The organism is Maricaulis sp., assembly GCF_048269565.1.
Classification (GTDB): domain Bacteria; phylum Pseudomonadota; class Alphaproteobacteria; order Caulobacterales; family Maricaulaceae; genus Maricaulis.
This window is the reverse complement of the sequence record NZ_JBLXIK010000001.1, coordinates 166,074-223,744: the sequence shown is the minus strand read 5'-3', so window position 1 is coordinate 223,744 and position 57,671 is coordinate 166,074. Positions and strand designations below refer to the sequence as shown.

Here is a 57,671-nt window from a genome sequence, read left to right as displayed (position 1 = left end):
GCTGGCATCAAGCAGATCGGCATCCACCCGGATTTCGCTGACCCCCATGCCCGCGCCGGCCGCCCGGGCCTGCAGATGGATGGCGCCGTCGAGATAGAGCCGTGCCGGTATGCCCAGCTGGTCGAAGGTTCGGGGTCCGACATCGGCGGTGAGCTCGAAAGCGGTCGCCAGATCGCCCGGTTCAGCCTGGAAGTTCTCGTGCCAGACAAAATGGATCGGCGTGTCGAGCACCACGCCATCGCTGCGGGCCGTCAGCCCCGCCGGATCGGCGTGCAGTTCAACCTGCCCCTCGGTGAATGCCCAGCCGGTTCCCGGCACGGTGGCGGAGGCATTCTCGATCGTGCCGTCGATCGTGAAGGGAATATCGTCCGGGTCGACATCATCAAGCATCGGACGCCGGAATTCGAACTCCACCGTCGCACGGCCGTCGACAATGTCGGAGGAGACTCCAAAACTCGAGGTCAGGAACAGCGGCGGCTCGTCGATCAGCGCCAGGATGTCACCGGCACTGCCCCGCGCCACACCGGCGAAGCGCGCCAGCGCCCCCTTCGGGTTGAGACGCGGAATGTCCACCACGCCCCGCGACAGCTCGATATCGCCAATCCGACCGCTGGTCATGGCGACCTCGAAGGCATTGCCGCGCAGCACCGCATGGCCGCTGCCATGATCGAGCACCGTCATCTCCGGCACATAGCGCACCACCGCATCCTCGAAGTCGAAACCGAGCGTCAGGCGGTCATCAGCCAGCGCCCCGGCCGCGACGGATTCGGCATCCAGGTCGAGATCCAGCCGCGCATTGAAATAACGCCCGCCCAGAATGCTCTCGCGGATCCAGACCCGCGCCGAATCGGCCAGCAAGACCGGCCAATAGGCGAGCACCGTTTCCGGCTGCACATCGCCCTCGATCGGTCCGCTCAGACGCAGATTGGGCAGCCAGCGCCCGTCAGCAACCTCGGAGAGCGAGGTTTCGCCCGCCAGCCGCGCCTGGATCGGGCCGAGATCGACATCGAGCTGCTCCAGTTCGATGCGCGCCTCGTTGAGATCAACGGCGCCAGTCAGTTCCAGCGCGTTCCAGACCGGCGGTCGCTCAAAAATGCCTCCGAGATCAATACGGCCCGCCCCGGCGTTCATCTGATAGCGCCAGCGCATCGGCAGGGCGCCCACATAGTCGGAAAGCTCAAACATGCGCCCGCTCAGCTCGGCGGTGAAGACCTCGCTGTCGACGCGCGCCTCCGACAGGGTGAGTTCGCCGGCATCAGGGTCGAAATTCAGGCGCATGGTGCCGGAATTGAAGGCGGTGGTCTCGCCGTTGCGCAAGACATGCCCGGCCCCGATATCCAGATTGATCGAGGCACCGCGTATCCCCGCCTCGCGCGTGGCGTTGAGCAGGAGATCCAGGCTGATCGGCGCGTCCAGCACGCGCAGGACCGAGAGCGGCCCGATCACCGGCGCCACCGCCGCCGGCGACAATTCGGCCACGCGCGCTTCCAGCAGCAGGGTGTTGAGCGCGGCACCGGCCTGGATTCGCACCTCCATCGGCGCAAAGCCGGACGGGGTCGCCAATTGGCCAGCCAGTTCGGCGAGGATGCGGGTGTCATCCCGGTCGAGCCTGACGCTGGCCTCGTCGACCAGCCAGGCGATTCCGGTCAGGTCATCGACAATGCGCACCGAGGCGTTCTCGATATCGACATGGCGCAACTTGCCAAGCATGCCGTCAGACCCGGTCGGGTGCTGCAGCAATTGAAACAATGACGCACTGTCATCGCCGCCCCGGGCCGGCAGGCGCGCTGTTGCCGACACACGGTCAACGCTGCCAAGCCCGACCCCGACCGCACCGTCGGCACGGCGCACAATCGAGATCGAACCGCCGGACAGGCTGACCGTGACCGGTTCGATTCGGCCGAGCAGAAGGCTCTCCACGGCAAAACCGGCCTCGAGCCGCGGAGCCCGTGCGATCACCTCGCCATGGCTCTCGGCGACTGTGACATCGCGCGCCTGGATCACCAGGGCATGGGTCTCCGGATCAAAGCGCGCCTCAAGCGCCCCAAGCGCCACCAGCTCGCCCTCAAAGGCCTGGGCCAGCATGCGCTGGGCATCGGCGCGCAGGAAATCCAGCTCGATCGGACCGTTTGACAGCCGCACCAGCAGCGCCCCGACCGCGAAAATCGCCAGCGCCAGCAGGACCGCCACGGCCTCCAGGGCATAGATCACGCTCAGGCGGAGGGAGGTTCTCAGCATCCGCCCATGCCCCGCGCAGCGCCGCGACTGGACGCCAGCGGCAAGAGGCGCACACTGGGCCGAAGCGGAATCGACCGTCCATCAGGCGGCAGGAGAGGATAAATGAGCGATCTCAAGACAGGCGACCTGGCTCCACATTTCCGGTTGGCCACCGATGGCGGCGGCACAGTCGATCTGGGCGAATTACTCGGCAAGACGATTGTTCTCTATTTTTACCCGAAGGACGACACCCCGGGCTGCACAACACAGGCGATCGAGTTCTCCAAGGCAAGCGCTGCCTTCGCCGAGGCCGGTGCGATTGTCATCGGCGTCTCCAAGGATAGCGTCAAAAAGCACGACAAGTTCAAGGCAAAGCATGATCTGACTGTGCAACTCGCCTCCGACGAGGATGGCGCTGTCATCGAGGCCTATGGCTCCTGGGTGCTGAAGAAACTCTACGGCCGCGAATATATGGGCATCGACCGCTCGACCTTCCTGATCGGCCCCGACGGCCGGCTGGTGCAGATCTGGCACAAGGTGAAGGTCAAGGGCCATGTGGATGCGGTGCTCGCCGCTGTCCGGGAATTGCCGAAGGCATGAGCACCGCGGCAGACCTGCGCGAAATGTCGCTGGCGGTGCTGCAGACGGCGGAACCGCGCGCCAAGGCGGCGGCGGCACGTGCCGTGCGGCGCGCACTCGACGAAGCGCGACTGGCCTGGCCGGCGCCCTGGCCGACAGACCTGCCCGGAGCCCCTGCCCGGCCCGAACGGCCGCTGCGCGTTGCGCCCGGCAAGACGCCGCGCCGGCGGCTGGGAACGCTGGAGGGCCGCATCGCCCTGCTGCACGCCATCGCCCATATCGAATTCAACGCCATCGACCTCGCCTTCGACATGGCGGTGCGCTTCGGCGGTGATCCCGCCCTCGGCGGCGCGGCGCGGGACCGGTTTCTCGCCGAGTGGATCGCAGTCGGGGATGACGAGGCGCGCCATTTCGGACTGGTCGCGGATCGGCTGGAAGCCCTCGGCGCGGCCTATGGTGACCTGGCGGCCCATGACGGGCTGTGGGACGCGGCGCGGGCAACCGGCCACGACCTCGCGGCCCGTCTGGCGATCGCGCCGCTGGTGCTCGAGGCGCGCGGCCTGGATGTGACACCGGGCATGATCGACCGGCTGAATTCTGCCGGTGACCCGGTCAGTGCCGGGATCCTGGAAATTATCTATGCCGACGAAGTCGGTCATGTCGCCACCGGAATGCGCTGGTTCAGACATGTGTGTCGCGCGGCCGGCCTGGAACCGGAAACCCGCTATCAAGGCCTTGTACAGCAGTATTATCGAGGTGGCCTCAAGCCACCATTCAACACCGATGCGCGCGACCGGGCGGAGTTTCCCGAAGAATATTACCTGCCATTGGCAGCGACCGGCGCGCCACTTGCATAAACAAGAGTTGAAAACTGACGATCTTTTGTGTCACATGCCCAACTTGGGCACCGGGGCAAGCGGAAGTCTGGGCAAAGTAACGCATGTTCTCAAGACTCAAACTCGCTGTGTGGGGCACAGCTCAACGTTGGTTTCCGGACCGGCAGATCTACCATCGCAGCGATGGTCAGGTCCGCTATTTCGCGATCTCGACCGCTGTGCAGATCAGCGCGCTCCTGAGCGCTGCGGTACTGGCCTGCTGGCTGTGCTACTCCACTGTCTCCGTCGCCTTTCACGGCCAGGCCCTCGCGGCGAAGGATGCCGAGATCGAGCGCGAACGCATCAATCTCAACCGCATGGTCGCCGAAGCGCAGGCCAGCGAAGCCACCGCCTACTCCTTCATGGAGTCGCGGATGGAAGAATTCGATCGCGCCGCCTATGAATTCCAGATGCGGCACGAGACCCTGAGCCAGCTGGTCGAATTTGCCGAACAATTGAGTGGCAATGAAATGGCGCCCTCACCGGCCCTCGCCGATGATCGTGTCCTGATGGCGGCAACGCCGGCCGATCCGACGCCGCGCATGGCCCGTGACCCGCTGGTCAATATCGCAGCCCTCTCGGAATCGCCGGAAGACCAGATTTCCTATCTGATGGGCGAACAGGACAATGTTCTCGCCCAGGCCGAGGATGCCACCGAGGCCCGGCTGGAAAACCTTCGCGCCGTCCTGCGGCTCACCGGCCTGGACATCGACCACGTTGTCTCCAGCGGTCATGATGGCGAAGAACAGGGCGGGCCCTATATCCCGATCAATGATACGCCGCTCTTCTCCGATGGCTGGGATCTGGAGGCCGAGTTCTCGTCCCGTATCACCCGCGTGGCCGCCCGCATGCTCGAGGTCGAGGAGCTGGAACGCTTCATCGAGACCGGCCCGCTGGGCATTCCCGTCGACGCTGCCTATCGCCGGACCAGCCCGTTTGGCGTGAGGCTCGACCCGTTCAACCGTCGTGCGACACAGCATCGCGGCATCGATTTTGCAGCCTATCGCCGTGCGCCCATTGTCGCGACCGGCCCCGGCCGGGTTATTTACGCAGGCTGGCGCAACGGTTATGGTCGTACCGTGGAAATCGACCATGGCTACGGGTTCGTGACGCGTTATGGTCACATGAATGAAATCGCAGTGAGGCGTGGCGATACAGTCGAACGTGGACAACAGGTCGGGGGCATGGGGTCCACAGGACGCAGTACGGCCACGCACTTGCATTATGAAATCTGGTATGAAGGATCTGCGATAGATCCCGACCGCCTATTGAGGGCCGGACAATATGTTCAAGGGTAACAAAGACGTCTCACCATCCGATTCGATGTCACAATCGAGCGCGCCGACCAAGAGGACTGCCATGAAATCCAGAGCCCCTTCCATCCTCTCGGGTGACCTCGTACTCACCGGATCGATCGTATCCGAAGGCGAAGTCCAGCTCGACGGCACCGTCGACGGCGATATCCGCGCCGGCTCGCTGATCATCGGCGAAGAAGCGGTCGTCACCGGCGAAGTCTATGCCGAGACCGTGGTCATTCGCGGCAAGGTATCGGGCAGCGTTCGCGCCCGCCAGGTACAGCTCGCCTCCACCGCGCGCATCGAGGGCGACATTGTCCACGCTGCGCTGTCGGTCGAAAGCGGTGCCTTCTTCGACGGCCACTGCCGCCACTCGACCGACCCGCTGGCTGAAAAGAGCGCGCCATCCGCAGCCGCCGCGCCGAACGCACCGAAAATGGACAATCGTCCGCCATCACCGCCCAGCAGCAAGCCCGCTTCGATCGAGCCGCCGCTGGCCGCGAGCAAGTCCGGCGCCTGACCGGTCGAAACAGACAGAATGAAACAAGCCGGCGAGCCCCTCGGGCCGCCGGCTTTTTTCTGTCCGCTGGAGTATTGCTGGACCGGATGGCAACCGGACGCCTGTCCGGTTTCAGGACTCGTCGTCCTCGCCCCCGACCCGCGCTGCCAGTGCCGCGGCCATGAAGTCATCCAGATCGCCATCCAGCACGCCGCCGGTGTCGGAGGTTTCGACACCGGTGCGCAGGTCCTTGACCATCTGGTAGGGCTGCAGGACATAGGAGCGGATCTGATGGCCCCAGCCAATCTCGCTCTTGCTGTCAGCCTCGGCCTGCGCCGCGGCTTCGCGCCGCTGCAGCTCGATTTCATACACACGCGCACGCAACATGTCCCAGGCGCGCGAACGGTTCTTGTGCTGGGAGCGGTCATTCTGGCACTGGACCACAACCGGTTTGTCCTCACCGGGCATGTCATAGGTCAGGCGCACCGCTGAATCAGTCTTGTTGATGTGCTGACCGCCGGCGCCGGACGCGCGATAGGTGTCGGTACGCACCTTGGATTCGTCGATATCGACCTCGATCGCGTCATCGATCTTCGGATAGACGCCGACCGAGGAGAAGCTGGTATGACGGCGGGCACTGGAATCAAACGGCGAAATCCGCACCAGACGATGCACGCCGGTCTCGGTCTTCAGCCAGCCATAGGCATTCTCGCCCTGCACCAGCATGGTGGTCGATTTCAGACCGGCCTCTTCACCGGCCTGCTCTTCCATGACCTCGACCTTGTAGCCATGAGCATTGGCCCAGCGCGCATACATGCGCGCCAGCATCGCCGCCCAGTCCTGGCTTTCGGTACCGCCGGCACCGGAATGGATTTCGACGAAGGCGTCATTGCCGTCGGCCTCGCCGGAGAGCAGCGTCTCCAGTTGCGCCCGGCGCATGCGTTCGGCGAGCTGATTGAGGCCGGCGACAGCCTCGTCGACCATCTCGGCATCATCCTCCATCTCGGCCAGTTCGATCATCTCGACGCTGTCGGAGAGTTCCCGCTCGGCTTCGATCACGGTGTTGATCGCGCTCTCGAGCCGATTGCGCTCACGCATCAGCTCCTGGGCCTTGACCGGATTGTTCCAGAAATCAGGGTGTTCGGAGCGGGCGTTGAGTTCGTCTAGTCGTTTCTGGGCTGTATCCCAGTCAAAGACGCCTCCTCAGCAGGCCTACGGCCTGCTGGATTTCATCGGACAGGGTCTGGATGTCTGCGCGCATGGGGCAAAGGCCTTCCTGAAATGATGTGGCAAGCCATGGAGATAACGGGCGTTCCCCGGCCCGGCAAGCCGATCTCTGCAGACCGCAGGGCGCCAGGCCTCAGTACAGCCCGCCGAGGTCGTCTTCCTCGTCATCCTCATCCGTGCCGTCATCAGTGTCCGCGCCGAGCTGTGACATCGGATCATCGCTGACGGAATCGCGGGCAAAGCTGAGACCGCTTTCGTCCTCGCGCGAATGGCGCGACGGCTCGGTACCCGGAAGGAAGGCCTCCAGGATCACACCTGACTGACCGAGAATGCCCGGCTCGCCCGTTGTGCGGTCGATCGGCACCAGACGCACGCCCGGCGGAACCCGGAAGGGCGCAACGGGGTATTGCTCAAGCGCCTCGGCGAGAAAGTCACGCACAATCGGCGCGGCAACCCGGCCACCCGCCTCGCCGGAACCCAGCTGATAGGGGGTGTCAAAGCCGATATAGGCGCCGACCACAATGTCAGGGCCGAAGCCGACAAACCAGGCATCGCGGAAATCATTGGTCGTCCCGGTCTTGCCGCCCAGCGGCCGGCCAAGCGAACGCAAGGCGGTGCCGGTGCCGCGCTGGACCGCGCCTTCCAGCATGTGCACGACCTGATAGGCGGTTACTGGCGAGACGACTTCGATCCCGGTTTCCGGGAAGACCGGCTCGGGCAGGCCCGCGCGCCAGTCGGCGGTGTCACAGAGCTCGCATTCGAGCTGTTCATGGGCGAAAATCGTGGCGCCGAAGCGGTCCTGGACGCGGTCAAGCAGGGTCGGTTCGACGCGGCGGCCACCATTGACCAGGGTCGAATAGGCCGAAACCAGGCGGTAGAGCGTGGTTTCACCAGAGCCCAGCGCCATCGCCAGCACCGGCTCAAGCTCGTCATAAATCCCGAAGCGAACGCCGTAATCGACGATCGGTGCCATGCCCATTTCCTGGGCCAGTCGCACCGTCATGACGTTGCGCGACAATTCGAGGCCCAGGCGCAGGGTCGACATGCCGTAATAACGTTCGGAATAATTCTGCGGCATGTAGAAGCGCTCTTCCGGACCGCCCGAGGCGACGAAGGGCGCGTCCAGGATCAGGCTGGCCGGCGTATAGCCATTGTCCAGAGCGGCCGCATAAACGAAGGGTTTGAAAGACGAGCCCGGCTGGCGGCGCGCCTGGGTGGCGCGATTGAACTGGCTCATCTGGAAACTATAGCCGCCGACCATGGCCAGGACGCGGCCCGTGTGCGGATCCATGGCGAGGATGCCGCCATTGATCGCCGGGATCTGGCGCAGGCCGTATTCGTCTTCGGTGTCGGGCAAGGCCTCGACGAGAATGACATCGCCGGCGCTGAGGACGGCGCTGGCGCGGCTGATCGATGGTCCCACCTCGCCATCACCCAGTGATTCCCGGGCCCAGCTGAGCTCGGAGAGCGCGATGCGCCCCTCCTCGCCATTGAGCAGACCGATGCGCGCTTCGCTGTCATTGCTGGCCAGCACCAGGGCCGGCAGCCAGCCCTCGTCCATGTCGCGCGGAACCGTGACTTCGGCCAGGCGCTCGGCCCAGCCCTCGCCGACCTCGATCTCGGCCAGCGGTCCGTGATAGCCGTGGCGGCGGTCATAGACTTCCAGCCCGTTGCGCAGGGCGCGCCGCGCGGCCAGCTGCAGCGTCGTGTCCAGCGTCGTACGGATCGACAGGCCGCCGCTATAGAGCTCTTCCTCGCCATACATGGAGAAGACTTCGCGGCGGACATTCTCGACGAAATACTCCGCCGCCGTATAGGTCGCACCCGACAGGCGATCGACGGTCTGCATCGGCCGCGCCGCGGCCTCGCTCGCCTCGTCCTCGGTGACATAGCCATTGGCGGCCATGCGCGAGAGCACCCAGTTGCGCCGGTTGACGGCGGCTTCGGGGTGACGCTCGGGGTGGAACAGGGCCGGTCCGTTGACGACGGCCGCAAGATAGGCGGTCTCCTCGAGCGACAGCTCATCGATCGACTTGCCGAAATAATTCAGGGCTGCGGCGGCGATCCCGTAGGAGCGGCGGCCGAAATAGATCTCGTTCAGATAGAGTTCGAGAATCTGGTCCTTGGTGAAGGCGCGCTCGATGCGGCGCGTCAGCACCATTTCCTGCACCTTGCGCTCGAGGCGCTGCTCGCTGGAGAGCAGGAAGTTCTTGGCCACCTGCTGGGTGATGGTCGAGGCGCCTTCGAGATTTTCGCCGCGGATTACATGCCCGACATTGGCCAGCATGGCGCGCAGGATGCCACGGAAATCGAGGCCGCCGTGATCGTAGAAACTCTTGTCCTCGGCCGAGATGAAGGCATGGACGACGTTTTGCGGGATATTATCGATCGGCACGAAGACGCGGTGTTCGCGGGCGTATTCGGCGATCAGCGCGCCATCACCGGCATGGACCCGGCTCATGATCGCGGGCTCATATTCGGCCAGCTGTTGATAATCAGGCAGGTCGTCGGTGACGCGCACGACATAGATCGCCACGGCAATAAAGCCGACAACAGCCAGCACGATCGCTGTGACCCCGCCCCAAAGGGCTACCCGCATCACATTACGCAAAGTGAAAATTTTCATCACGCCCTCTGGACCCATGCCCCAACGGTCCGACTGCAAAACCATGGCACCGAGGCGGCATTATGGCCACCCGGCGCCGGGGTACAAACCGATTTAGCGGACGGGCAGTTCGCGCGGCACATTTTCCTGCACTGGCCCGAGATCGCCGCGCTGGGCGAAATAGGCATCAATGCCGCGAAGCACAGCCGCCATCTGGCGGCGGCGCGCCGCCGCCGAGGTCAGATTGGCCTCGTCATTGCGATTGGTCATGAATCCCATTTCCAGCAGCACGGCCGGCACCCGCGGATCAAGCAGGACAAAGAGATTGGCCTGGCGATGCGGGTTCTGCAAGAGCGGGCCGGCGGTGGCCAGATGCTCGAGCAGGACTTCGGCAAACGCGGTCGACTGGTTACGCTTTTCGCGCAATTCCAGCTCGACGAGGATATTGTTGACGTCGACCTGGTCGGTCGGCCCGGCGCCCTGGTGTGCGCGTTGACGCGCACGATCCTCGGCCCGGTCATTCAGGGTATAGACCGCGGTTCCGTTCACCGACCTGTCCTGGGAGGAATCGGCATGGATCGACAGGAAGAGATCGGCGCGCTGCTCGACCATCACCCCGACACGTTCTTCCCAGGACGGGTAGGTGTCGCGGTCACGGGTCAGGTAGACTTCGTAGCGTCCGGTCGCCTCAAGCTGGCGCCGCAGCTCGCGCGCGGCCTCCAGCGTCACGTCGCTCTCGCGGGTGCCGCTCGGGCTCAGCGAGCCCGGATCGCGGCCACCATGGCCGGCATCGATCACCAGCACATGCCGGGCGCGCGACGGCGGCGGGGTATAGACGGCATTGACGCGGTCGGCGATCAGCGATTCCAGTCCACCGGTGCGCACAAAGCCGGGCGCGGCACCAGTGCTGCCGGCATTGGCCTCGTCGAGATCAATCACCAGGCGGTAATTGCCGCCCGGGCTGGCGGGCTCAAGCACGAATTGCGCGGCGATGACTGCCGGGCTTTCCAGTGCGAACACGACACGCGAGCTCGATGCGGAATTGTTGAAAAAGCGAAAATTCTCGACCAGACCGTGGCCAAGACCTTCGCCGGCGTCCAGACCGCGCACCGCCCAGTCGGCAACGGGCAGGTCCACGACCAGCCGGTCAGACGGGCCCTCAAGCGTGAAGGCGCGGAAGTCGGCAGCCTCGGCTGTCTCGATAACAACCCGGGTACGCCCCGACTCGCCGCCGAACCGCACATCGCGGACCTCCTGGTCCGCAATACCGGCCGAACTGGCAAGAATTCCGCCTATCAATGCACAGATAAACTGTTGAACCCGCATAACCACACCATCGCACATGCCGTGATTCTGTCCACGGCTTTTGAAGCATACTAGGGCACGGAGCTTGACGTTTGGTTGATAGAACCACGCAATCACCAGTTATTTTCGCCACCGCCACAAAGCCTTTCCATCCCGATCCGAATGTTGCATGTTGCAAGGGCCTTGGCAGATGTTCGACTCCTCACGGAGTTGCGATACTTTGCCAGGCGCGAAGAGGCCGCGTCCGCTCCGGACGTGCCGACACGCTCTTCTTTAGCCGCGGGACAGATATCTGATTACCCGTGGCCCCGACCGCCGCGCCCTCGCCCGCATGGACATCCATGGCCCGGGCGCGTTTTTGGAAACAGCCGACACGTGAGGCTAGCCTGATGCTGACATCTTTGCTGACAGGCCACAGCTCACCCATCGCGCCCCCGCCGCTCCTGATATCTGCGCCCTTCCTTCCGGAAGCCCGCGGTCAGGCTGCGCGCGCAGGAGACACCTTTTATGTCAAAGAAAATGTTGATCGATGCAGGTCACCCGGAAGAGACCCGCGTCGTCGTTGTGGACGGAACCAAAGTTGAAGACTTCGACTTCGAGTCTGCATCGCGCCGCCCGATTCGCGGCAATATCTATCTCGCGAAAGTCACGCGGGTAGAACCATCGCTGCAGGCGGCCTTCGTCGAATATGGCGGCAATCGCCATGGCTTCCTCGCCTTCAACGAAATCCACCCGGATTACTACCAGATCCCCTATGAGGATCGCGCCGCGCTCGCTGCGGAAGAGGAAACCGCCGTCAACGCCGAGGCGGAAGCCGAGCCGGAACCGGCTGCGGCCGAGGTCGAGCTGGACGAATCGGGCGAACCGATCGAGCCGGCCGAGAGCTTTGGCGATGACAGCGATGAGGACGAGATCGCCGAGGAGAAGGCTGCGCGCCGCTCGCGTCAGCTCTATCGCAAGTACAAGATCCAGGAAGTCGTCAAGAGGCGCCAGATTCTGCTGGTCCAGGTGGCCAAGGAAGAACGCGGCAACAAGGGCGCGGCCCTGACGACCTATCTCTCGCTGGCCGGCCGCTATTGCGTGCTGATGCCGAACACGCCGCGTGGCGGCGGCATTTCACGCAAGATCGCCAATGTCACCGACCGCAAGCGCCTGAAATCCGTCGTCAGCGAGCTGGACCTGCCCAAAGGTATCGGCCTCATCATCCGCACCGCCGGCGCCTCGCGCACCAAGATCGAAATTCGCCGCGATGCCGATTATCTGCTGCGCCTGTGGGAGAATATCCGCGAGCTGACGCTGAAATCCGTCGCGCCTGCCCTGATCTATGAGGAAGGCAATCTCGTCAAACGCGCGATCCGCGACCTCTATGACAAGGATATCGACGGCGTCCTGGTTGAAGGCGAAGCCGCCTACAAGGAAGCCAAGGCCTTCATGCGCATGCTGATGCCCAGCCATGCCAAGAAGGTGCAGCACTATAACGAGATCGTGCCGCTCTACCTGCAATACCAGGTCGAATCGCAGCTTGAGGCGATCTACTCGCCGATCGCGCCGCTGAAATCGGGCGGCTATATCGTCATCAACCCGACCGAGGCGCTGGTCTCGATCGACGTCAATTCCGGCCGCTCGACCCGCGAACGCAATATCGAGACGACCGCCTTCAAGACCAATATCGAAGCCGCCCATGAAGCCGCACGGCAAATGCGGCTGCGCGATCTGGCCGGCCTGATCGTGATCGATTTCATCGACATGGATGAGTCGAAGAACAATCGCGCCGTCGAAAAGGCCATGAAGGACGCGCTCAAGCGCGACCGGGCCCGCCTGCAGATGGGTCGCATCTCGCAATTCGGCCTGATGGAGATTTCGCGTCAGCGCCGCCGCTCCAGCCTGATCGAGGGCTCCACCGAGCCCTGCCCGCACTGCAAGGGCAGCGGTTATGTACGCTCGACCGAATCCAGCGCCCTGGTGGCACTGCGCGGGCTGGAAAAGGAAGGCATGCGGGGCCGCGCCAAGCGGATTCGTATCTCCTTGCCGACCTCGATCGCCATCTACATGCTCAACGAGAAACGCGATCACCTGCTCGCGATCGAAGAACGCTTCCAGATGAATATCTCCGTCGCCTCCGATGACGAGATCATCGCGCCGGAATTTGTCATCGAACCCATCGAGCTGCGGGCGCCGGGCGAGGAAATCGTCATTCCGCGCCCGACCGTGACCGTCGATCCGGACGATGCCGCCGATCAGCTGATCATGGACGAGGAAGACGAGGCGGACGAAAGCGATACCGCCGCGGCCGAAACGTCCGGACGTGGACGGTCGCGATCACGCGGCAAGCGTGATGCCACTGCCGATGCAGACAGCACCGATGGTGAAGCGGGCGAGGATGGCACACGCCGCCGGCGCCGTCGTCGCCGCCGCAAGCCTTCCTCCGAAGACGGCACGGGCGATATTGCCGCCAACGCCGAAACCGGTGAGAGCGAGGCCGTTGTCAGCGATGCTGACGACGCCGAGGGCAGCGAAGCGGCACCAGCCATGCCCGCTGGCGAGGATGGCGAGGCCCCGCGCCGCCGCCGCCGTCGTGGCCGGCGGGGCGCCCGCTCGCGCCGTCGCACCGAAGGCCAGGCCACCGAGGACCAGACCAGCGATGGCGATGTGACCGATAGCGGCGAAACGGCTCCGGCCCCCATCACACCTGATGCGCCGGTTAGCACCGACACCGCTGAAGCCCCGGAAGCTGTTGCGGCCGAGAAGCCGGTGCGCAAGCGGGCCCCGCGCCGTCGCAAGACGGCCGAGACCGAAGCGCCAGCGGCCGAGGCACCTGCAACCGAAACAGCGGAAACGCCGGTCGAGGCCGCCGCCGAAGAAGAGGCCCCCAAGCGCCGCACGCGGCGACCACGCAAGACCGCCGAAGCCGCTCCGGCTGCCGAGGCAGAGGCCGCGCCCGCCGAAGCGGACGCAAAGGCTGAAAAGCCCAAACCACGAACCCGCCGCAAAAAGGCCGATGTTGCAGCCGAAGCTCCGGCCACAGCAGCAGAGGCAGACACCGCGGCAACGGAAAAGCCGGCGCCGAAGCGTAGACGGGCCGCGGCCACAAAGCCTGCGGCAAAGCCGGAGCCCGTGCAACCGGCAGCAGAGCCGGCTCCCGAGCCGGTCGCCGCTCCGACCGCCGAGACAGCAACGCCGGAACCGGCCAAGCCCGCCAAGCGCGGCTGGTGGAACCGGACCGGCCTGTTCGGCAAGTAACATGGCATCAGGGCCGGGCATCTTGATCGCCCGGCCCTTGACGCCATATCATTGAGTGCGGCGCCATCAGGCTTACGCACAGTCCGAAGCGGGGGCTTGGGAGTGGAAGCGCAATGCGACCTCTGAAATCCATCGTGGCGGCTTTTCTGGCGTCCGCAGCCCTGACTGCGCCGGTTTCGGCCCAGTCGCTCATCCGTGATACCGAAGTCGAGCACATGCTGCGCGACTATGCCGACCCGCTGCTCGACGCGGCCGGTCTGGAACCTGCAGATGTGCACCTCTACATCATCGCCGACCCGACGATTAACGCCTTCGTGACGGGTGGCCAGAATATCTTTCTGAATACCGGCACGATCATCGAGGCCGAGACACCCAATCAGCTCAAGGGCGTGATCGCTCACGAGACCGGGCATATTGCCGGCGCCCACCTGGCGCGTGTCAGCGACGGTATCGGCGCGGCCCAGGTGCCGATGTATATCTCGCTTGGCCTCGGCCTGCTCGCGGCGCTGGCCGGAGAAGGCGGTGCTGCCGGCGCGCTGATGGCCTCGAGCCAGCAATTCGGCGCCCTCTCCTTCATGACCTATAGCCGCGCCCAGGAAGCCTCCGCCGACCAGGCGGCACTGCAATATCTGGAAACAAGCGGCCAGTCGGCCGAAGGTCTCGTCGAGTTTTTCGAGCGCTTCCGCTACCAGGAAGTGATGTCGGATGCGCGCCGCTTTCCCTATTTCCGCTCTCACCCGCTGTCATCTGAGCGCATCTCGATCCTGCGCGACAATGCGGATGCGGCCTCGCACGCCAATGTCGACGACTCGCCCGAGGACATCGCCAATCTGCAACGCCTGCAAGGCAAGATTTACGGCTTTCTGACTGAGCCGGAATTTGTCCTGTACCGCTATCCGCGCACAGACCAGTCGCTGCCGGCGCGCTATGCCCGCGCCGTGGCCTATTTCCGCGTCGCGCGCCTGGATGAGGCCCGCGTCGAGATCGAGAGCCTGATCGGCGAAGAGCCGGACAATCCCTATTTCCAGGAGCTCTACGGGCAGATGTTGTTCGAGACCGGGCATATTCGGGAGTCGATCCCCTATCACGCCCGTTCGGTCGAGCTTGAACCCACGGCGCCGCTCTTGCGGCTCAATCTGGCGATCTCGATGATCGCAACCGATGATGACAGCCTGCTCGATGAAGCCGAGGATCACCTGCAGGTCGCCCTCGACATCGAGCCTGACAATGCCTTCGCCTGGTATCAGCTTTCCATTGTGCATCAGCGCGAGGGTGATACTGCGCTGGCCCAGCTGGCTGTGGCCGAACAGGCCTATGCCACCGGCAATGCCGACCGCGCCATGATGTTCGCCGGCCGCGCCCGCGCCAGCCTCGAACAGGGAACGCCCGCCTGGATACGCGCCACGGAAATCGAAACCATCAGCGCACCCATGGCGGCCGAGCAACGCCGCCAGCGCCGCCTCAACGCGCACTAGGCCATGGTTGCGACCGGTCAGGCCGATCCGGCAGACGCCCAGCCCTCATTCAGTCTCGCTGCGATCGAGAGCCTGGCCGATATCGCGCCCGGCGACTGGGACCAAATCGCCAATCCGGCGGGTGTTGAATACGATCCGTTTCTCAGCTGGAACTTCCTTCAGGCGCTCGAGGAAAGCGGTTGTGTCGGCGGCGAGACCGGCTGGGCGCCGCACCATTTCCTCGCCCGCGATGAGGCCGGCGCGATCCGGGGCGCGCTGCCGCTCTATCTGAAATTCCACAGCCAGGGCGAATATGTCTTCGATCATGGCTGGGCCGAGAGTTTCGAGCGCGCCGGGGGGCGCTATTACCCCAAACTCCTGACCGGCATTCCCTTCACCCCGGTCACCGGGCGGCGCATCCTTGCCGCAGATCCCGCCCTGCGGCGTGCGCTCATCGCCGGCATGATCGAGGCGGGCCGCCAGTGGGGCGTCTCGAGCTGGCATGTCAATTTCCCCACCGCCGCTGAATGGGGCGAACTCGGCGAGGCCGGGCTGTTGCAGCGCATCGACCGGCAGTTCGTCTGGTCCAATCGCGGCTATGCCAGCTATGATGATTTCCTCGGCGACCTGTCCTCACGCAAACGCAAGGCCTTGCGCAAGGAGCGCGCGGCGGCCCGGGCGGGCCTCGAGATCGAGCATTTGACCGGCAGCGATCTGCGGCCCGAGCACTGGGACATCTTCTTCGCCTGCTACCAGGATACCGGCGCGCGCAAATGGGGCCGACCCTATCTCAACCGCGACTTTTTCGAGCTGATCCATCAGCGCATGGCCGACAAGGTCCTGCTGGTGCTGGCGAAGAAGGATGGCGCCTACATCGCCGCCGCCCTGAACTTCATCGGCTCGCATGCCCTGTATGGCCGCTATTGGGGACGAGTGGACGATCACCCATTCCTGCATTTCGAGCTCTGCTATCACCAGGCGATCGATGTCGCGATCCGCCTTGGCCTCGACCGGGTCGAGGCCGGTGCCCAGGGCGAGCACAAGCTGGCGCGCGGCTATCGTCCGCAACCGGTCTATTCGGCCCACTGGATCGCCCATGAGGGCTTTCGCGCCGCCGTCGCCGACTATCTCGAGCGCGAACGCCCGGCCGTACTCGCCGATATCGCCTTGCTGGATGAAGAGAGCCCGTTTAAAGCTTCTGATTGATGACCCACTTGTCCACCCCCCTGCCGGCCCACTCGCATGGCCACGCCATCATCGCGGTCAATGCGCTGCGGGCCGCGGGCATCCCGGCGACGATCGCCGACAGCCATATGCAGGGTCTATATCCGGGCATGGACACGGGATTTCTCAAGCCACGCATCCTGGTGCCGCCAGCCTTCGAGGCCGAGGCACGCACCATCATCGCGCAGGCACAGGCCGCCGAGACCACCCCGCTCTACCCCTGCCCGCTCTGCGGCGGTGAGACCCATATCAGGGCGCGACCAATCCTGGCGACAATCCGGCTGGCCCTGTCTGGCCAGTTTGCAAAACTGCGCAACCCGCCCCGCTTCTGCGGCGCGTGCGACAGCTATGACGATGTCGGCGACTCCGAGCCCTTCACCGCCGAAGAACTGGGCTACCCGCCGATCCGCTGAAACCTGCACCAACCATCCCCTGGCCTCACGCGTTTGCGTGGGCGCATGCTTATTCGTACGGGGTAGCCGGTACGGGTCTGCGCCCTGTTGAAAATAGGTAGAATTGACAAAAAGCCTAAAAAGGCACTTTCTACCCATTCGAAATAACACAAGGGGAACCGCGATGAAATACACCCCGCTCGAACACCATCTGAAAGCTCAACCGCTCACCCGAGTAGAGCTGTCTTTCAGCGATATTGAACGCATTATCGGCGCCGAATTGCCGCCCTCGGCCCGCCGGCACCGCGCCTGGTGGAGCAATAATCCCAGCAACAGTGTTGCTACCTATGCCTGGCTGAATGCCGGATACCGTTCCACACGGGTCGACATGGCCAGCGAGCGCCTGGTGTTTGAACGTCAACGGCAGACGGCCCTCGCCGAGTCGCCCCGGCCCGCCTATCGCCCTGCCACGGCGACCGGTCTCTACGGCTGCTTCCGCGGCATGTTCAAATTCCCCGAGGGCAGCGAGTTGACTGCGCCGACAGGCGAAGTCTGGGATGCCAGTCATGACTGAGCCCGGTGCTTGCCTGCTACTCGACACCTGTGCCGCGATCTGGATCAGCAATGGCGACCCGATCAAGCCGGCCGCCATGGACGCGCTCAAGGCAGCCGAGGCCATCCCCGGCGCAATCTGGATCTCGGCCATTTCGGCGTGGGAAGTGGCGACGCTGGTCGCGCGCGACCGGCTCTCGCTCGCCATGCCGGTCGATGCCTGGTTTACCGCGGTTGCGACCCTGCCACAGGTCACGCTCGGGGCACTCGAACCAGACCTGCTGATCCAGTCGACGCGATTGCCCGGCCAGCCACCCGCTGACCCCGCAGACCGGATGATCATCGCCACGGCGCGCCAGAACGGCCTCACCATTCTTACCCGCGACCGCGAAATTCTGGGCTATGCAGCGCGCGGACATGTTGCCGCAATCGCGTGTTGAGACTGGTGTTTGATCATCGGTTTGACTAGACCTGTTGGCAAAGCAGGAGACACGCCATGAGCCTCGACGGCAGCTACGACCCCGACAATATTTTCGCCAAGATCCTGCGCGGTGAATTGCCGTGTGTGAAAGTCTATGAGGACGAGGCCGTCCTCTCCTTCATGGATATTTTCCCGCAGGCGCCGGGCCATGTCCTCGTGGTGCCCAAGGAGGCCGCGCGCAATGCGCTTGAGCTCTCCGACGAGGCGCTGGCCGCTGCCATGCTGCGGGTCAAGAAGATCGGCAATGCCGTCAAGGCCGCGCTGGCGCCGGACGGGATCATGATTGCCCAGCTCAATGGCGCGCCGGCCGGCCAGACGGTGTTCCACGTTCATTTCCACATCATTCCGCGCAGCGATGGCGCGCAAATGGCCATGCATGCCGGCGGCAAGGCCGATATGGCCGAGCTGGAAGCGCAGGCGAAGAAGATCGCCTCTTTTCTGGATTAGTCCCCGGCCTGATCCCGGATCACCGCCAGGAAGGCCTCACCGAGATCGGCGAGCTTTTTCGGGCCGACACCATTGACCGCGGCCATCTGTTCCAGATTACCCGGCCGCAAATGGCACATATCGGTCAGGGTCGCGTCGGAGAAGATGACATAGGCGGGGACATTGCGTGCGGCCGCGAGTTCACGGCGCAAATTTTTCAAGGCCGCGAGCAAGCCGGCGTCGACATCGGCTTCCGCCGCCTGGCTGGCGGCAGTGCGGCGCGGCTTCTTCTCGTTTTTGCTGACCGCGATTTCGCGCAGCTGGAAAGTCTCACGGCCCCTGAGCACTGCCTCGCCGCGTTCGGTCAGTTTCAGGCCGCCATAATGCTCGATATCGACCAGCAGATAGCCGCCGGCCACCGCCTGGCGGATCAGCCCCTGCCAGAAGGTCTTTGGCCGGTCCTTGCCAACTCCGTAGGTCGGCAGCGCATCATGACCGCGGGCGCGGATCCGGTCGGTATCGCCGCCGCGCAACACATCGATGATATGGCCGGCGCCAAAGGCCTGTCCGGTACGCACAATCGCCGAGAACAGCATTTGCGCCTCGCGCGTCCCGTCGAGCAGAACCGGCGGATCAAGGCAGATATCGCAATTTCCGCAGGGTTTGGAGCCCGGCTCGCCGAAATAGGACAACAGGGTGATGCGGCGGCACTGGGTCGCCTCGCAATAGGCGAGCAACGCGTCGAGCCGCTGGTGCTCGCGCCGCCTGTGGTCATCATCCTCGCCATCACCATCAATGAAGCGCCGCCGAAGGCTGGCATCACCCAGCCCGTAGAGCATCATCGCATCGGCCGGGGCGCCATCGCGGCCGGCGCGGCCGATCTCCTGGTAATAGGCCTCCATCGAGCCGGGCATGTTGAGGTGGAAGACATAACGAATGTCCGGCTTGTCGATCCCCATGCCAAACGCGATCGTCGCCACCATGATCACGGCCTCTTCGGCCATGAAAATTTCCTGGTTTTCCCGCCGCTGCTCCGGCGACAGGCCGGCATGATAGGCCAGCGCGCGATAGCCCTCGCCCTTCAATATCCCGGCGACCTCCTCGGTCAGTTTTCGCGACAGGCAATAAACGATGCCGGACTGCTCCCGCCGCGGTTTGAGGAAGCCCAGCAATTGCGGCTTCCACTGCGCCTTGGGGGCGACACCGAGATAGAGATTGGGACGGTCGAAGCCGCGCACCACTGTGTCACCCTCGCCGCCAAACAGCTTCTCGGCGATGTCGATGCGTGTTGCGTTGTCGGCGGTTGCGGTGAAAGCGGCCAGGGTCGCGTTCGGAAAGATCGTCTTGAGCTGCGACAGCTGTTCGTATTCCGGCCGGAAACTGGCACCCCATTTGGAAATACAATGCGCCTCGTCGACCACGAACAGGCCAGGGTCGACCGGCTTCAAGGCCTCGATCATCCGCCCCGTCATCAGGCGCTCCGGCGACAGATAAAGCAGTTTCGCCTCGCCCGACTGAAACGCCCTCCAGGCTGCAACATTCTGCTCGCGGTCCCGTCCGGAATGGATCACCGCCGCCCTGACCCCGTTGGCCGCCAGCCCGGCGACCTGGTCATCCATCAGCGCCACCAGGGGCGAGATGATGATCGAGGGCCGGCCCAGCATCAGGGCCGGCACCTGGTAGCACAGCGACTTGCCCGCCCCGGTCGGCATTACGCACAGCGTATGCGTCCCCGCCAGCAAGCGCTCGACGATCGGCAACTGGCCCGGCCGGAAATCGGGAAAGCCAAAAACGGATTTGAGGATGGATTGCGGGGATTGGGTCATTTGCGGCAGGCTCGAGGCTGGGTGTGGCAAGTGTTTCATGATGCGCCGGAGCTGGCCATCGCGCTTCCACAGCCGGATCGGCCACACTCTGTAATTGCGGAAGTCTTGACTCCGGGACCCCGCTAGGAAACGGTTAACCATTAAGGAAGCTCGGGGGGACTTCTGATGGCATTGGTGACATCCGGGCAATTTGAACCGACCCAGGCCGAACGAGATTTTGTCGCCGCGCTCATCGCTGGGCGACCCTATCAGCCACGCGCGGAAACCCATCCACCTGTACCTGCCCCGAACCATGCCAGGACAGAGTCAAAGGCTACGGACGCCACACTCAAACCATTCTGGCCGTGGATGCGGCGCAAGACGCCGGCCGCGGCTCCCCCACAGGATGATCGTGCATCCTCAGCCGATCACGCCCCGCTCCTGTCCTCCGGAGAGATCAGAGCAGAGCTGATCCGTGCATTGATCATTTGCGACAGTGCCCGCCGGGCAGGCTTCCAGGCACCGGCGGAAGAAACCGAAATCGCCTCAAAAGCCGGAGCGGACACCCCAATTGAAATTGGACCGCGCGGCCTTGAGATCGTGCCGGAACTCGATTTCCAGGCTGTGCCGCCGATCGACCCGGACCTATTTGACGATATCGAAATCGAAGCTGATCGCACCAGGCGCCGCGATCAGGAAACCGAATGGCAGCGGACGCACGGTGCGAATGGCCGAATCCGGATCCTCGGAGAACTGGACCTGAGGGGAGTGGACTTCCCGAAGAATATCGCGATTCACGCTTGTGATTTCGTCACGGCAGAAGGCGAGCCAGCCGCTATCCGCATAACCGGGGCCAAGTTTGGCGGTCTGTCCCTTGACGGGTCGAGCTGCGCCTTGCTGGCCGGCGCCGAGGCCAGTATTGATGGCGACATCTCAGCCAATCATGCGAAAACCTCCTCCATCGAGCTCCGTGGGATAGAGATCGGTGGCGGCTTGTTCCTCGTCGGCGCCCGACTGGCAGGCCTGTCCAACAACGCACTCTCACTAAATAGCGGCAGGGTTGGAGGTAGCGTCTTCCTGCGCAACGGATTCAAGTCCACCGGAGAGATCAACCTCATCGGGGCCCATATCGGCGGCGTTCTGGATTGCGCCGACGGGGAGTTTTCCGCTACCGAATGCCCCGCGATCCACGGCTTTCGAGCAACAATCAACGGCACGGTTCAGATGGCTGGTGCCTTTCGCGCCCGCGGGTCCGTAATCTTTTCCTATGCACGACTCGGCGCACCGCTCATCTGCGCCGGCGCGCAGGTCGAGCTGATCGACGGACAAAGCTTCAACTTCCATGGCGCGACCATTTCCGGAGATGTCAATCTCGGTGGAGCAGCCATCACTGGAGGAAAGCTGAATTTCGACGCCGCGAACATCGACGGGAAACTTATCCTGGTTGAGGCACGGCTGGACAATGGCGACGGCATTGCGCTGGGCTGCAATGGCACAAAAATACGGGATGTTGTCTTGCTGCGGAACGGGTTTTCCGCGATCGGCCAATGCGACTTCATTGCGGCAGAGCTCGGCGGCGGGTTCGATTGTCGGAACGCCACCATGACCCGCCCCGGCGGGACAGCACTCTGCTGCAACGGTTCACGCATTCGCGGCCCGGTATTCCTCAGGGATGAATTCACCGCCAAGGGCACGGTTGACTTTGCCAGCGCTCATCTCGGAGGCATGCTGGATTGCACCGGTGGCGAGTTCAACAATCCCGGCCAGCTTGCGATCAACTGCAGCGGAACCACCATTGATGGCCATGCCTTCCTTTGTCGTGGCTTCAAGGCCAGCGGAGCAGTCACCTTCAACGCGGCGCGCATCGGCGGGATGCTGCGTTGCCAGGGCGGCTCGTTTTCGAACCCGAACGGCCATGCCCTCGACTGTTTCGCCGCGAACTTTCGCAGTTCGGTAAATCTCGACTTCGGTTTTGTGGCACATGGGCGTGTCGGGTTTGTCGAGGCCAGTATTGCCGGCGTTCTGGATTGCTCAGGCGGCGAATTCAACGGCGGTGATGGCGTCGCGCTCGACTTTGCCGATTCATCCGTTGGTCACAACGTCACTCTTTGCTCGAAGTTCAAGGCAGCTGGGCAGGTGAATTTCTCAGGATCAACAATCGGAGGCAATCTCCAATTGCAAGCCGGGCAGTTCACGCGGTCCCGGAGCAACCCCGTTGCGTTGAATCTGTACTCGACCCGGATTGACCGACACCTTCAGTTCGACACCTCGACGCCAGAGCGAGACGTCTGCCGTGTCGTGGGCGACGTTGACCTGCGCCAAGCCTCCTGCCTGACGCTCGACGACCAGAGTGGGGACCTGTGCGACTGGCTCGACGGTGAGCTCCAGCTTGACGGCTTCAGCTACCAGACAATCGGCGATCATTCCTCCAAAAGCTGGCAGACAAGACGACGCTGGTTGCTGCTGCAGCCCGACGATCACATCGCTGGCAAGGACTTCAAACCCCAACCATTCGAGCAACTCGAACGGGTTCTGCGCCAGATGGGGCACACGAATTCAGCCCGCAGGGTCGGTGCCGAACGTGAGCTTCGCCTGCACAAGAGCGGGCGGCTGGGCGGTGGCTCCTCGCTGTTCCGCTGGATATTCCAGTGGCCGACCGGCTATGGCTATCAGCCGGGGCGGGCCCTGCTCATCGCGCTGGCCGTTATCGCTTTCAGCACACTCATCTTCGAGACCGCTTATCGTCACGGCGAGATTACACCCGCCGAACCGCATGCCGCATTGGCCGAGCTGGTCACCGGACAGAGCGGGCGTCTGACCGGCGCCGACGGACGGACGGTGTATGAGGCCTATGATGATGTGCCGCGCTTCAACAGCCTTCTCTACACGATTGATACCTTCCTGCCGCTGGTCGAACTTGACCAGGAATCAAGCTGGAAGCCTGCCGTGAATGCACGGCGGATGGAAGAAGCCGACCGGCGCAACCCGCCCTCCTTCTGGTGGACGTTTCAGCCCGTGCAGACCACAGGGACTTTCCTGCTTCAGATGATCAACGGGTCGATCGGCCTGAACTGGTTCAAAGCCCTCATCACCGGTCTCGGCTTCATGCTCACGACACTGATCGCCGCCGCACTCTCCGGCCTGTTCCGCCGCGACCGGTGACTACCCGCCTGTGCGGCGGACGGCATCTGCGCCTCACAAATGCGGACTCCACATGAACATCCAGGCGCCGAAAATGCCGATCGCCGTGACCACGGTCAGCAGCAGGACCAGGCTCGCCACAGCCAGCTTGGGGCCCGCCGTATTGGCGCGGCCTGCCCTGAAGTAGAGCTCCAGCACGGCCAGCGGCAGGAGATAGCAGGCGAAGGCGAGCGTCAGGTCGAAAGGGCCATCGAGTTGCCGGGTCGATCCGACCGGGCCCTGCATGATGATGATCCAGGCCATGAAGCCGATGCGGAAGAACCAGACGCCATTGACCAGAATGAAGAGCCGCATCGCCCAGCGCCGGTGCTGGTCAATCCGGCGCTTCATCGCCAGGCGCAGGGCGACCGGCGCGGCGATCAGGATCAGGATGCCGTTGAGGCTCACGCCGAGCGCCCCGAGATCACTCAGCCGGGCCTCGCGCAACCAGGTCATCCACAGGCCGCCAACCGCCAGGACAACGGCGATAACCATGAAGATACGACCATTCCAGCGATGCAGGGCCGGCAAACGCTTTCGCAATGCCGGGATCAGCTGCAGCGTCCCGCCCATGGTGATGACCGCCGCCAGCAGGACATGGACGCCAAACATCAGATTGCCGAACCAGTCGCCACTCACATAACCGACCATCAGACCGGTCTCGTTCCAGTCCTGCGGATGACCAGCGGCGGTGGTGACGCCGTAAACATTGAGAATATACCAGACAAAGGTCCACTGACCGGCCGCAGCGACCAGGAACCAGGCCAGACCGGCTCCCTTGAGCAATCCGCCGGCACCGAAGCGCGTAAGAGATGGTGTTTGCAAAATATCACTCATGATTGACCCATTTTCCAACGAGACTGGCTCCAGCCTCATTCATCCATTGTCCGGCAAGACCGGCCTCAGCCTCGCCCATCGCCCCCTGGCATGGATGAGATGCGTCGCCCGGCACCCCGAGGTCTTGCCGATTTGGAAATCGGCGACAGTTTTTCGGCTGCCGGCTGCAATCCGGTGCGGGGTTGCAATCGCTTCCCACTCCAAGCCAGTATGGACGCTTGAGCGCAGGGGGGTTGCCGATGGATGTCGCACTGATCACCACCACAGTCCGGCTCGTCGTCGCTGCCTCGGCGGCGATCGCGCTGGTCGTCACCCTGACCCGGCCGAACAAGCGCGCCCTGCACATCTACTGGGCGGTGTTCTGCGGCGCGATTTCCCTGACCATGCTGCGCTATGCGCTGCCGATCTCACCTGAATGGCTCTCAGACCTGATGCGAATCGCATCGGGGGCGACGTGCGGCGGTTTCTGGCTGGTTGCACGCTGCCTCTTCAGACCCGGCAATCCGATCAAGCTGCACCACCTGCTTCTGGTCGGCGCGGTGATGGCCGGGATTGCCGTCGACATCACCCTGCCCGCCCTGATCGACCCGGACGGGTTGGCGGGCCTGCATACGGGGATCTGGCAATTTGTCACGCTCGTCAGCTCCACCGTCATCGTGCTGTCCTTCTGGGAAGGCATCCAGGGCTGGCCGGACCGCAGCCATCGCAACGAAATCCAGCTTCGCTACCTCTATCTGGCGATCATCGGCCTGTGCATCACCGCCTGTACCGTCTTTCCCGAACCCGATGCCGCCGCGGCAGCAATGGTCCGTCTGCTCGAAGCCTGCAGCGCCCTGGCGGTCCTGTCGGTCGCCTCGGTGGCGGTCGCCTTCCGGCTGCGCTACCCGCTCCTGCCGGCGACCGCCGAAAAGCCCGCCGCCACGGCAGAGGAACATGCCCTCGCCACCCGGCTGGAGCGATTGATGCGCGATGAATCCCCCTATCTGGAGCCCGAGCTGAAGGTCGCCGACCTCGCGCGCAGCCTGCAAACCCCTGATTACAAGGTGACGCGCGCGATTACGGCCAGCTTGCAGCAACCCAATTTCAATCGCTACGTCAACGCATTGAGAGTCGAACATGCCAAGGCCCTGCTGCGCGATCCGCGCGAGGCCAGCCGATCCATCCTGCTGATTGCCCTGGATAGCGGCTTCGCCTCGCTCGGCCCGTTCAACCGGGCCTTCAAGGCCGATACCGGCATGACGCCGCGTGCCTGGCGGGCCGATGGTGTGGCCAGCACCTCGCAACCCAAACCGGCACCGGCCTGAGGCCTGCGCGCCGGAAGCTGCCCGCCGCACGCCGCAACGTTCACCCACCCACGAAAAACGGCGCCCCGTCGGAGCGCCGTTTTCCTTATCTGATGAGCGTGAAGCCTGAGGCCTAGACCTCTTCCTTCTTGCCCTTCTTCCCGGCTTTGCCCGCTTTGGAATTGCGTGGCAGCAGACGGTCGCCCGGAGTGATGTGGAAATCGAGCCGGCTGTCATCGGCCGGATCGACATCAACCTTGACCAGGCCGCCCTTGGCGAGTTCGCCGAACAGGATCTCGTCGGCCAGCGGCTTCTTGATATGCTCCTGGATGACGCGTCCGAGCGGCCGGGCACCGAAGCGGCTGTCATAGCCGCGCTCGGCAAGCCAGGCGGTGGCGTCCGGGGTCAGTTCGAAGGTCACGCCGCGATCGGTGAGCTGGGCTTCCAGCTGCAGCACGAATTTCTCGACGACGCGGCTGATCGATTCCGGCCCGAGCGGCGCGAAGGGAATGATCGCGTCGAGACGGTTGCGGAATTCCGGCGTGAACAGGCGTTCGACGGCCTTGTCGGCCTCGTCATCCTTCTTGCCACGCCCGAAGCCGATCGCTTCCTTGGCGGCGTCGGAGGCGCCCGCATTGGTCGTCATCACCAGGATGACATTGCGGAAGTCGACCTTTTTGCCATTGCTGTCGGTCAGCGTGCCGTTATCCATCACCTGCAGCAGGATGTTGAACAGGTCCGGATGGGCCTTCTCGATTTCGTCGAGCAGCAGCACGCAATGCGGATGCTGGTCGACGCTGTCGGTCAGCAGACCGCCCTGGTCAAAGCCGACATAGCCGGGAGGCGCACCGATCAGGCGCGAGACGGCATGGCGTTCCATGTATTCCGACATGTCGAAGCGCAACAGCTCGACGCCGAGAATATCGGCCAGCTGCTTGGTCACCTCGGTCTTGCCAACCCCGGTCGGGCCGGAGAAGAGATAGCTGCCGATCGGCTTGTTGGGCTCGCGCAGACCGGCGCGGGACAGCTTGATCGCGGTCGAGAGACGGTCAATCGCCGCCTGCTGGCCAAACACCACCCGGCCAAGATCGGTCGGCAGGCTCTTCAGGGCCTGGGTATCATCCTTGGAGACGGATTTCGGCGGGATGCGGGCCATGGTCGCAACCACGCCTTCCACTTCCTTGACGCCAATCGTCTTCTTGCGCTTCGACGCCGGCATCAGGCGCATTTGCGCCCCGGCCTCGTCGATGACGTCGATCGCCTTGTCGGGCAATTTGCGGTCGCCCATATAGCGCGCCGACAATTCGACGGCCGTCTTCAGCGCATCATTGGTGAAGCGGACATCGTGGAAATCCTCGAAATAGGATTTCAGCCCCTGCAGGATCTTGATGGCGTCGGGCACCGACGGCTCGGCGACATCAATCTTCTGGAAGCGGCGGGCCAGCGCCCGGTCCTTCTCGAAGTGCAGACGGTATTCCTTGTAGGTGGTCGAGCCCATGCAGCGCAGACCGCCCGATTGCAGGGCCGGCTTCAACAGGTTGGACGCATCCATGGCGCCGCCCGAAGTGGCACCGGCACCGATCACGGTGTGGATCTCGTCGATGAAGAGCACCGAATCCTCGGTGTCCTCGAGTTCCTTGACGACCTGTTTGATGCGTTCCTCGAAATCGCCGCGATAGCGGGTGCCGGCCAGCAGCGCGCCCATATCGAGCGAATAGATCGTGGCATTGGCCAGCACGTCGGGTACATCATGCTCGACGATCTTGCGGGCGATCCCTTCGGCGATGGCGGTCTTGCCAACCCCGGGATCGCCGACGAGCAGCGGATTATTCTTGCGGCGGCGCGCCAGCACCTGGATGCAGCGCTCGACTTCGGCATCGCGGCCGATCAACGGATCGACCTTGCCAGCCTTCGCCTTCTCATTGAGGTTGACGCAATAGGCCGTCAGCGCGTCGCCATCCTTGCGCGGCTCCTCGGCCTCCTCGGCGCCACGCACCACCTTCTGTTCGGTAGCGCCGGGCTTGCGACCGATCCCGTGCGAGATGAAATTCACCGCGTCATAGCGGGTCATGTCGCGCTCGGCGAGGAAGTAGGCGGCATGGCTTTCGCGCTCGGCGAACAGGGCCACCAGCACATTGGCGCCGGTGACCTCTTCGCGTCCGGCATTCTGGACATGGATCACGGCGCGCTGGATCACGCGCTGGAAGCCGGCGGTCGGCTTGGCGTCTTCCTCGTCGTCGACCACCAGCTCGGACAGCTCGTTATCGACATATTCGACCAGGGTGGAGCGCAGCTCGTCGAGATCGACGTCGCAGGCCTTCATTACCGCATTGGCATCGCCATCATCGACGAGGGAGAGCAAGAGATGTTCGAGCGTCGCGAATTCATGACCGCGCTCATTGGCATAACCCAGGGCGCGATGAAGGCTGTCTTCCAGATCGGCTGAAAATGAGGGCACCACTCTATTCCTTTTCCATCGTGCACTGGAGCGGATGTTGAGCTCGGCGTGCGGCATCCATGACCTGGGCTACCTTTGTTTCGGCAACCTCATATGTATATACGCCGCACATTCCGACACCGGTCTGATGGACATGCAGCATGATCGTCGCTGCATCTTCGGGGGATTTGCGAAAGATCCGGACCAGGACCTCTACGACAAACTCCATTGGCGTATAGTCATCATTGAGTAGCAGAACACGGTAAAGCGAAGGTTTCTTGGTCGCCGGCCGGGTCTTGAGAGCGAGCCCGCACTCCTCCTCATTCCCTGCATCATCTTGTTTTCGTTCGGTCATATTAAAATCAGATTCGAAAGACAGTCAGAGCGATTCCCGGCCAAGGATAGGCGTTGTCGGGGCCGGTGGGAAGGGTTCGCCACCAGTAAACCCGTGAATTGGCAAACCCGTGATTTGGCAAACCCCTGATTTGGCAAACCCGTGATTTGAATGTGTCCGCGATTCTCTGTGCGACCCAATCGATCTGGGGATGCGAAGCACAAAAAGAAAGGGCCCGGTGCAGAACACCGGGCCCAGGCGGGGAGAAAATTGTCAGTCTGCGGCGATTAGCGCTGCGACTGAGCCAGCTCGGCAACGGCGGCGAAGCGGGTGTTCAGCGGCTTCGCGCCTTCAGTGACCAGACCGGAAAAGAGCTCGGTGGTCTTGTTGAGTTCGGCGAGATAGCTGCCCATCGCCGACTTGGCGTAGTTGGACTGGATCTCGAAGAGTTCCTGCAGGGATTTGGCCGAGGACAGCGCCTTGGTGGCGGCAACGCTTTCTTCCATCGCCGATTTGGCGTAGGCGGCGGCATTGGTGCCAGCAGTCTCGAGACCCTTGCCGGTCACGGTCGCGGAAGCGATCACGGCTTCAACGGTGTCCTTGTTGAATGCGGTGGCTTCATTGACGGCGCTGAGCGTCTTCTCAAGGCCCTGCTTGATGGTGTCGTTGGTCGCAGTGGTCATCGATTCAATGGTGGCGTTCATGATCTTGCTCGTTTTCATCTGGGCCTTCACAGCGGGCTTGCTGGCGGCCGGTTTCGGTTTCGCGGGCGCAGCGGATTTGCTGGCGGCGATTTTTGTCTTTGCGGCCTGCTTCTTGGCAGCAGGCTTGGTGCGCGCCGCTGGCTTGACGGCCAGGGGCTTCGCAGGAGCCGCAGTCTTAGCGATGACAGCCGGCTTCGCGGCCTTGGGCGCGGCTGCAACCTTCACCGACGCTTTCGCTGCAGCAGCGTTTGCGGGGGTTTCGGTTGATTTGACGTTGATGTCGGTCATGGTTCGCTTCTTGTCTTGCTGCATCGGCTCTTCGCAGTCGCAACATATCTAATCCCCCTGCCCCGTGGGGTCAAGCGCTATTTTGTGCAGTGCAACATTTTATTTTGAGCGACCAAACCCGCTTAACCGAGTGGAAACCCCGCGCGTTGGAAACTGGCGCAATGATCTCGCGCTTTCCCCGGCTGGCTGCGGCCCTGACACTTGTAATGACCGTGCTGGCCCTGCACGCGCCGGCCCACGCCGACACGTCGCGCTATGCCGCCTTCGTCGTTGACCAGAACACCGGCGTGGTCCTGCATTCGCGCCAGTCGGAAGCGAGGCGCTATCCCGCCTCGCTGACGAAGATGATGACACTCTACATGCTGTTCGAGGCGCTGGAGAGCGGTGAGATCGGGCTTCAGGACCCGATCCGGATTTCGGCCAATGCCGCCAATGCACCGCCTTCGCGGCTCAACCTGGCCATCGGCTCGACGATTTCGGCGGAAGACGCAATCCGCGCCCTGGTGATCCGCAGCGCCAATGATGTCGCGGTCGCGGTCGGCGAACGCCTCGGCGGCACCGAGACCGGCTTTGCCACCGCGATGACCGCGCAGGCCCGCGAGCTCGGCCTGCCGGGCACCACATTCCGCAATGCCTCCGGCCTGCCCAATAGCCGCCAGGTGACGACGGCCCGCGACATGGCCCGGCTCGCCATCGCGCTGCAGCGCGATTTCCCGCAATACTTCCACTATTTCGACGAGACCACCTTCGTCTGGGACGGTCGCACCTATCGCAACCACAACACCCTCGTCGGACGGGTCGAGGGCGTGGACGGGCTGAAGACCGGCTATATCCGCGCCTCCGGCTTCAATGTCGTGGTCTCCGCCCAGCGCGGTGAACACCGGCTGATTGCGGTGGTCATGGGCGGACCGACAGCCGCATCGCGCGACGCCCACGCCGAGGAGTTGCTCGACGCTGCCTTCTCGACGCTGGAGCAACGTGACGACCGGCGCCTGTTTGCCGCCCTCTCCTCGCCCCGCATCAGCCCGATCCGCCAGCAGGCCCTGATCGCCATGGATGTCGCGGCCCTCGATCTGGCGCCACCGGCGGAAATGGGATCGGCCCAGGCCGCGCCGCCATTGCGCATCGTCCTTGCCGACGAGAGTTCCGAGCTGGCCGATGCCCTGCCCGCGGCCCGGCCAGCCGCCACCGACGCTCCGCTGCTGCGGGGGGCCTGGTCGGTCCAGGTCGGGGCCTATAATTCCGCCGCCGCGGCACGGGAACGCCTCGAGCGCGTGGCGCCGGCCTCTCCGATTCTGGCGCTGGCCCAGCCGGCCGCGCGCTCGGTCGAGATTAGTGGCAACCGCCTGTGGCGGGCGCGCTTCGAGTCGCTGACGGCGGACGAGGCGGCGCATGCCTGCGCCGAGCTGAGCGCCCGTAACGAGCCCTGCTATACCGTCGCGCCCGGACGCTGATTTCACAATTCCTGCAGGGCAAAAACCGCCTGTCGGTTGACTTAGCCTGCCTGCTCGCACACTTTCCGGCGCCTTGACCGCAGCCTGGTCACCCTCATCCCGCCCCGGAAATGAACCCGATGAATGTTGTCGTCGTAGAATCCCCTGCCAAAGCCAAGACCATCAACAAGTATCTCGGCTCGGACTATGTCGTGCTGGCCAGTTTCGGCCATGTGCGCGATCTGCCGGCCAAGGATGGCTCGGTCAAACCGGACGAAGATTTCGCGATGATGTGGGAGGTCGATCCGGCCTCGGCCAAGCGCGTCAAGGCGATCGCCGACGCGCTGAAAGACTCCGACCGCCTGATCCTGGCCACTGACCCGGATCGCGAGGGGGAAGCCATTTCCTGGCATCTGCTCGAGGCACTGACCAGGCGCCGCGTCCTGAAGGATGTGAAGATCGAGCGCGTTGCCTTCAACGCCATCACCAAACAGGCGGTGCTCGACGCGATGGCGCATCCGCGCGCCGTCGACATGGAACTGGTCAATGCCTATCTGGCGCGCCGGGCGCTGGATTATCTGGTCGGTTTCACCCTGTCGCCGGTGCTGTGGCGCAAACTGCCCGGCTCGCGCTCGGCCGGCCGCGTGCAGTCGGTCTGCCTGCGTCTGATCTGCGACCGTGAGCTGGAAATCGAGAAATTCCGCTCCGAGGAATACTGGTCGGTCGATGCCGATATTGCCTCCGGGAGCGACACATTCCGCGCCCGCCTCGTCACCCATGACGGCAAGAAACTGCAGAAAATGTCGCTCAAGGATCGCGCCATGGCCAATGCGGCCGTCGCAGCGATCGAGGCCGGCAGTTTCATCATCAGTGCCGTCGAGGCCAAGCCGACCCGGCGCAACCCGCCACCGCCCTTCACCACCTCGACCCTGCAGCAGGAAGCGGCGCGCAAGCTCGGCTTCTCGGCGACGCGCACCATGCAGACGGCACAGAAACTCTATGAAGGCGTCAATCTGGGCGGCGAGACCACCGGTCTGATCACCTATATGCGGACCGACGGCGTCTCGATGGATGGCAGCGCCATCAACCAGGCCCGCGATGTCATCGCGAAGGAACACGGCGCGCTCTACGTGCCCTCGGCGCCGCGCGTCTATTCCACCAAGGCGAAGAACGCCCAGGAGGCGCACGAAGCCATCCGCCCGACCAGTTTCTCGCGCCTGCCCGACAGCCTGCATCTCGACAGCGATATGGCGCGCCTCTACCAGCTGATCTGGCGCCGGGCCATGGCCAGCCAGATGGAAAGCGCCCGCTTTGAGCGCACCACGGTCGACATCACCAGCGCCGACCAGAAAACCGCCCTGCGCGCGGTGGGTTCGGTCCTGTTGTTCGACGGTTTCCTCGCGCTCTACCAGGAAGGCACCGATGACGAGGAAGACGAGGCCGAAGCCCGTCTGCCGAAGGTCGTCGCCGGCCGGGATGTCGGCATCGCAAAGACCCATGCCGACCAGCACTTCACCCAGCCGCCGCCGCGCTTCACCGAAGCCTCGCTGGTCAAGCGCATGGAAGAGCTCGGTATTGGCCGGCCGTCGACCTATGCCTCGACGCTGCAGGTCCTGTCGGCGCGCGAATATGTCCGGCTTGAGAAGAACCGTTTCTATCCCGAGGACAAGGGCCGGGTCGTCACTGCCTTCCTCGAGAATTTCTTCGCACGCTATGTCGAATATGATTTCACCGCGGCGCTGGAAACCCAGCTCGACAAGGTCTCGGCCGGCGAGCTGGACTGGAAGCAGTTGCTGCGCGATTTCTGGACCGATTTCCGCGCCGCCATCGATGATATCGGCGAGCTGCGCATCACCGCCGTGCTCGATGCGCTCAATGACGCTCTGGCACCGCACATCTTCCCGGAGAAGGAAGATGGCAGCGATCCGCGCCTGTGCCCGTCCTGCGGCGAAGGCACGCTGAGCCTGCGGCTTGGCAAGTTCGGCGCCTTCCTGGGCTGTTCCAACCATCCCGACTGCAAGTTCACGCGCCAGATGAGCCCGACCGATGAGGGCGCCGGCGACAGTGATCGCGAGCTCACACTCGATCCGGTGACCGGCTCGATGATCATGCTGAAGAATGGCCGTTTCGGCTGGTATCTCGAAATCCCGGGCGAGAATGAAGGCGACAAGCCCAAGCGCGCCTCTATTCCCAAGGGCTGGGATCCGCACACCCTGACCGACGAACAGGCGATCAAGCTGATCGCCCTGCCGCGCACCATTGGCGCGCACCCGGAAGATGGCGAGCCGATCACCTCGAATATCGGCCGCTATGGTCCCTATGTTCACCATGGCAAGACCTACGCGAACATCCCCAATGTCGAGGATGTGTTCGATATCGGGCTCAATCGCGCCGTCGCCGTACTGGCCGACAAGAAGGCCGGCGGCGGACGGCGGAACTCCGCGACGACGCTGAAGGATCTCGGCGAGCATGATGGCAAGCCCTTGCGCATCATGAGCGGGCGTTTCGGGCCCTATGTGAAATACGAGAAGATCAATGCCACCCTGCCCAAGGGCACCGATCCGGAAACGGTGACGGTCGAACAGGCGATGGAATGGGTCGAGGCCCGCGCCGCCAAGGGCGCCAAGCCGAAGAAAAAGCCGGCAGCGAAGAAGCCGGCGGCGAAGAAAAAGGCTCCCGCCAAGAAGAAAGCGCCGGCCAAGGCTGCGGCGGCTGACGCTGACGGCACCGCCAAGAAGCCGGCGGCGAAAAAGGCCCCCGCCAAGAAGCCGGCCGCGAAGAAGCCCGCGGCGAAGAAACCAGCTGCCGGAAAGGCGGATTGATCGCGGTGAGCGAGAACGAAAAACCCTCCGGCTTCAGCCGGGAATCCCTGATCGACGCCATCAGGCGCGGCGCCGGCGCCCTCGACAAGCGCGGCCTGGCTCGCGCTCTGGGCCTCAAGACAGGCCAACAGAAAAGCCTGCTCAGGCAGGCCCTGGGCGGTCTCGAGGCCGAAGGTGTGATCCGCCGTGATGAACAGCGCAATTACGCCCTGGCCGGCGAATTGCCGCCGGTCTGCGTTGTCGAGATCACCGGTCGCGATATCGATGGAGAATTGCTGGCCCAGCCGCCCCGCGCCGACGGCAACACCCCGCTGATCCGGCTCGCGCCCGGTGAAGGCGCCGGCGGACGCGGCGATGCCGCGCTTGGAGTCGGTGACAAGGCACTGGTGCGCCTGACCCCGGACGATGAAGGCGGCTATGAAGCGCGCCTGATCCGCAAGCTCGGCCATTCGGTGCAGAAGATCCTGTGCGTCCTGCGCAAACCGGCCAGGGGCCCCTACCGCCTGATCCCGGTTGATCGCCGCTCGCGGCATGAACTGGTGCCGGCCAAGGGCGAATCCGACAAGGCCAATGATGGCGATCTGGTATTGTGCGAACTCGCCAAGGAACGCCGCAACGGGCTGAAAACAGCCACCATTCTGGAAGTGCTCGGCGATGTGGATTCCCCCGGCGCCGGCAGCGTCATTGCGCTGCATTCCCATGGCGTGCCGATGGGCTTTTCCGACAAGGAAATGCGCGAGGCCGACACCGTCGCCGCGGCCGGACTGAAGGGCCGCGAGGATTTGCGCGCCCTGCCCCTGCTGACAATCGACCCTGAAGACGCCAAGGACCATGACGATGCCGTCTGGGCCGCCGCCGATACCGATGCGAAGAATGAGGGCGGTTGGGTGGTGATGGTCGCAATCGCCGATGTCGCCGCCTATGTCACGCCCGGCAGCGAGCTGGATCGCGGCGCCTTCAAGCGCGGCAATTCGGTCTATCTGCCCGACCGCGTCGTGCCGATGCTGCCCGAGCGCCTGTCCAATGACCTGTGCTCGCTGCGCGAGGGCGAGGAACGCCCCTGCCTCGCCGTGCGCATGGTGTTCGATCGCCATGGCAACAAGAAGCGCCACAAATTCCTGCGTGGCTGGATGAAGTCGGCCGCAAAGCTCTCCTATAACGACGCCCAGGCGGCGATTGACGGCAAGGGCGACGCCAAGGCGAATGCCCTGCTCGACACCGTGCTGCGGCCGCTCTGGGACGCCTACGCTGCCCTGTGCCTGGCGCGCGCCAAACGCGAACCGCTCGAGATCGATTCGCCCGAGAGGCGTGTCCGGGTCGGCCCTGACGGCCAGGTGACCGGGATCGAACTGCGCGAGCGTTTCGATGCCCACCGCCTGATCGAGGAATGCATGATCCAGGCGAATGTCTGTGCGGCGGAAACCCTCGAGGAAAAGCGCGTACCGCTGATCTACCGGGTGCACGAGGAACCGTCGCGCGAGAAGATCGAGGCGCTGGCGGATTACCTGCCCAATGTCGGTCTGAAATGGACGCGCGGCGACAAGATCTCGACCAGCCGCTTCAACCATCTGCTCAAACAGGCCAAGGGCAGTGAGCATTATGAGACGGTGAATGAAGTCGTGCTGCGCAGCCAGTCACAGGCGGTCTATCACACGGTCAATCAGGGCCATTTCGGCCTGCATCTGCAACGCTATGCCCACTTCACCTCGCCGATCCGGCGCTATGCCGACCTCACGGTTCACCGCGCCCTGATCCGCGCCCTCAATCTGGGCGATGACGGACAGAGCGACGAGGAACGCAGCCGGCTGAACTCGATTGCCGAAGACATCACCCGTTCGGAACGGCGCGCCATGGCCGCCGAACGTGATGCCGTCGACCGTTTCGTGGCCCTGTATCTGGCCGATCATGTCGGCGGCGAGTTTCCGGGCCGAATTACCGGCGTGACACGCTTTGGCGCCTTCGTCCGCCTTGCAGAAACCGGGGCTGACGGGCTGGTGCCGATCAGCCGGCTTGGCGAGGAACGCTTCGTCCATGATGAACGCGCTCACGCCCTGATCGGCGAGCAGACCGGCGGCCGCTATCGCCTCGGCATGCTCGTCACCGTGCGCATCGAGGAAGCGACCCCGATCACCGGCGGCCTGCTGCTGGACATGGTGACCGATGCCGAACCCGGCCCGCGTCCCAAGCGCGGCACGGGCCGCGGGGCGCCGACCGGTGGCCGCACAGGTGGCCGCCCCTGGAAGAAGGGCAAGCGACGGTGAATGACGAGACCCGCAAACCGGCCGTCAAGGCCCTGCGCCCCCGCCTGGCCGCCTCACTGATCCTGACGCGCGGCGAGCGCGGCAAGACCGAAGTCCTGATGGGACGCCGCTCGGCCCGCCATGTCTTCATGCCCAACAAATACGTCTTCCCGGGTGGCCGCGTCGATCGCGCTGATCTGACGGCGCCTGTGGCCAGTGACCTGGCCGAGGACGTGTTCGCGACCATGACCCGTGTGCTGCCCGAACGCCGGGCCCGCGCCGCCGCGATGGCGGCCGTACGCGAAACCGCGGAAGAAACCGGCCTGCTGATCGCCCGCGAGGGCTCGATCCGGTCACGGCATAACAACTGGGCCCCCTTCCGCGCCTCCGGCGTTGTGCCCGACCTGTCCGGCCTGCGCCTGATCACCCGCGCCGTGACGCCACCGGGCCGTTCGCGGCGTTTCGACACCTGGTTCTTCACAGCCAATGCCAGCGCGCTGTGCGATGACCGACCGGCCAAGCCGAGCGATGAACTCGAGGATGTGCAATGGGTGCCGCTGGCGCAGACCCGCACGCTGGACCTGCCCATCGTGACGCATTTCGTGCTCGATGAGCTGGAACGCGTCCTGCCACCCTCGCCGCAGCCGACCCGCTGGATCCGTGATGTCCGTGGCAAGATGTCGGTCGAGCCTTTGTGATGCGCCGACCTGCAGACAGGCACTGACGCCGGTCGCGGCGCTGCTTATAGCTCGGCCATGTTTGCATTTCTGACCGCTCCGCAATTTGCCAATAACCGCGCCCTGCTCGCCGCGATCAGCTGTGCCGGCGTGTGCGGTATCGTGTTCGGTCTTTCCATGCCGCTGATCTCCCTGCGGCTCGAGCACATGACCGGCTCCGGCCTTGTGGTCGGGATCAATGGTGCAGCCCTCGCCCTGTCGACGCTGGTCATGGCGCCCCTGGTGCCGCGCCTGATGGCGCTGGCGCCGGCCCGTATCCTGTTGATCGGCGTGCTGATCGCGGCCGCGGCCCTGTTTGCGCTTTTCCCGCTGATGCCTGCGGTGACGCCCTGGTTCATCCTGCGCTTTGCGGTCGGCTGTTTCATCACCGTAGTCTTCGTCATCTCCGAAACCTGGATCAACCAGATCGTCACGCCGCAGCGCCGCGCCTTCATGCTCGGCGTCTATGGCACGGCCCTGGCCGGTGGTTTCGGGATTGGCGGGCTGATGTTCGCCGCCTTCGGCACCGCCGGCCATCTGCCCTTTTTCCTCGCCAGCGGCGTTTTCCTGCTCGGCATCGCGCCCGTGGCGCTGCTGAACAGCCCACAGGCGCTCGCCCCGGCCCGCGAGGATGCCTCGATGACCGCGATCATCGCCGCTGCGAAATCGGCGCCTGCGGCCATCCTCGCGGGCCTGGTCTTCGGTGCGATCGAAACCGTGACCTTCTCGATGCTTCCGGTCTATGGCGACCGGATCGCGCTTGATCCGGTCTCGATCGGCATGATGGTGCTGGCGGTGGCAATGGGCGTGCTGGTGTTCCAGATCCCGCTCGGCTGGATTGCCGACCGGACCGGGCGCCGCAGCACGCTGCTCGCCATCGCCCTGGTCGCAACGCTGGGTCCGGTCCTGATCGGATTGGCCGGGGCCCGCCTGGGCCTGCTGATCCCGATTCTCTTCATCCAGTCCGGCATCGCCAGCGGCCTGTATACGGTCGGCCTGTCGCTGTTGGGCGAGCGCTTTACCGGCGGACGGATCGCGGCAGCCAATGCCGCCTTCATCTTCGCCTACGGGCTGGGCTCACTGGTCTCGCCGCCGGCCGCCGGTGTGGCCATGGACGGGCTCGGCCCCTCGGGACTTCTGGTCATCCTCGCGCTGACCGCCGGGGCCTATCTGCTCTTCCTGATCGCAACGCATCGGAAAGCGGCGCGCAGGAGTTGACACCTGCTGCGCCTTGCGTATGTTCGCGCGCTCTCGCGACGGCATGGGGCCGGACACGCGCGTAGCATCAGGACGACCGAGACATGGCGAAACCTACAACCATCAAGATCCGCCTGAACTCCACGGCTGACACGGGTTATTTCTACGTGACCAAGAAGAACGCGCGCACCATGACCGAGAAGCTCGTGCTGAAAAAGTACGACCCGGTTGCCCGCAAGCACGTCGAATTCAAAGAAGGCAAGATCAAGTAAGACGGCTCGTCCGTTTCACTTGCCGAACGTAGATCAGGCCGCAGCGCAAGCTGCGGCCTTCTTCGTATGTTCGCGACCTACCTGACACGAAATGCCCTGAAAAGCTGATGGAATGCGCCGGATCAGGCCGCAGCGGGCGCCGCCTCGACACGATTGCGTCCCTCGCCCTTGGCGATGTAGAGCGCTTCATCGGCGCGGCGCAGCAGTGATTCCGCAGTCTCGCCTGCCATCGCCTGGGCACAACCGATGCTGACGGTCACCGGGGTGGTCTGGCCGTCGCCGACCCGGAAGGGTTCGGACGCAATCGAGGCCCGCAACCGCTCGGAGGCGGCCCTGGCCTCGGCCAGCCCGGCGCCGGGCATGACGATCACGAATTCCTCACCGCCATAACGGGCGGCCAGATCGAGCGCGCGCAGATCGCGCAACAAGCGCTCGGCAAAGCCGCGCAGCACGTAATCGCCGCCCTCATGTCCGAAACGGTCATTGATGCTCTTGAAATGATCGATATCGGCGATCAGCAGCGAAACCGGGGCACCACCATGATTGGAACTCTCGATCGCCTGGTGCAGACGCGAGGCGATATAGCGGCGATTGTGCAGACCGGTCAGCGGATCGGTAATCGCCATTTCCAGGCTCTCATCGAGCTGATTGCGCAGACGGTCGGCATAGCGCTTGCGCCGCAACTGCGTCGTCGCACGCGCCATCATCTCGCCGGCATCGACCGGCCGGTGAATGATATCATTCACTCCCAGGTCGAGCGCCCGTACCGCTGTTGCAACATCGCCTGGATTGACGACCGCAATGATCGGCAATTGCCGGGTTGCCGCATCCGACCGTATCCGGGCACACAGGCGCAGACCGTCAAAGCCCGGCGAGGTCAGATCAATAACCAGCAGGTCCACCTGGCCGCGAGCCGCCTCGATCCCCTTGACCGGATTGGTCTCGACCTGGGTGCGGACCTGGGCCGGCATCGCGGCCGCATAGCGGGTGGCGGCGCGCGCATCGGCACTGATGACTACAGCCTGGGACACGGATTCGCCCTCGCCGATCGGCTCGGCCATGACATGGCTGAGGGCATCGCTGCATTCGCGATGGCGCAATTCATCGAGCACGGCCTTCAGCCGCAACAGGCTGCGCACGCGGGCAAACAGGGTGACATCGTCGATTGGCTTGGTCAGGAAATCATCGGCGCCTGATTCCAGGCCGCGAATCCGGTCATCGCGCTGATCGAGCGCGGTTACCATGACGACCGGAATATGCCGGGTGCGCGGTTCGTCCTTGAGCAGGCGGCAGGTCTCATAGCCGTCCATGCCGGGCATCATGACGTCGAGCAGGATCAGATCGGGTTGTTCGGCCTTGGCGACCTCGATGACGGCGAAGCCGTCAACCGCGGTGCAGACATCGAAATACTCGGCCTGCAGCTTGGCCTCGAGCAGGCGGACATTGGCGGGTTGATCGTCGACAACCAGGATTCGTGCGCTCATCGCGTCTCCCCCCTAGTCGAGAAACTGGCGAACAGTCTCGATAAAGGTGGTGACCGTGATCGGTTTCGAGAGATAGGCCTCGCAGCCTCCCTGGCGAATCCGCTCCTCATCCCCCTTCATCGCGAACGCTGTGACTGCCACGATCGGGATGGAGCAAAGCGTCTTATCATCCTTCAGCCATTTGGTGACTTCAAGCCCGGAAACCTCCGGCAACTGAATATCCATCAGGATGAGATCGGGCACGTGCTCGCGCGCCATTTCCATGGCCTTGAATCCGTCCTTGGTCTGCAAGGTCTCATAGCCATGAGCCTCGAGCAGATCGTTGAACAGCTTCATGTTCAACTCGTTGTCTTCGACAATCAGCACCTTTTTGGGCATGACCTGCAGCATGTCGATGACGCGCTTCCCGTTGTTTGAGCGCTTATAACGCGCCTGTTGAACCCCATCCGCACTAAACCCGATCTTCCTTAACCAACAATGAGTCAGCGACCACTTTCGTCGCCCGAAAGAACAAGATAAGAACAAATTCCGAATTCGCCAGTATATCGGCAGGAGAAAGCGGCGAAAGCATGATTCGAATCGGCATCGACCTGGGCGGCACAAAAATCGAGGCCATCGCCATGGACGCCCGCGGCACCATCGTCGAACGCCTGCGCGTACCGGCCCCGCAGACCTATCGCGACTGCCTTGGCGCGATCGGCGAGCTGGTGACGGCCATCGAGCGCGAACATGGCCGGGACTGTCCGGTCGGAATCGGCCATCCCGGCTCGATCAGCCCGGCCACGGGCTTGATGCGCAACGCCAATTCGACCTGGCTTAATGGCCACCCCTTCGCCCGCGACATCGAGGCCACACTCGACCGCCCGGTGCGGCTGGCCAATGATGCCGATTGCTTCACCCTCTCCGAGGCCGTCGATGGCGCCGGCGAAGCTGCCCATATCGTGTTCGGAATCATCCTGGGGACCGGGGTCGGCGGCGGCATCGCCATTGATGGCAAATTGCTGCGCGGCACCCAGGGAATCGCCGGCGAATGGGGTCACAACCCGCTGCCCTGGCCAAACGAATCAGATCAACCGGCTGCCCGTTGCTGGTGTGGCCAGACCGGATGCCACGAAACCTGGCTTTCCGGGCCGGGACTGGCGCGCGACCATGCCAGCCGCGAGGGCGGCGATCTCGATGCCGCCGCGATCTTTGCCGCCGCCGAAGCGGGCGTTGCTGCCGCCCGCCACAGTATCGCCCTGCACAGCGACCGGCTCGCGCGCGGTATTGCCAGCGTGCTCAACATCATCGATGCCGATGTGGTTGTTCTCGGCGGCGGCGTTTCCAATGCGCCCGGCCTGGCTGACCGTGTAGCTGCGCGCCTGCCTGATTTCCTGTTCTCCGACATCGTGCAAACCCGCATCGTCACGCATCGCCATGGCGACAGCTCCGGCGTGCGCGGCGCGGCCTGGCTGTGGCCGGCGGCGGCGAAATGAGTGGCCCGGGCTATTGCCGCGTCTGCCTGACGGCCCTGCCCAGGCCGGTTGATGCCTGCCCGGCCTGCGGCTCGCACCGGCATCTCTTCCATGAGGAAATCGGCACGCTCTCCATCGCCCATATCGATTGCGACGCCTTTTATGCCGCCGTCGAGAAGCGCGACAATCCCGAACTCGCCGACAAGCCCGTGATTATCGGCGGCCGCCAGCGCGGCGTCGTCTCGACCTGTTGCTATGTCGCGCGCATGTATGGCGTGCATTCGGCGATGCCGATGTTCAAGGCGCTGAAAGCCTGCCCCGATGCGGTGGTGATCAGCGGCGACCACGCCAAATATTCCCGCGAGGGCGGGCGGATTCGCGAGATGATGCGCGATGTGACACCGCTGGTGGAACCGCTCTCGATCGATGAGGCCTTTCTCGACCTGACCGGCACCACGCGTCTGCATGGCGCGCCGCCGGTGTTGACCCTGCTGCGGTTGCAGCGCCGGATCCACGACGAGGTCGGGATCACGGTCTCGGTCGGCCTGTCCTTCAACAAATTCCTCGCCAAGACCGCCTCTGATCTCGACAAGCCCGACGGCTTCGCGGTGATCGGCGAGGCTGAAGCGATGGATTTTCTCGGGCCACGGCCGGTGCGCTCGATCTATGGCGTCGGCCCGGCCTTTGCGGCGAAGCTGGAGCGCGATGGCCTGCGTACGCTCAATGATATCCGCCGCCATAGCGACAGCGAGATGGCCAAGCGCTATGGCGATTTCGGCTATCGTCTGGCGCGGCTGGCGCGCGGCGAGGATGATCGCAAGGTCGAGCCCGAAAGCGAACGCAAGAGCGTCTCCTCGGAAACGACCTTCAATGCCGATATCAGCGAGTTGAAAACGCTGGAGGATCAGCTCTGGCGCCAATGCATCAAGGTCGCCGACCAGATGAAGGCCAAGGCGATTTCCGGCTCAGTGATCACGCTGAAGCTGAAGAGCGCCGACTTTCGCAGCCGCACCCGGCGGCGCACCCTCAACGAGCCGAGCCAGCTGGCGGACACCCTGTTCAAGGTCGGGCGCGAATTGCTGAAACCGGAAGCCGACGGCACGCGCTATCGCCTGATCGGCATCGGGTTTTCCGGACTGCAGCCCCATCTCGGCGATAGCGGCGATCTGCTCGACCCGAATGCCCTGCGCCGTGCCACCGCCGAACGCGCCATGGACCAGGCGCGGACCAGGTTCGGCGGCGATGCCGTGGTCAAGGGACGGGCGTTGAAGCCGCGTCCGAAGCCGGTCCGCCCGGAGTGAGACCGGCCGCCACTTCGTCAAACCAGCTGAACGGACGCGGCCAGAAGCCGGCCGCTGCCTGTTTGAAGGCCCCGAAATGCCCGATGCTCTCGGCGCCGACTTCCGCCGGGGCCAGCCGCAACAGGCGTTTGTCGGCCGCCGTATAGAGCGCCATCAGATCCTCGGCCGCGCGCTGGCTGGCCAGCGTGTCATCGGCGAAGGTCCAGTCGGTGATCGGTGCGGTGATGCGGTCGAAGGCGTGCGGCCCCAGCTCGTGCAGGAAATCGCCGAAATAGCGCGGTTTGAAGGCCCAGTCGCGCCATTGCTCGAACACGCCGCGCGGCAGGGCCGTACCGCTCCACAGCCCGCCGGAGGGAATATGGCCCTTCAGCGCCAGACAGGCGGGGCCATAGGCGAGCCAGAAGAACAGGGCACTGGGACGGTAGCTGGGCTCATGCGCGCGCCAATAGCCGGTACTCGTGCACACGAAGGCATGGGCGGCGGGCAGCAAGGCATTGTCGGCGAAGCCGGGCAGATGACCGCCAACCGAATGGCCCAGCGTGAAGACCGGCCCGTGCGGCGCCAGCGCCTGCGCCTCATCGAGTGCGGCGGAAAAGTCCAGCCGGCCCCAATCGACGATATCGGCCGCAAATCCCTTCATCTGTGACGGCGCGGATCCGCCAATGCCGCGATAGTCATACAGCAGGCAGGCATAGCCCATCGCCGCGCCCTGCCGGGCGATGCGGCGATAAAGCTCCTTGGGAAATCCGGTGCCCGAGGAGATCAGCACCGCGGCTTTGGGCGCCGGCGGCGCGATGATGAGCCCGGCGAGCGAATAGCCGTCGCGGGCGTCGAATCTGTGCTCGGTTTCATGGATGATCGGGTTCATGCACCCACCATGCCGGATGACGCGCGCGTCAAGTCAAGTCATGCCTGTTGCATGACGCCGATACGCCGCTAATCTCGCGCCGGAAAACCAAGGGAGTTCCCATGTCCGCCTTCGAAACCCGCCTCACTGAACTGGGCATCACCCTGCCCGACCCGGCCGCACCGGTCGCCAATTACGTGCCCTTCGTGCGCACCGGCGATCAGGTCTATGTCTCCGGCCAGGTCTCGATGGGGCCCGACGGGCTGGTAAAGGGCACGCTCGGCCTGGACATGGATGTCGAGGCCGGCCAGGCGGCGGCGCGGCTGTGTGCGATCAATCTGATCGCCCAGCTCAAGGCGGCGTGCGGCGGCGACCTGTCGCGACTGAAGCGCGTCGTCAAGCTGGGCGGCTTCGTCGCTGCGGCGCCGGGCTTCACCGATATCCCCAAAGTGATCAATGGCTGTTCCGACCTGATGGTCGCCGTGTTTGGCGATGCCGGCCGTCATGCCCGCTCGGCCGTGTCCTGCCCGGTGCTGCCGCTCGGTGCCGCCGTCGAGATCGATGGCGTTTTCGTGATCGCCTGAGTCCTGCATTCTGCAGCCCGCCCCTCGTGCCGGCGGCCGCTCTCGGCTAGACAAGCCGGGACGAGAAAAAGGATTTGTCCCATGCTGCGCCAGTTCGCGATCATCGCCGCCGCCACTTTCATGTTCGGGTGCCAGCAGGCCCCTGCCGATGCCCAACTCAATGAGCGCTCGCGCGAAGAGGTCGGCGAGATTGTGCGCGCCTACATCCTCGAACATCCCGAAATCATCGAGGAAGCGCTGATCGAATTGCAGCGGCGCGCCCAGGCGCGGGAGATGGAAGATATCTATGCCGCCATCGAGCGCAATACGGACGCCATTTATGGTGATGAGCGCGACCCGCGCTTCGGCGGCACCGAGCCGGACGTCACCATCGTCGAGTTCATGGACTATAAGTGCTCCTATTGCCGCGTCGCCAATGAATGGGTGAGCGATGTCAATGAGCGCTATGGTGACCGCGTCCAGTTCATCTTCAAGGAATACCCGATCCTGGGCCCCGATTCACTCGAGGCCTCGCGCGCAGCCCTGGCGGCGCTCAATCAGGGTCCGGAAATCTATGAGCTGTTTCACCGCTCGATGATCAATGCCTCCGGCCCGTTGCCAACCGAGCGGATTGACCAGCTCGCCGCCCTCGCAGGCGTCGATGTCGCCCGCATGCGGGCCGACATGGAAGACGAATCCATCATGAACCACATCCTCGATGTGCGCGCCCTCGGCCAAGAGCTCGACGTCTCGGGCACGCCCTTCTTCATCGTCGATGGTGTCGTTGTCGCCGGCGCCAACCAGCTGGCACTGGAAGCGGCGCTGCAGACCGGTCTCGGCGGCTAGAGGCGCCTCAGATCAGACCGGACAGCGGGCTGGACGGATCGGCATAGCGCTTCTTGGGCATGCGGCCGGCGAGATAGGATTGCCGGCCGGCAATGACGGCATGCTTCATGGCGGAGGCCATCAGGACCGGGTCCTTGGCTTCGGCGATGGCAGTGTTCATCAGCACGCCATCGCAGCCCAGCTCCATCGCCACGGTCGCGTCCGACGCCGTGCCGACACCGGCATCGACGATGACGGGCACCGAAGATTGCTCGATGATCAGACGGATATTGACCGGATTCTGAATCCCCAGGCCGGAACCGATCGGGGCGCCGAGCGGCATGATGGCGCAGCAGCCGATCTCCTCGAGCTTCTTCGCGAACACCGGATCGTCCGAGCAATAGACCATGACGTCGAAGCCGTCCTTGATCAGCAGCTCGGCGGCGCGCAGCGTCTCGACCATGTCGGGATAGAGATGTTTGGGATCGGACAGAACTTCCAGCTTCACCAGGTTCCAGCCACCGGCCTCGCGGGCCAGGCGCAGGGTGCGCACGGCATCCTCGCCGGTGAAACAGCCCGCCGTATTGGGCAGGAAGATATAGTCCTTCGGATCAATGAAATCGACCAGGCGCGGCTCGTCGGGATTGGACAGGTTCACGCGCCGGATGGCGACGGTGATCATCTCGGCGCCGGAGGCTTCCAGGGCGCGGGCATTCTGCTCATAGCTGGCATATTTGCCGGTGCCGATGATCAGGCGCGATGAGAGTGTGCGGCCGGCGACCACCAGCGGTTTGTCCTGCAGGGCCTGCGTCATGATTGATCCGTCTTCCATTTATCCACCGCCCACAAAGGCCACGATTTCGATTCGGTCGTCCTGCGCCAGTTCGTCGAGCGGATAGCGCGAGCGCGGCACGATCTCCAGATTGCGTTCGACGGCGATCTTGCGCCCGTCAAGGCCCAGCTCACGCACCAGGTCGGCGACACGGCTGCCCGGCGCGATACTCCGGGCCTCGCCATTGACTGTCAGCTGCAACACGGCTTCCACTCACCCCGCTTGTGTGTTCAATGGCTGACGTCGTAGAACTGATGCGGGCTGTAAGGCAAGGCCATGACCAAACCGATCTACATTCTCAACGGGCCGAACCTGAATCTGCTGGGCACCCGTGAGCCGGAAATCTACGGCGCGATGACGCTCGACGACATCGCCGCGGCCTGCAGCGCCCATGCGGGCAAGCGCGGCCAGAGCATCGAGTTCCGCCAGTCCAATCATGAAGGCGTGCTGGTCGACTGGCTGCATGACGCAAACGTCAATGCCTGTGCAGTGATCTTCAACCCGGGTGCCTACACACATACATCTGTGGCTTTGCATGATGCGGTTCGCGCGATAGAACCCCCGGTTATTGAAGTTCATCTGAGCCAGACCGCCGCCCGGGAAACATTCCGGCATCATTCCTTCGTCGCCTCTGCTGCCAGGGGCAGTATTACCGGACTTGGTCTGGCAAGTTATCTGCTGGGCATCGACGCTGCCCTGCATTGCCTGAATCACTGACGGATCCAAAAGGCCCACATCATGAGTTCTGAGACCCGAAGCCGTTCGCCCATCGACCCTGAAATCGTGCGCGAGCTCGCCGATATCCTGCGCGAGACCGATCTGTCGGAAATTGAAGTTGAGCGCGGTGATCTTCGCCTGCGCATCGCCCGCCAGCTGCAGGCCGCCCAGGTGGTGCAAGCCGTCGCAGCGCCGGCCGCTGCCGCGCCTGCTGCCGCCGGCTTCGCCGTCGAGACGCCGGGCCCGGTTGCCGGCGAAGGCGATCTCAGCGCCCATCCGGGCGTCGTCAATTCCCCGATGGTCGGAACTGCCTATCTCAAGCCGAATCCGGATGCGGACAATTTCGTCAAGGTCGGCGATACGGTCAAAAAGGGTGACACCATCCTGCTGATCGAAGCGATGAAGACCTTCAACCCGATCGTGGCGGACAAGCCAGGCAAGATCTCGGAAATCCTCGTCGAAGAAGGCCAGCCGGTCGAATACGGCGAGCCGCTCTTCATCCTGATCTAACGCTCACCCCTTTTTCCGGGCGCCAAACATGTTCGACAAAATCCTGATCGCCAATCGCGGCGAAATCGCCCTTCGCATTCACCGGGCGTGCCGTGAAATGGGCATTCGCACCGTCGCGATCCATTCGGAAGCCGACGCCAATGCCATGCATGTGCGCCTCGCCGATGAAAGCGTCTGTGTCGGCCCGGCCTCGGCGGCCAAGAGCTATCTCAACGTGCCCGCGATCATTGCGGCCGCCGAGGTCACCGGCGCCCAGGCGATCCATCCCGGTTATGGCTTCCTGTCGGAGAATGCCCGTTTCGCCGAAATCGTCGAGGCTCATGACCTGACCTTTATCGGGCCGACGGCAGCGCATATCCGCATGATGGGCGACAAGATCACCGCCAAGAAGGCCGTGATGGAGGCCGGTATTCCGGTCGTTCCCGGCTCTGAAGGCGGTGTTTCCGACATCAAGGAAGCCAAGGAAATCGCCTCGGGCATCGGCTATCCGGTGCTGGTCAAGGCGGCGTCCGGCGGTGGCGGGCGCGGCATGAAGGTCGCGGAGAACGAACAGAAGCTGCAGGAAGCCATGGAAACCGCCTCGGCGGAAGCCGCGGCCGCCTTCGGCGACGGCACCATCTATCTGGAAAAATATCTTGGCCGGCCGCGCCATATCGAGATCCAGGTCCTGGCCGACATGCACGGCAATGTGGTGCATCTGGGCGAGCGCGATTGTTCCCTGCAGCGCCGGCACCAGAAAATCCTCGAAGAGGCGCCCTCGCCGGCCCTGACCGCCGAGGAACGCGCCACGATCGGCGAGACCGTGCGCAAGGCGATCGAGGTGATCGGCTATCGCGGTGTCGGCACGATCGAATTCCTCTACGAGAATGGCGAATTCTACTTCATCGAAATGAATACCCGCCTGCAGGTCGAACACCCGGTGACCGAAATGATCACCGGCATTGATCTGGTGCGCGAGCAGATCCGCGTCGCCGATGGCGCCCATCTCGATATCCGCCAGGAAGACATCACCTTTGAAGGCCATGCCATCGAGTGCCGGATCAATGCGGAAAACCCCCGCACTTTCGCGCCCTCGCCGGGCAAGATCACCGACTTCCACGCCCCCGGCGGTCTCGGCGTGCGCCTCGATTCAGCGCTTTATACCGGCTATTCCGTGCCGCCCTATTATGACAGCCTGATCGGCAAGCTGATCGTGCATGGCCGCACCCGCGCCGAGGCGCTGCTGCGGCTGCGCCGCTCGCTAGAAGAAATGGTCGTCGGCGGTATCGAGACCTCGATTCCGATCTTCCTCAACCTGCTTGAGGAGCCGGAATTCGTGAATGGCGATTACCATATCCGCTGGCTCGAGGAATGGCTGGCCAGCCGCGAGGTTTAACGGGACAGGGACGTCATGCGCGGTTTCGGGTCGACAGAACTACTCGATTGCTATGCGCGCGGCGTCTTCCCGATGGCCGAGGGCCGCGACGATCCACGCATCTATCTGCTCGACCCCGACGAACGCGGCATCCTGCCGCTTGATGAGTTCCACGTGCCGCGCCGGCTACGGCGCACGGTGCGCCAGGACGTGTTCGAGGTCAGTATCAATCGCTGTTTCGAGGCCGTGGTCGCCGGCTGTTCACAGGCCGCACCGGGCCGCGAGGAAACCTGGATCAATGCCGGCATTTTCGGCCTCTACACCCAGCTGCACCGCAAGGGTCATGCCCACAGTGTCGAGTGCTGGGCCGATGGCGAACTGGCCGGCGGCCTGTATGGCGTCTCGCTTGGCGGTGCCTTTTTCGGGGAAAGCATGTTCTCGGTGCGGCGCGATGCCAGCAAGGTGGCGCTGGTTCACCTGATCGCACGCCTCAACACGGGCGGCTATCAGCTGCTCGACACCCAGTTCACAACCGATCATCTGGAAAGCTTCGGCGCCCGCACGATTGCCCGCGATGCCTACCGGACGCGCCTGCGCTCGGCGCTGGATCTCGATGCGGACTTTTTCGCGATGCCGGAAAGCGTCAGCGGGGCTCAGGCCCTGCAGTCGAGCACCCAGACATCATAGATCGCGTGCTCGAGCGGGTTTTGCGCCGGGCGTGAAGCGAACATCCAGCCTGAAAACACCATCTCTCCGGCAATATCGACGCCGAAACCATCGGTCCGGCGATCAATGACCTGCAGGAAGGCATAGGTTTCCGGCGTCTCTTCCGGCGGGCGCTTGCGGCAATACTGGGCCGTGATCGTCAGGGCGCCGAACTCGACGCTCTCGCCAATCGCAACTTCGAAATCGCGCGTGCGCGCCGTCACCTTGTCGAGGCCGCGCAGGACCACGACCGAGCCCGGAGGACTCGACAATTCCTGGTTCGGCCGGGTGTCAGGATCATCACCGCGCAGGCTGGATCCGACATCGGACGTCGCATCCTGCGCCTGCAGGCCCAGCGGCAGGCAGGCGGCGATGACGAGAGTGGCAAGAGTGGCAAGAAAACGCTTCATGGCTCGAAACTGCCCGTGGATTATGGCGCTGTCGAGGCGGTTCGCCCCACAGGCGATTAGTTCGATTCCGGTGACCAGGCTTCGTAGTCGGCCGCCGAGGCTTGACGCTTTTCGTGCAGGGCCAGGCTGCCGGTCGGACGGTAGGCATAGACCGTGCCGGTCAGATTGGGATGGTGGTCCTTTTCCCAGCTCTGGCGGTGCAGCGGCGCTTCGGTCGGTGGCAGATCGAATGTGTGGTGCAGCCAGCCATGCCAATCGGACGGCACGCGCGATGCGTCGGCATAGCCCTTGTAGGTCACCCAACGGCGCTTGTTGCCGTCCGGGCCGGTCACGCCGCTCTCTTCGAAATAGCGATTGCCGTAATCATCTTCGCCGACCTTTTTTGCACCCCGGCGCGACAGCGTCAGCAAGGTGCCCGGCGTGGCATCATTCCACCAAACGAAAATCTTGGAGATAAAACCCAGCATGGTGCGCGGCTCCGAGTCGGTCAGGGCGAGGAATTCCCCCGTATATGCCTCCGCATCGTGTCCGGGTCCAGTCCTGAACACTGCGGGCTTCTGACAGGACGACATCGGCGTTAGACTTTCGTTAACCCCGGGCGATTCGGGGGCAAAAAGGTGGGATCATGAAACTCAATCATCGCTTCGCCGAGGCCCTCGCCGCCGCCGGTGACCGCTACGCCTTTGTGCAGCGCGAAGCCGATGCCAGTGGCGATCCCGATGGCGAGCGCGCGCCAGGCGCCGGGCGGACCATCACGGTACCGCAGGACTGGAGCCCGGCTGCCGCGCTGGGCCTCGCCCAGCTCCTCGACCAAGCCCGCCCGGCCGCAACCCGGCCGCGTCCGGGCCTGCAGGCGTTCGGGGGCCTGTCACCGCAATTGCCCGAAGACGACCGGCTGGCACCGGAGACCGGTTATGACGCCGTCATTTCGCGCATCGCCGGCTCGCTGACCTGGTCGGTGGCGCGCCATGGCGGGCTCGACAGCGCCGACGACGCCCCGGTTTTCCACCGGGAAATTGCCGCCAGCCTGCGCGGCCGCTATGTCGTGCCCGACGCCGATCTGTGCCGCCATGGCGGCATTGACTGGGCCTACGGCCTGCCCGTTCCCGCGCCTCAACCAGCACTCCAGCCCGACATGATCGAGGCAGGGAGTGCCGCGGCACCGGCGCAATTACGCGCCGTCGCCGAGGCCGCAACGCGCGAAGGCATGCTTGATGTCGGAGCACGGGTCACGCGCGACCGCCTCGATGCGATCAGCCAGGCCTGCCTGCGCTGCTCCGGCGAGGGTGAGGAATGTTTCGATCCACGCCGCAATGCCGCCCTGGCCCGCGCGATGCGCGCAGCCCTGCGTGACGGCATCGCCGAGGAAACCGTCGAGCGCGCCCTGGCTCTCGCCCGGCAAGGCCTGGCTGCCGATGCGCTCAATACTCAGCAGCAGCCCGGCGCACGTCACCCGCAGAGCGTAGTGCAAATCCCCGCCACGCTCGGCCAGGCCGTAGACGCCGATGAGCCCTGGCATTTCGGGACCGAGGGCACGCCCGGTCACTCCATGCTGCCGGCGCGCGAGTTTCGCGACAACCTTGCCCGCTCGATCTGGAGCTTCGGCGCTCCCGCCCTGGCGTTCAAGGCCTGCCCGGCCAATAGCGGCCCGGTATTGCACATCAACCTGCCCGCCTTTCTCGAACCGGGAGCGGGTTTCCGCGCCGACCTGTTTGCCGACGCGGTACGGCTGTGGTCCTGCGCCCTGACGCTGAGCGCACCGCGCAGTGCCGAGACCGCCGGCACGCTCAACCTGACCGGCATCGCCGCCCTGTTGAACGGCGCCGGCTTGGCCTATGGCAGTGCCGAAGCACGGCAGGTGGTGGCGGCCATCGGGCGTCTGGCCACCCTGTGCCTGCGCGAAACCGGTGGTGAGCTCGGCGCCCTCGCGCCCGGCCTCGGGCCCGATCTGGAGAGCGCTGCACTGCCCGCGCCCTTCACCGCCCTCACCGCCGAGCTGGAGCGGACCTCCTCGCGCTTTTCGCCGCGTTCAGCCCTGGCGCGCCCCGGCCTGACTCTGGCCTGCGCCCTGCCGGACACCTCGATTTCCGCCCTGTTCGACAATGACAGCCATGGTGCGGCCCCGGTCGAGACTGCTATCATCGCCGATGGCGGCATGGCCGGTGGCCACCGCTTGCGTGACAGCGTCCGTGCCGGCCTGCAACGCCTTGGCGCCAGCGCAACCGAAATCGAAACCGCCGAAGACCACGCCGCCGGCCATGGCACGCTGCGCGGGGCGCCCGCCATCTCGGTCACGGTGCTGCAGGAGATGGGCCTGCCCGAGGCCGTGATCGAACGCATCGAGGATTCGATCGGCGATGGCGCCTCCGTGCGCTACGCCCTCAATCGCTGGACGCTGGGTGAACGGGTTTGCCGCGACAGTCTCGGCCTGTCCGCCGATGTTCTCGAGCGAAACGGCCCGTCCCTCGCCCGCGCGCTCGGTTTCACCGAAGCTGAAATCGACGCCGCTGACCGCCACGCCCATGGCAGTGGTACGCTGGATGACGCCACAGGGCTCCCGCTGGAATGGCGCGCGGTGTTTAGCGCCGCTTCCCCGGTGGATCAGTTGCAGATGAGTGCGGCGCTGGAAGCCCAGATCGATGGCGGCGTCGAGACCCGCCTCGCCCTGGACGGCGAAAGCACGATTGACGACGTCGCGGGCCTTATCGACCAGGCCACGGCGCTGGGCCTGCGGCGGCTGGTATTGAGACGCAATCGGTCGGGCCTGCTCGACCTGTTGCCGGCCATCGATTTCGACAAGGGCGATTACACCACCGAACCGGTCGCCGAACGGGTGATCGAGCGCACCGTCGAGCGCACGGTGGAACGCGTGGTCGAACAACCCGCCGCGCGGCGCAAACTGCCTGACCGCCGCAAGGGCTATATCCAGAAAGCCACGGTGGGTGGCCACAAGGTCTATCTCCACACCGGCGAGTTCGACAATGGCGAGGTCGGCGAGATCTTCATCGACATGCACAAGGAGGGCGCGGCCTTCCGCTCGCTGATGAATAATTTCGCCATCGCGATCTCGATCGGACTGCAATACGGCGTGCCGCTGGAGGAATTCGTCGACGCCTTCGTCTTCACCCGCTTCGAGCCGGCCGGTGCCGTCACCGGCAATGACTCGATCCAGCATGCGACCTCGATCCTGGACTATCTGTTCCGCGAGCTTGGTGTGTCCTATCTCGGCCGTGATGACCTGGCCGAGCTGTCGCCGGACGCCGCCGACCAGGGCGGGCTTGGCAAGGGCGTGGCCGAGGAGAAGCTGGCGCAGCACGATGCCGCCCGCTTCATCTCCAAAGGCTTCAGCCGTGGCCAGGTGCCCGACAATATCGTGATGTTCGCCAATGCAGCGCGCAAGGTCGCCAGCGGCCAGGCCGGCGGCAACGCGACAGGCGAGACCGAAGTGCTCGACACGCTTCCCGCCTCCCAGGACTCAAAGATTCGCGATGTCAGCCTGTATTCCGGCGATCCCTGCCCGGAATGCGGCCATTTCACCGTTGTCCACAGCGAGAATGCCCACCGATGCGATGCCTGCAACTGGACCTCCGACTGATCACCAGAACGGCGTGCGGCTTGCATCTGGCCCTGTATCAGGCTCGGAGCGCCTCATTATGAAACGAATTCTGGTTGCCATCGCGATTCTTCTGTCGGCTTCGGCCGCGGCAAATGCCCAGGATGCGGCACAGATCGCCCGCGTCCAGGCCGGGCAGTCCTGCCCGGGCTGCAACCTCTTCCAGGCCGAGCTCAGCTATCGCGACCTGCCCGATATCGACCTGTCCGGCTCGCGCCTGCGCCAGGCCAATCTGGCGCTGGCGACCATGAACCGGACCCGGTTCGATAATGCCAATCTCTCGGTCGCCAACATGTTCGGTGCCCGCTTCAGCCGCGCCTCCTTCCGCAATGCCGACCTGAGCCATGCGGTGCTGGTCGGCACCTATTTCGGCGGCGCCGATCTGAGCGGTGCCAACCTGGCCGGCGCCAATATTTCCGGCGCCGAGATGGCCCTCGCGGTCGGCCTGACACAGACCCAGCTCAACCAGGCCTGCGGCGATGCCTCGACTGAACTGCCCGCCGGCCTGCGCGTTCGCCCCTGCCGGCCCTGAGATCGGGATGCATCCTGCCCCCCGGGCGAGGATTGCGTACGGGTTACTGTGATTTAAGTCGTCACCAGCGAGATCCTGCTCTATCCATCAACTCATGCGGAACCCCGCCACCATATTCGCCCTCGCCGGGCTGAGCCTGCTGATCTCCACGCAGCCGGGCTGGGCTCTGGGTGACGATCATCCCCGGCGCGGCCTCGCCATCGGCGGCGAATGCGAGTCCTGCGACTTTTCCGACAAGAACCTGGCCGGCGCGATCTTCATCGGTGCCAATTTCATCGACTCGGATTTCTCCGACTCGGAAATGGGCGGCACCACGATCGTCGAGAGCCGCTTCACCGATACCGATTTCACCGACACCAATATCACCCATGCCCGCCTGAGCGGCGTCACCTTCCTGCGCACCGATATGAGCGGCGCCGACTTTACCGGCGGCGGGATTGAACGGGTGAACTTTTCCGACGCCGATCTGGGCGATGTGAATTTCACCGACGCCCAGATGATGTTCGCCACCTTTATCGGCAGCGAGCTGGACGACGCCGTGTTTGCGAACGCGACCTTGCGCCAGGCCAACTTCTTCCGCTCCCGCATCAGCGATTCCAATTTCCGCGGGGCATTGCTGCAAGGCGCCAATTTCACCGACGTCACCGGCGAGGATGCCAGCTTTCTCGATGCCGACCTGCGCGGAGCCAGTTTCGAGAATGCAGTGCTGGTAAACGTCAATTTCACCGGGGCCGATCTGGGCGGTGTCAATTTCGAGAATGCGGCGCTCGAAGGCGTCAATTTCACCGGAACCGACCTGGTCGGTGTCAATTTCACCGCCGCCGTCATCACCGATATCACCGGCCTTTCGAAGGAAGCGATGCGCGGCGCCTGTGGCGATGAAGCGACGCGGATCGACGGCGGGATTGACTTGCCCGCCTGTGGCCGGCGCTCAAGCACCATTACCGAAACCGGTGATACTCACCGGTTCGGCTGGCGCGTCAGCCGCGCCGGCGACAGCAATATGACGGTCCGGTTCGAGACCGATGATGGCCACACGGTCGAGTTCCTGCCCGGCGACATTACGATTTCGGCCCGGCACGGCGAAGGCTTCGATGAAGAAACCCTGCGCGGCATTTCGGCAAATGCCCTGCGCGATATCGCGCGGGCCGAGCGCGAGATCAGCCGGGTTCAGCAGGACCGCGCCGCAGCGATGGCGGAAGCCGAGACCGAACGTGCCCTGGCGAGAGCCGAAGCCGAACGCGCCCGCGCCGAAGTCAGGCGTGAACGCGAACTTGAACGTGAGCGCCAGCACACCGTCACGATCGAGTTGCAAGGACGCGACGACGGCCATTTCTCGATCGTGCCGCCACGCGATGCCCCGCAACGCCCCTCCGCGCCGGAGCCACGGCACCACTAGGTCAGGCGACACAATGAGAAACGGCCGGAGCCCAAGCTCCGGCCGTTAATTCATCTGGCACAGGCAGAAGCCCTAGCTGGTCTTTTTCGCTTCCGGGATCACATTGCGGATGTGCAGTTCGCGCAATTGCCGCATCTCGACCTCGGCCGGCGCATTCATCATCAGATCGCGCGCCTGCTGGTCTTTCGGGAACATCACGACTTCGCGCAGATTGTCGACACCGGCCAGGATCATGACGATGCGGTCGACGCCCGGTGCAATACCGGCGTGTGGCGGGGCGCCATAGCGGAAGGCGTTGAGCATGCCGCCGAATTCCTCTTCCACGGTCGCGGCATCATAGCCGGCATGGGCGAAGGCCTTCAGCATCACATCGGGACGGTGGTTACGCACCGCGCCGGAGGACAATTCAATGCCGTTGCAGACGATGTCATACTGGAAAGCCTTGAGCCCCAGCAGGGTTTCCTCATCGCCTTCCTCGATCGCCAGGAAGTCCTCGGCGGAGATTTGCGGCATCGAGAACGGGTTGTGCGAGAAGTCGATCTTCTTGTTGTCCTCGTCCCACTCATACATCGGGAAATCGACGATCCAGCAGAATTTGAAGACATTCTTCTCGCACAGGTCGAGTTCCTGCCCGACGACATCGCGGGCACGCCCGGCAAAGCTGGCAAAGGCTTTCGGCTCGCCGGCGGCAAAGAAGACGGCATCGCCGGCCTTGAGATCGAGCGAGACGCGCAGCGCCTCGGTGCGCTCCTCGCCGATATTCTTGGCGATCGGGCCGGCGGCCTCGAGCACGCCATCGGTCTCGCGCCAGAAGATATAGCCCATGCCCGGCTGACCGTCCTTCTGGGCCCAGGAATTCATCCGGTCACAGAAGGCACGGCTGCCGCCGGTCGGGGCCGGGATCGCCCAGACGGCGATCTTCGGATTCTTCTCGATCATGCCGGCGAAGACCTTGAAACCGGAACCGCGGAAGGTCTCGGTGACATCGCTCATCTTGATCGGATTGCGCAGGTCCGGCTTGTCGGAGCCATACCAGGCCATGGAATCGGCATAGGTGACGCGCTCGAAGGCGGTGTTGGGCACGGTGCGGCCATCGGCGAATTCATCGAACAGGCCCTTGAGCACCGGCTCGATGACATTGAACACGTCTTCCTGGGTCGCGAAGCTCATTTCCATATCGAGCTGATAGAATTCGCCCGGCGCGCGGTCGGCGCGGGCGTCTTCATCGCGGAAACAGGGTGCGATCTGGAAATAGCGATCGAAGCCGGAGACCATGATCAGCTGTTTGAACTGCTGCGGTGCCTGCGGCAGGGCGTAGAACTTGCCCGGATGCAGGCGTGACGGCACCAGGAAATCGCGCGCGCCTTCCGGCGAGGAGGCCGTCAGGATCGGCGTCTGGTATTCGACGAAATCCTCATCGACCATGCGGCGGCGGATCGAGTCGATGATCTTCGAGCGCAGCACGATGCGCTTGTGCAGGCTTTCGCGGCGCAGATCGATATAGCGGTGCTTGAGGCGAACCTCTTCCGACCAGTCCGGCTCACCGAACACCGGCAGCGGCAATTCTTCCGCTTCCGACTGCACGGCCAGATCGCGCACCCGCACTTCAATCCCGCCGGTTGGCAGGTTTTCGTTCAGCGCCTCGGCATCGCGCGCCACGACATCGCCGGTAATGGTGACGACGCTCTCGACGCGCAGACGCTCCAGCCGCTCGAAATGCTCGCTTTCCGGCTCGAGCACGCACTGGGTGATGCCGTAATGATCGCGCAGATCGATGAAGAGCAGACCGCCATGATCGCGCTTGCGATGGATCCAGCCGGAAATCCGGGCCGTCTGGCCGACTTCACTCGGGCGAAGCTGGCCACAGTTATGGGAGCGATAAGCGTGCATGGTTTTCAAGGTCCGCAATGAGCGTGAATGGAGTTGCCGCGACATGCCGGTGACCAGGGCGTTCTGTCAAGGATTTGGGGGGAAATGGTGCAGTTGCGCGGCTGTCACCCAAAACCGCTGTCTGCCATCCTGCCATCCTGTCATCGGGCGCGGAATAGCCTTGCCAGACAGGGCGATACAGATTGTGTGCCCGTGGCAGTCAGCCTGTCACCTGTCATTGACTGTCATGCCCGGAGCGTCTGCCAGGACGCGCTGACGACCGGCCAGGCGCGGCGGACCGCATCGGGCAAGGGCGAAAATCGGGGTGGGGCCAACAATGTCAAAGAGCGCGAAATCCCTGTGATCATAACCCGCCGGGCCGAGGGGTGGACAAGTCTGCCCTGACATCATTGGCGCCAGGCAGCGGCTTTCCCGGCGAACGCTCCCGCTTCGATGGCCCGTGAGGCGAGCACGCCGTCGCGGACCGCGCCCTGCTTGGCAAGGATATCAGGGATCGCCCTGCCCGGCGTTGGCGGGAGCGGGATTGGAGATTCAGAGACTGCCCCTAAAGCCCCGAAATCCAGTCCTGACTCGATTGTGCAAGGCCGAGCAGACCTAAGCCGATCATATCCAGCCCCTGAAGCAGGACAGCGAGAACGAGAAGTCCGACGAACAGGGCGGCCATCACGGCCAGCACCACCTGGCCCGTCAGAACCAGGCTGGCCCCGAAACGACGCGCGGGGGTGAGATAAACCGGATTTTCCGGCAGGACCTGATTGACCGTCCAACGGGTCAGGCCCGGCACGGCACGCATCAGCGACAGCCCCCCAAGCGCCAGATTGACCAGCGAGGGAATGAAGGTGGTGAAAATCGTCAGGTGAATCCACCATACTCGGGGATCGCCCGGACTTGTCCGCATGATCTCGAGCAAGGTCGGCACATCAATAATGGTCGTGCCCGACAACCGATTGAGGGCCTCGATACAGGCCAGCGACGCCAGGAGAAGGCCTGCGAGCATCAGGGTAGCGGCGGCCAGATCGATGACAGCGTAGACGAAGGCATGATAGCCGCCTCGCCGGAGCCCAAGCCGCAACAGCCATCGCGTCAACCCGATCGAAGCCCAATCGAACACCGCATTGATGATGGGGAGCCCCCCAAGCAGGAGTAGGAGGATCAAACTGTCAGGTTCGGGCGTACCGCGAGCCAATCGCGCCAAAACTGCGATCGCCAGCAAAAAAAGAGCCATAAATCCGATAAGCATCTCGCAGTGATGACGCCGCCAGTACTTCACCGCGACGGTGGCTGCGAGTACGAATGCGAGTGGAACTGCGACTACA

At 64.0% G+C, this 57,671-nt stretch carries 48 protein-coding genes (2 of these 48 cut by a window edge); 30 read left to right on the top strand and 18 right to left on the bottom strand.

The window, feature by feature from the left end; all coding sequences use genetic code 11:
• Window positions 1-2,238 carry the 5' portion of an AsmA-like C-terminal region-containing protein gene (locus tag ACN0YL_RS01085; protein ID WP_417496749.1) on the bottom strand. 1,284 nt of this gene lie to the left of the window's left edge, so the window shows 2,238 of its 3,522 coding nt (coding positions 1-2,238); the start codon lies at window positions 2,236-2,238; its stop codon lies beyond the left edge, outside the window.
• A gap of 102 nt (window positions 2,239-2,340) precedes the next feature.
• On the opposite strand from ACN0YL_RS01085, the gene ACN0YL_RS01080 reads away from it, so the two are divergent.
• The 4 genes from ACN0YL_RS01080 (at window position 2,341) to ACN0YL_RS01065 (ending at window position 5,486) form a co-directional block, all read left to right on the top strand.
• Window positions 2,341-2,817 (top strand): peroxiredoxin, encoded by a 477-nt coding sequence (locus ACN0YL_RS01080; RefSeq protein ID WP_417492396.1) that lies wholly within the window; start codon window positions 2,341-2,343, stop codon window positions 2,815-2,817.
• Window positions 2,814-3,653 (top strand): ferritin-like domain-containing protein, encoded by an 840-nt coding sequence (locus ACN0YL_RS01075; RefSeq protein WP_417496748.1) that lies wholly within the window; start codon window positions 2,814-2,816, stop codon window positions 3,651-3,653. Before ACN0YL_RS01080 ends, ACN0YL_RS01075 begins: the two co-directional genes overlap by 4 nt.
• Window positions 3,654-3,736: 83 nt before the next feature.
• Window positions 3,737-4,969 carry a peptidoglycan DD-metalloendopeptidase family protein gene (locus tag ACN0YL_RS01070; RefSeq protein ID WP_417470121.1) on the top strand — a complete coding sequence of 411 codons (1,233 nt, stop codon included), beginning with the start codon at window positions 3,737-3,739 and terminating at the stop codon, window positions 4,967-4,969.
• 61 nt (window positions 4,970-5,030) lie between these two features.
• Window positions 5,031-5,486, top strand: coding sequence for a bactofilin family protein (locus ACN0YL_RS01065; RefSeq protein WP_417496747.1), 456 nt, complete (start codon window positions 5,031-5,033; stop codon window positions 5,484-5,486).
• A 111-nt stretch (window positions 5,487-5,597) separates the two neighbouring features.
• Here the strand turns inward: ACN0YL_RS01065 and prfB are convergent.
• From prfB to ACN0YL_RS01050, 3 genes are all read right to left on the bottom strand, one after another.
• Window positions 5,598-6,726 (bottom strand): peptide chain release factor 2 gene (prfB, locus tag ACN0YL_RS01060; RefSeq protein ID WP_417492393.1). Its coding sequence is split into 2 segments (ribosomal slippage): window positions 5,598-6,656 and window positions 6,658-6,726, totalling 1,128 coding nucleotides; the frame shifts between segments, so codons are not numbered across the junction.
• Between the two features lie 99 nt (window positions 6,727-6,825).
• Window positions 6,826-9,291 (bottom strand): penicillin-binding protein 1A, encoded by a 2,466-nt coding sequence (locus tag ACN0YL_RS01055; RefSeq protein WP_417496746.1) that lies wholly within the window; start codon window positions 9,289-9,291, stop codon window positions 6,826-6,828.
• Between the two features lie 120 nt (window positions 9,292-9,411).
• Window positions 9,412-10,623: an N-acetylmuramoyl-L-alanine amidase gene (locus ACN0YL_RS01050; RefSeq protein WP_417492391.1), complete on the bottom strand. Its 1,212-nt coding sequence runs from the start codon at window positions 10,621-10,623 to the stop codon at window positions 9,412-9,414.
• Between the two features lie 486 nt (window positions 10,624-11,109).
• On the opposite strand from ACN0YL_RS01050, the gene ACN0YL_RS01045 reads away from it, so the two are divergent.
• The 7 genes from ACN0YL_RS01045 (at window position 11,110) to ACN0YL_RS01015 (ending at window position 18,392) form a co-directional block, all read left to right on the top strand.
• Window positions 11,110-13,842: a ribonuclease E/G gene (locus ACN0YL_RS01045; protein ID WP_417496745.1), complete on the top strand. Its 2,733-nt coding sequence runs from the start codon at window positions 11,110-11,112 to the stop codon at window positions 13,840-13,842.
• Window positions 13,843-13,955: 113 nt separating this feature from the next.
• On the top strand, window positions 13,956-15,317 hold the full coding sequence (locus tag ACN0YL_RS01040) for a M48 family metalloprotease (RefSeq protein ID WP_417496744.1): 1,362 nt from the start codon (window positions 13,956-13,958) through the stop codon (window positions 15,315-15,317).
• Between the two features lie 3 nt (window positions 15,318-15,320).
• Entirely contained in the window at window positions 15,321-16,502 is a 1,182-nt protein-coding gene (locus tag ACN0YL_RS01035; protein WP_417496743.1) for a GNAT family N-acetyltransferase, read from the top strand.
• 8 nt (window positions 16,503-16,510) lie between these two features.
• On the top strand, window positions 16,511-16,933 hold the full coding sequence (locus ACN0YL_RS01030) for a DUF2007 domain-containing protein (RefSeq protein ID WP_417470134.1): 423 nt from the start codon (window positions 16,511-16,513) through the stop codon (window positions 16,931-16,933).
• Between the two features lie 163 nt (window positions 16,934-17,096).
• The gene (locus tag ACN0YL_RS01025; RefSeq protein WP_417470136.1) at window positions 17,097-17,486 is read left to right on the top strand and encodes a hypothetical protein; all 390 of its coding nucleotides are present in this window, start codon (window positions 17,097-17,099) and stop codon (window positions 17,484-17,486) included.
• A complete protein-coding gene (locus ACN0YL_RS01020) occupies window positions 17,479-17,904 on the top strand; it encodes a type II toxin-antitoxin system VapC family toxin (protein ID WP_417496742.1) in 426 nt (141 codons plus the stop codon). Before ACN0YL_RS01025 ends, ACN0YL_RS01020 begins: the two co-directional genes overlap by 8 nt.
• Window positions 17,905-17,960: 56 nt before the next feature.
• On the top strand, window positions 17,961-18,392 hold the full coding sequence (locus ACN0YL_RS01015; protein WP_417496741.1) for an HIT family protein: 432 nt from the start codon (window positions 17,961-17,963) through the stop codon (window positions 18,390-18,392).
• Here ACN0YL_RS01015 and recQ read toward each other — a convergent pair.
• Window positions 18,389-20,197 (bottom strand): DNA helicase RecQ, encoded by a 1,809-nt coding sequence (gene recQ / locus ACN0YL_RS01010; RefSeq protein WP_417496740.1) that lies wholly within the window; start codon window positions 20,195-20,197, stop codon window positions 18,389-18,391. The genes ACN0YL_RS01015 and recQ overlap by 4 nt on opposite strands.
• A 165-nt stretch (window positions 20,198-20,362) precedes the next feature.
• Here recQ and ACN0YL_RS01005 point away from each other — a divergent pair, with 165 nt between their 5' ends.
• Window positions 20,363-23,338, top strand: a complete 2,976-nt coding sequence (locus tag ACN0YL_RS01005) for a hypothetical protein (protein WP_417496739.1) — start codon at window positions 20,363-20,365, stop codon at window positions 23,336-23,338.
• A 33-nt stretch (window positions 23,339-23,371) separates the two neighbouring features.
• Here ACN0YL_RS01005 and ACN0YL_RS01000 read toward each other — a convergent pair whose 3' ends face one another.
• Complete coding sequence (locus ACN0YL_RS01000) at window positions 23,372-24,193, bottom strand: DUF2306 domain-containing protein (protein WP_417496738.1); 822 nt, start codon at window positions 24,191-24,193, stop codon at window positions 23,372-23,374.
• Between the two features lie 239 nt (window positions 24,194-24,432).
• On the opposite strand from ACN0YL_RS01000, the gene ACN0YL_RS00995 reads away from it, so the two are divergent.
• Window positions 24,433-25,497, top strand: coding sequence for a helix-turn-helix domain-containing protein (locus ACN0YL_RS00995; RefSeq protein ID WP_417496737.1), 1,065 nt, complete (start codon window positions 24,433-24,435; stop codon window positions 25,495-25,497).
• A gap of 112 nt (window positions 25,498-25,609) precedes the next feature.
• On the opposite strand, the gene clpA is transcribed toward ACN0YL_RS00995, so the two are convergent.
• The 3 genes from clpA to ACN0YL_RS00980 all read right to left on the bottom strand — a co-directional run bounded on the left by clpA (window position 25,610) and on the right by ACN0YL_RS00980 (window position 29,239).
• The gene (clpA, locus tag ACN0YL_RS00990) at window positions 25,610-27,934 is read right to left on the bottom strand and encodes an ATP-dependent Clp protease ATP-binding subunit ClpA (RefSeq protein WP_417496736.1); all 2,325 of its coding nucleotides are present in this window, start codon (window positions 27,932-27,934) and stop codon (window positions 25,610-25,612) included.
• Window positions 27,935-27,938: 4 nt separating this feature from the next.
• Window positions 27,939-28,268 (bottom strand): ATP-dependent Clp protease adapter ClpS, encoded by a 330-nt coding sequence (clpS, locus tag ACN0YL_RS00985; protein WP_417496735.1) that lies wholly within the window; start codon window positions 28,266-28,268, stop codon window positions 27,939-27,941.
• 266 nt (window positions 28,269-28,534) lie between these two features.
• Window positions 28,535-29,239: a phasin family protein gene (locus ACN0YL_RS00980; RefSeq protein WP_417496734.1), complete on the bottom strand. Its 705-nt coding sequence runs from the start codon at window positions 29,237-29,239 to the stop codon at window positions 28,535-28,537.
• A 161-nt stretch (window positions 29,240-29,400) separates the two neighbouring features.
• Between ACN0YL_RS00980 and ACN0YL_RS00975 the strand changes: the two genes are divergently transcribed.
• The 6 genes from ACN0YL_RS00975 (at window position 29,401) to rpmG (ending at window position 37,919) form a co-directional block, all read left to right on the top strand.
• The gene (locus tag ACN0YL_RS00975; protein ID WP_417496733.1) at window positions 29,401-30,693 is read left to right on the top strand and encodes a D-alanyl-D-alanine carboxypeptidase; all 1,293 of its coding nucleotides are present in this window, start codon (window positions 29,401-29,403) and stop codon (window positions 30,691-30,693) included.
• A gap of 119 nt (window positions 30,694-30,812) precedes the next feature.
• Window positions 30,813-33,494 carry a type I DNA topoisomerase gene (gene topA, locus ACN0YL_RS00970; protein WP_417496732.1) on the top strand — a complete coding sequence of 894 codons (2,682 nt, stop codon included), beginning with the start codon at window positions 30,813-30,815 and terminating at the stop codon, window positions 33,492-33,494.
• Window positions 33,495-33,499: 5 nt separating this feature from the next.
• Entirely contained in the window at window positions 33,500-35,755 is a 2,256-nt protein-coding gene (gene rnr, locus ACN0YL_RS00965) for a ribonuclease R (RefSeq protein WP_417496731.1), read from the top strand.
• Window positions 35,752-36,432, top strand: a complete 681-nt coding sequence (locus ACN0YL_RS00960) for an NUDIX hydrolase (protein WP_417496730.1) — start codon at window positions 35,752-35,754, stop codon at window positions 36,430-36,432. The genes rnr and ACN0YL_RS00960 overlap by 4 nt, the downstream gene beginning before the upstream one ends.
• A 57-nt stretch (window positions 36,433-36,489) precedes the next feature.
• Window positions 36,490-37,668 (top strand): MFS transporter, encoded by a 1,179-nt coding sequence (locus ACN0YL_RS00955; protein ID WP_417496729.1) that lies wholly within the window; start codon window positions 36,490-36,492, stop codon window positions 37,666-37,668.
• A gap of 83 nt (window positions 37,669-37,751) precedes the next feature.
• Window positions 37,752-37,919: a 50S ribosomal protein L33 gene (gene rpmG / locus ACN0YL_RS00950; protein WP_417470159.1), complete on the top strand. Its 168-nt coding sequence runs from the start codon at window positions 37,752-37,754 to the stop codon at window positions 37,917-37,919.
• 122 nt (window positions 37,920-38,041) lie between these two features.
• Here the strand turns inward: rpmG and ACN0YL_RS00945 are convergent, their stop codons facing one another.
• Window positions 38,042-39,403: a PleD family two-component system response regulator gene (locus tag ACN0YL_RS00945; protein ID WP_417496728.1), complete on the bottom strand. Its 1,362-nt coding sequence runs from the start codon at window positions 39,401-39,403 to the stop codon at window positions 38,042-38,044.
• Window positions 39,404-39,415: 12 nt separating this feature from the next.
• Window positions 39,416-39,781: a response regulator gene (locus tag ACN0YL_RS00940; protein ID WP_417496727.1), complete on the bottom strand. Its 366-nt coding sequence runs from the start codon at window positions 39,779-39,781 to the stop codon at window positions 39,416-39,418.
• A gap of 191 nt (window positions 39,782-39,972) precedes the next feature.
• Between ACN0YL_RS00940 and ACN0YL_RS00935 the strand changes: the two genes are divergently transcribed.
• Window positions 39,973-40,878, top strand: a complete 906-nt coding sequence (locus tag ACN0YL_RS00935) for an ROK family protein (protein WP_417496726.1) — start codon at window positions 39,973-39,975, stop codon at window positions 40,876-40,878.
• Window positions 40,875-42,158 carry a DNA polymerase IV gene (locus tag ACN0YL_RS00930; RefSeq protein ID WP_417496725.1) on the top strand — a complete coding sequence of 428 codons (1,284 nt, stop codon included), beginning with the start codon at window positions 40,875-40,877 and terminating at the stop codon, window positions 42,156-42,158. The genes ACN0YL_RS00935 and ACN0YL_RS00930 overlap by 4 nt, the downstream gene beginning before the upstream one ends.
• Here the strand turns inward: ACN0YL_RS00930 and ACN0YL_RS00925 are convergent.
• Window positions 42,109-43,026 carry a serine aminopeptidase domain-containing protein gene (locus tag ACN0YL_RS00925; protein WP_417496724.1) on the bottom strand — a complete coding sequence of 306 codons (918 nt, stop codon included), beginning with the start codon at window positions 43,024-43,026 and terminating at the stop codon, window positions 42,109-42,111. The genes ACN0YL_RS00930 and ACN0YL_RS00925 overlap by 50 nt on opposite strands.
• A 101-nt stretch (window positions 43,027-43,127) precedes the next feature.
• Between ACN0YL_RS00925 and ACN0YL_RS00920 the strand changes: the two genes are divergently transcribed.
• Window positions 43,128-43,589, top strand: a complete 462-nt coding sequence (locus tag ACN0YL_RS00920) for a RidA family protein (protein WP_417496723.1) — start codon at window positions 43,128-43,130, stop codon at window positions 43,587-43,589.
• A gap of 81 nt (window positions 43,590-43,670) precedes the next feature.
• Window positions 43,671-44,414: a DsbA family protein gene (locus ACN0YL_RS00915; RefSeq protein WP_417492369.1), complete on the top strand. Its 744-nt coding sequence runs from the start codon at window positions 43,671-43,673 to the stop codon at window positions 44,412-44,414.
• 7 nt (window positions 44,415-44,421) lie between these two features.
• Here the strand turns inward: ACN0YL_RS00915 and ACN0YL_RS00910 are convergent, their stop codons facing one another.
• Both ACN0YL_RS00910 and thiS read right to left on the bottom strand, forming a co-directional pair.
• Entirely contained in the window at window positions 44,422-45,225 is an 804-nt protein-coding gene (locus ACN0YL_RS00910) for a thiazole synthase (protein WP_417470174.1), read from the bottom strand.
• Entirely contained in the window at window positions 45,226-45,426 is a 201-nt protein-coding gene (gene thiS, locus ACN0YL_RS00905) for a sulfur carrier protein ThiS (RefSeq protein WP_417492416.1), read from the bottom strand.
• Between the two features lie 75 nt (window positions 45,427-45,501).
• On the opposite strand from thiS, the gene aroQ reads away from it, so the two are divergent.
• The 4 genes from aroQ to aat are packed head-to-tail and all read left to right on the top strand — an operon-like array spanning window position 45,502 to window position 48,493.
• Complete coding sequence (aroQ, locus tag ACN0YL_RS00900) at window positions 45,502-45,942, top strand: type II 3-dehydroquinate dehydratase (protein WP_417470176.1); 441 nt, start codon at window positions 45,502-45,504, stop codon at window positions 45,940-45,942.
• Between the two features lie 21 nt (window positions 45,943-45,963).
• A complete protein-coding gene (accB, locus tag ACN0YL_RS00895) occupies window positions 45,964-46,452 on the top strand; it encodes an acetyl-CoA carboxylase biotin carboxyl carrier protein (RefSeq protein WP_417492367.1) in 489 nt (162 codons plus the stop codon).
• Between the two features lie 28 nt (window positions 46,453-46,480).
• Window positions 46,481-47,827, top strand: coding sequence for an acetyl-CoA carboxylase biotin carboxylase subunit (accC, locus tag ACN0YL_RS00890; RefSeq protein ID WP_417492366.1), 1,347 nt, complete (start codon window positions 46,481-46,483; stop codon window positions 47,825-47,827).
• 15 nt (window positions 47,828-47,842) lie between these two features.
• Window positions 47,843-48,493, top strand: a complete 651-nt coding sequence (aat, locus tag ACN0YL_RS00885; protein ID WP_417496722.1) for a leucyl/phenylalanyl-tRNA--protein transferase — start codon at window positions 47,843-47,845, stop codon at window positions 48,491-48,493.
• On the opposite strand, the gene ACN0YL_RS00880 is transcribed toward aat, so the two are convergent.
• Window positions 48,460-48,921, bottom strand: a complete 462-nt coding sequence (locus ACN0YL_RS00880) for a DUF2155 domain-containing protein (protein ID WP_417496721.1) — start codon at window positions 48,919-48,921, stop codon at window positions 48,460-48,462. The two genes, aat and ACN0YL_RS00880, sit on opposite strands and share 34 nt — an antisense overlap.
• Before the next feature lie 56 nt (window positions 48,922-48,977).
• Window positions 48,978-49,388, bottom strand: coding sequence for an NADH:ubiquinone oxidoreductase subunit NDUFA12 (locus tag ACN0YL_RS00875; protein ID WP_417492363.1), 411 nt, complete (start codon window positions 49,386-49,388; stop codon window positions 48,978-48,980).
• Between the two features lie 158 nt (window positions 49,389-49,546).
• On the opposite strand from ACN0YL_RS00875, the gene ACN0YL_RS00870 reads away from it, so the two are divergent.
• The 3 genes from ACN0YL_RS00870 (at window position 49,547) to ACN0YL_RS00860 (ending at window position 54,465) form a co-directional block, all read left to right on the top strand.
• Window positions 49,547-52,516, top strand: coding sequence for a hypothetical protein (locus tag ACN0YL_RS00870; RefSeq protein ID WP_417496720.1), 2,970 nt, complete (start codon window positions 49,547-49,549; stop codon window positions 52,514-52,516).
• A gap of 58 nt (window positions 52,517-52,574) precedes the next feature.
• Window positions 52,575-53,066, top strand: coding sequence for a pentapeptide repeat-containing protein (locus tag ACN0YL_RS00865; protein WP_417470189.1), 492 nt, complete (start codon window positions 52,575-52,577; stop codon window positions 53,064-53,066).
• Between the two features lie 94 nt (window positions 53,067-53,160).
• Entirely contained in the window at window positions 53,161-54,465 is a 1,305-nt protein-coding gene (locus ACN0YL_RS00860; protein WP_417496719.1) for a pentapeptide repeat-containing protein, read from the top strand.
• Between the two features lie 72 nt (window positions 54,466-54,537).
• Here the strand turns inward: ACN0YL_RS00860 and aspS are convergent, their stop codons facing one another.
• On the bottom strand, window positions 54,538-56,355 hold the full coding sequence (aspS, locus tag ACN0YL_RS00855) for an aspartate--tRNA ligase (protein ID WP_417496718.1): 1,818 nt from the start codon (window positions 56,353-56,355) through the stop codon (window positions 54,538-54,540).
• 544 nt (window positions 56,356-56,899) lie between these two features.
• Window positions 56,900-57,671: the 3' portion of a hypothetical protein gene (locus ACN0YL_RS00850; RefSeq protein ID WP_417496717.1), read on the bottom strand. It continues 836 nt past the right edge of the window; 772 of the gene's 1,608 nt are visible here — the last part of the coding sequence; the start codon falls outside the window, past its right edge; the stop codon is at window positions 56,900-56,902.

What these genes read in the sequence shown, in the direction of transcription:
- ACN0YL_RS00920 (WP_417496723.1), top strand. Translation starts at nt 43,128, where the DNA reads ATGTCCGCCTTCGAAACCCGCCTCACTGAACTGGGCATCACCCTGCCC.
- ACN0YL_RS01050 (WP_417492391.1), bottom strand. Translation starts at nt 10,623, where the DNA reads ATGCGGGTTCAACAGTTTATCTGTGCATTGATAGGCGGAATTCTTGCC.
- ACN0YL_RS00915 (WP_417492369.1), top strand. Translation starts at nt 43,671, where the DNA reads ATGCTGCGCCAGTTCGCGATCATCGCCGCCGCCACTTTCATGTTCGGG.
- ACN0YL_RS01075 (WP_417496748.1), top strand. Translation starts at nt 2,814, where the DNA reads ATGAGCACCGCGGCAGACCTGCGCGAAATGTCGCTGGCGGTGCTGCAG.
- aat (WP_417496722.1), top strand. Translation starts at nt 47,843, where the DNA reads ATGCGCGGTTTCGGGTCGACAGAACTACTCGATTGCTATGCGCGCGGC.
- topA (WP_417496732.1), top strand. Translation starts at nt 30,813, where the DNA reads ATGAATGTTGTCGTCGTAGAATCCCCTGCCAAAGCCAAGACCATCAAC.
- ACN0YL_RS00925 (WP_417496724.1), bottom strand. Translation starts at nt 43,026, where the DNA reads ATGAACCCGATCATCCATGAAACCGAGCACAGATTCGACGCCCGCGAC.
- ACN0YL_RS01080 (WP_417492396.1), top strand. Translation starts at nt 2,341, where the DNA reads ATGAGCGATCTCAAGACAGGCGACCTGGCTCCACATTTCCGGTTGGCC.
- ACN0YL_RS00875 (WP_417492363.1), bottom strand. Translation starts at nt 49,388, where the DNA reads ATGCTGGGTTTTATCTCCAAGATTTTCGTTTGGTGGAATGATGCCACG.
- ACN0YL_RS00910 (WP_417470174.1), bottom strand. Translation starts at nt 45,225, where the DNA reads ATGGAAGACGGATCAATCATGACGCAGGCCCTGCAGGACAAACCGCTG.
- ACN0YL_RS00860 (WP_417496719.1), top strand. Translation starts at nt 53,161, where the DNA reads ATGCGGAACCCCGCCACCATATTCGCCCTCGCCGGGCTGAGCCTGCTG.
- ACN0YL_RS00940 (WP_417496727.1), bottom strand. Translation starts at nt 39,781, where the DNA reads ATGCCCAAAAAGGTGCTGATTGTCGAAGACAACGAGTTGAACATGAAG.
- ACN0YL_RS01070 (WP_417470121.1), top strand. Translation starts at nt 3,737, where the DNA reads ATGTTCTCAAGACTCAAACTCGCTGTGTGGGGCACAGCTCAACGTTGG.
- ACN0YL_RS01025 (WP_417470136.1), top strand. Translation starts at nt 17,097, where the DNA reads ATGAAATACACCCCGCTCGAACACCATCTGAAAGCTCAACCGCTCACC.
- ACN0YL_RS01065 (WP_417496747.1), top strand. Translation starts at nt 5,031, where the DNA reads ATGAAATCCAGAGCCCCTTCCATCCTCTCGGGTGACCTCGTACTCACC.
- ACN0YL_RS01055 (WP_417496746.1), bottom strand. Translation starts at nt 9,291, where the DNA reads ATGCGGGTAGCCCTTTGGGGCGGGGTCACAGCGATCGTGCTGGCTGTT.
- ACN0YL_RS00980 (WP_417496734.1), bottom strand. Translation starts at nt 29,239, where the DNA reads ATGACCGACATCAACGTCAAATCAACCGAAACCCCCGCAAACGCTGCT.
- ACN0YL_RS00935 (WP_417496726.1), top strand. Translation starts at nt 39,973, where the DNA reads ATGATTCGAATCGGCATCGACCTGGGCGGCACAAAAATCGAGGCCATC.
- aspS (WP_417496718.1), bottom strand. Translation starts at nt 56,355, where the DNA reads ATGCACGCTTATCGCTCCCATAACTGTGGCCAGCTTCGCCCGAGTGAA.
- ACN0YL_RS00865 (WP_417470189.1), top strand. Translation starts at nt 52,575, where the DNA reads ATGAAACGAATTCTGGTTGCCATCGCGATTCTTCTGTCGGCTTCGGCC.
- ACN0YL_RS00995 (WP_417496737.1), top strand. Translation starts at nt 24,433, where the DNA reads ATGGATGTCGCACTGATCACCACCACAGTCCGGCTCGTCGTCGCTGCC.
- ACN0YL_RS01005 (WP_417496739.1), top strand. Translation starts at nt 20,363, where the DNA reads ATGGCATTGGTGACATCCGGGCAATTTGAACCGACCCAGGCCGAACGA.
- recQ (WP_417496740.1), bottom strand. Translation starts at nt 20,197, where the DNA reads ATGACCCAATCCCCGCAATCCATCCTCAAATCCGTTTTTGGCTTTCCC.
- ACN0YL_RS01020 (WP_417496742.1), top strand. Translation starts at nt 17,479, where the DNA reads ATGACTGAGCCCGGTGCTTGCCTGCTACTCGACACCTGTGCCGCGATC.
- ACN0YL_RS01035 (WP_417496743.1), top strand. Translation starts at nt 15,321, where the DNA reads ATGGTTGCGACCGGTCAGGCCGATCCGGCAGACGCCCAGCCCTCATTC.
- ACN0YL_RS00945 (WP_417496728.1), bottom strand. Translation starts at nt 39,403, where the DNA reads ATGAGCGCACGAATCCTGGTTGTCGACGATCAACCCGCCAATGTCCGC.
- ACN0YL_RS01015 (WP_417496741.1), top strand. Translation starts at nt 17,961, where the DNA reads ATGAGCCTCGACGGCAGCTACGACCCCGACAATATTTTCGCCAAGATC.
- ACN0YL_RS01040 (WP_417496744.1), top strand. Translation starts at nt 13,956, where the DNA reads ATGCGACCTCTGAAATCCATCGTGGCGGCTTTTCTGGCGTCCGCAGCC.
- ACN0YL_RS01045 (WP_417496745.1), top strand. Translation starts at nt 11,110, where the DNA reads ATGTCAAAGAAAATGTTGATCGATGCAGGTCACCCGGAAGAGACCCGC.
- ACN0YL_RS00975 (WP_417496733.1), top strand. Translation starts at nt 29,401, where the DNA reads ATGATCTCGCGCTTTCCCCGGCTGGCTGCGGCCCTGACACTTGTAATG.
- ACN0YL_RS00930 (WP_417496725.1), top strand. Translation starts at nt 40,875, where the DNA reads ATGAGTGGCCCGGGCTATTGCCGCGTCTGCCTGACGGCCCTGCCCAGG.
- ACN0YL_RS00880 (WP_417496721.1), bottom strand. Translation starts at nt 48,921, where the DNA reads ATGAAGCGTTTTCTTGCCACTCTTGCCACTCTCGTCATCGCCGCCTGC.
- accC (WP_417492366.1), top strand. Translation starts at nt 46,481, where the DNA reads ATGTTCGACAAAATCCTGATCGCCAATCGCGGCGAAATCGCCCTTCGC.
- clpS (WP_417496735.1), bottom strand. Translation starts at nt 28,268, where the DNA reads ATGACCGAACGAAAACAAGATGATGCAGGGAATGAGGAGGAGTGCGGG.
- ACN0YL_RS01000 (WP_417496738.1), bottom strand. Translation starts at nt 24,193, where the DNA reads ATGAGTGATATTTTGCAAACACCATCTCTTACGCGCTTCGGTGCCGGC.
- ACN0YL_RS00870 (WP_417496720.1), top strand. Translation starts at nt 49,547, where the DNA reads ATGAAACTCAATCATCGCTTCGCCGAGGCCCTCGCCGCCGCCGGTGAC.
- ACN0YL_RS00955 (WP_417496729.1), top strand. Translation starts at nt 36,490, where the DNA reads ATGTTTGCATTTCTGACCGCTCCGCAATTTGCCAATAACCGCGCCCTG.
- aroQ (WP_417470176.1), top strand. Translation starts at nt 45,502, where the DNA reads ATGACCAAACCGATCTACATTCTCAACGGGCCGAACCTGAATCTGCTG.
- accB (WP_417492367.1), top strand. Translation starts at nt 45,964, where the DNA reads ATGAGTTCTGAGACCCGAAGCCGTTCGCCCATCGACCCTGAAATCGTG.
- rpmG (WP_417470159.1), top strand. Translation starts at nt 37,752, where the DNA reads ATGGCGAAACCTACAACCATCAAGATCCGCCTGAACTCCACGGCTGAC.